The 55,375-nt window shown below is 71.7% G+C and carries 55 protein-coding genes (1 of these 55 running past the window's edge); 36 read left to right on the top strand and 19 right to left on the bottom strand.

The genetic code is table 11. The annotated features are described in order from the left end of the window. The 5 genes in view from KLI87_RS00775 to KLI87_RS00755 are tightly spaced (at most 44 nt apart) and all read left to right on the top strand, a layout consistent with a single transcriptional unit that may run on beyond the window. A protein-coding gene (locus KLI87_RS00775; protein WP_214615445.1) for an extracellular solute-binding protein crosses the window boundary here: on the top strand, positions 1-911 show its 3' portion. Its footprint begins 493 nt before the window's first position; only the last 911 of its 1,404 coding nucleotides appear in the window; its start codon lies off the left edge, out of view; it ends in the stop codon at positions 909-911. An 11-nt stretch (positions 912-922) separates the two neighbouring features. Next, positions 923-1,861 (top strand): carbohydrate ABC transporter permease, encoded by a 939-nt coding sequence (locus KLI87_RS00770; RefSeq protein WP_156217396.1) that lies wholly within the window; start codon positions 923-925, stop codon positions 1,859-1,861. Then, positions 1,861-2,691: a carbohydrate ABC transporter permease gene (locus KLI87_RS00765; protein WP_214615444.1), complete on the top strand. Its 831-nt coding sequence runs from the start codon at positions 1,861-1,863 to the stop codon at positions 2,689-2,691. The genes KLI87_RS00770 and KLI87_RS00765 overlap by 1 nt, the downstream gene beginning before the upstream one ends. Positions 2,692-2,714: 23 nt before the next feature. Further along, on the top strand, positions 2,715-4,046 hold the full coding sequence (locus KLI87_RS00760) for an ABC transporter ATP-binding protein (protein ID WP_214615443.1): 1,332 nt from the start codon (positions 2,715-2,717) through the stop codon (positions 4,044-4,046). Between the two features lie 44 nt (positions 4,047-4,090). After that, a complete protein-coding gene (locus KLI87_RS00755) occupies positions 4,091-4,789 on the top strand; it encodes a class I SAM-dependent methyltransferase (protein ID WP_156217399.1) in 699 nt (232 codons plus the stop codon). Here KLI87_RS00755 and KLI87_RS00750 read toward each other — a convergent pair. Further along, positions 4,781-5,653: a hypothetical protein gene (locus tag KLI87_RS00750; protein WP_214615442.1), complete on the bottom strand. Its 873-nt coding sequence runs from the start codon at positions 5,651-5,653 to the stop codon at positions 4,781-4,783. The genes KLI87_RS00755 and KLI87_RS00750 overlap by 9 nt on opposite strands. 572 nt (positions 5,654-6,225) lie before the next feature. Between KLI87_RS00750 and KLI87_RS00745 the strand changes: the two genes are divergently transcribed. After that, on the top strand, positions 6,226-6,621 hold the full coding sequence (locus KLI87_RS00745) for an ATP-binding protein (protein WP_156217612.1): 396 nt from the start codon (positions 6,226-6,228) through the stop codon (positions 6,619-6,621). Positions 6,622-6,690: 69 nt separating this feature from the next. Further along, entirely contained in the window at positions 6,691-7,284 is a 594-nt protein-coding gene (locus tag KLI87_RS00740) for a TetR/AcrR family transcriptional regulator (protein WP_156217401.1), read from the top strand. Positions 7,285-7,288: 4 nt separating this feature from the next. Here KLI87_RS00740 and KLI87_RS00735 read toward each other — a convergent pair whose 3' ends face one another. After that, entirely contained in the window at positions 7,289-9,022 is a 1,734-nt protein-coding gene (locus KLI87_RS00735) for a pyruvate dehydrogenase (protein WP_156217402.1), read from the bottom strand. A 115-nt stretch (positions 9,023-9,137) separates the two neighbouring features. Between KLI87_RS00735 and KLI87_RS00730 the strand changes: the two genes are divergently transcribed. The 4 genes from KLI87_RS00730 to fahA all read left to right on the top strand — a co-directional run bounded on the left by KLI87_RS00730 (position 9,138) and on the right by fahA (position 13,019). Then, the gene (locus KLI87_RS00730; protein ID WP_156217403.1) at positions 9,138-9,671 is read left to right on the top strand and encodes a MarR family winged helix-turn-helix transcriptional regulator; all 534 of its coding nucleotides are present in this window, start codon (positions 9,138-9,140) and stop codon (positions 9,669-9,671) included. A 110-nt stretch (positions 9,672-9,781) separates the two neighbouring features. Further along, the gene (locus KLI87_RS00725) at positions 9,782-10,972 is read left to right on the top strand and encodes a homogentisate 1,2-dioxygenase (protein ID WP_214616563.1); all 1,191 of its coding nucleotides are present in this window, start codon (positions 9,782-9,784) and stop codon (positions 10,970-10,972) included. Further along, on the top strand, positions 10,948-11,850 hold the full coding sequence (locus KLI87_RS00720; protein ID WP_308165795.1) for a hypothetical protein: 903 nt from the start codon (positions 10,948-10,950) through the stop codon (positions 11,848-11,850). The genes KLI87_RS00725 and KLI87_RS00720 overlap by 25 nt, the downstream gene beginning before the upstream one ends. Then, positions 11,847-13,019, top strand: a complete 1,173-nt coding sequence (gene fahA, locus KLI87_RS00715; RefSeq protein ID WP_214615441.1) for a fumarylacetoacetase — start codon at positions 11,847-11,849, stop codon at positions 13,017-13,019. Before KLI87_RS00720 ends, fahA begins: the two co-directional genes overlap by 4 nt. 34 nt (positions 13,020-13,053) lie before the next feature. Here fahA and KLI87_RS00710 read toward each other — a convergent pair whose 3' ends face one another. After that, positions 13,054-14,451 (bottom strand): alpha/beta fold hydrolase, encoded by a 1,398-nt coding sequence (locus tag KLI87_RS00710; RefSeq protein ID WP_214615440.1) that lies wholly within the window; start codon positions 14,449-14,451, stop codon positions 13,054-13,056. Positions 14,452-14,652: 201 nt separating this feature from the next. Here KLI87_RS00710 and KLI87_RS00705 point away from each other — a divergent pair, with 201 nt between their 5' ends. The 6 genes from KLI87_RS00705 (at position 14,653) to KLI87_RS00680 (ending at position 20,270) form a co-directional block, all read left to right on the top strand. Next, entirely contained in the window at positions 14,653-15,297 is a 645-nt protein-coding gene (locus KLI87_RS00705) for a TetR/AcrR family transcriptional regulator (RefSeq protein ID WP_214615439.1), read from the top strand. A 792-nt stretch (positions 15,298-16,089) separates the two neighbouring features. Continuing rightward, on the top strand, positions 16,090-16,923 hold the full coding sequence (locus KLI87_RS00700) for a helix-turn-helix transcriptional regulator (protein WP_214615438.1): 834 nt from the start codon (positions 16,090-16,092) through the stop codon (positions 16,921-16,923). Continuing rightward, positions 16,920-17,132 carry a DUF397 domain-containing protein gene (locus KLI87_RS00695; protein WP_214615437.1) on the top strand — a complete coding sequence of 71 codons (213 nt, stop codon included), beginning with the start codon at positions 16,920-16,922 and terminating at the stop codon, positions 17,130-17,132. Before KLI87_RS00700 ends, KLI87_RS00695 begins: the two co-directional genes overlap by 4 nt. Positions 17,133-17,134: 2 nt before the next feature. Then, positions 17,135-17,395 (top strand): DUF397 domain-containing protein, encoded by a 261-nt coding sequence (locus KLI87_RS00690; RefSeq protein ID WP_156217409.1) that lies wholly within the window; start codon positions 17,135-17,137, stop codon positions 17,393-17,395. 2 nt (positions 17,396-17,397) lie between these two features. Further along, positions 17,398-17,655 carry a DUF397 domain-containing protein gene (locus KLI87_RS00685; protein WP_156217410.1) on the top strand — a complete coding sequence of 86 codons (258 nt, stop codon included), beginning with the start codon at positions 17,398-17,400 and terminating at the stop codon, positions 17,653-17,655. 1,508 nt (positions 17,656-19,163) lie between these two features. After that, positions 19,164-20,270 carry a CapA family protein gene (locus KLI87_RS00680; RefSeq protein WP_214615436.1) on the top strand — a complete coding sequence of 369 codons (1,107 nt, stop codon included), beginning with the start codon at positions 19,164-19,166 and terminating at the stop codon, positions 20,268-20,270. Between the two features lie 437 nt (positions 20,271-20,707). On the opposite strand, the gene KLI87_RS00675 is transcribed toward KLI87_RS00680, so the two are convergent. Then, positions 20,708-21,169 (bottom strand): ribonuclease domain-containing protein, encoded by a 462-nt coding sequence (locus KLI87_RS00675; protein WP_214615435.1) that lies wholly within the window; start codon positions 21,167-21,169, stop codon positions 20,708-20,710. Positions 21,170-21,748: 579 nt separating this feature from the next. Between KLI87_RS00675 and KLI87_RS00670 the strand changes: the two genes are divergently transcribed. Continuing rightward, positions 21,749-22,597, top strand: a complete 849-nt coding sequence (locus KLI87_RS00670) for a hypothetical protein (RefSeq protein WP_214615434.1) — start codon at positions 21,749-21,751, stop codon at positions 22,595-22,597. A 5-nt stretch (positions 22,598-22,602) separates the two neighbouring features. Here KLI87_RS00670 and KLI87_RS00665 read toward each other — a convergent pair whose 3' ends face one another. After that, entirely contained in the window at positions 22,603-23,169 is a 567-nt protein-coding gene (locus tag KLI87_RS00665) for a DUF4232 domain-containing protein (protein WP_214615433.1), read from the bottom strand. A 17-nt stretch (positions 23,170-23,186) separates the two neighbouring features. After that, positions 23,187-24,290 carry a serine hydrolase gene (locus KLI87_RS00660; RefSeq protein ID WP_214615432.1) on the bottom strand — a complete coding sequence of 368 codons (1,104 nt, stop codon included), beginning with the start codon at positions 24,288-24,290 and terminating at the stop codon, positions 23,187-23,189. A gap of 171 nt (positions 24,291-24,461) precedes the next feature. On the opposite strand from KLI87_RS00660, the gene KLI87_RS00655 reads away from it, so the two are divergent. Continuing rightward, a complete protein-coding gene (locus tag KLI87_RS00655; RefSeq protein WP_214615431.1) occupies positions 24,462-25,622 on the top strand; it encodes a serine hydrolase in 1,161 nt (386 codons plus the stop codon). A 47-nt stretch (positions 25,623-25,669) separates the two neighbouring features. Here the strand turns inward: KLI87_RS00655 and KLI87_RS00650 are convergent, their stop codons facing one another. Next, on the bottom strand, positions 25,670-26,425 hold the full coding sequence (locus KLI87_RS00650; protein WP_214615430.1) for an SDR family oxidoreductase: 756 nt from the start codon (positions 26,423-26,425) through the stop codon (positions 25,670-25,672). A 254-nt stretch (positions 26,426-26,679) separates the two neighbouring features. Here KLI87_RS00650 and KLI87_RS00645 point away from each other — a divergent pair, with 254 nt between their 5' ends. Continuing rightward, the gene (locus tag KLI87_RS00645) at positions 26,680-27,435 is read left to right on the top strand and encodes a hypothetical protein (protein WP_214615429.1); all 756 of its coding nucleotides are present in this window, start codon (positions 26,680-26,682) and stop codon (positions 27,433-27,435) included. A 153-nt stretch (positions 27,436-27,588) separates the two neighbouring features. Then, a complete protein-coding gene (locus tag KLI87_RS00640) occupies positions 27,589-28,038 on the top strand; it encodes an ATP-binding protein (protein WP_214615428.1) in 450 nt (149 codons plus the stop codon). On the opposite strand, the gene KLI87_RS00635 is transcribed toward KLI87_RS00640, so the two are convergent. After that, the gene (locus KLI87_RS00635) at positions 28,022-28,174 is read right to left on the bottom strand and encodes a hypothetical protein (protein WP_156217419.1); all 153 of its coding nucleotides are present in this window, start codon (positions 28,172-28,174) and stop codon (positions 28,022-28,024) included. The two genes, KLI87_RS00640 and KLI87_RS00635, sit on opposite strands and share 17 nt — an antisense overlap. Before the next feature lie 390 nt (positions 28,175-28,564). Between KLI87_RS00635 and KLI87_RS00630 the strand changes: the two genes are divergently transcribed. The 3 genes from KLI87_RS00630 to KLI87_RS00620 all read left to right on the top strand — a co-directional run bounded on the left by KLI87_RS00630 (position 28,565) and on the right by KLI87_RS00620 (position 31,521). Next, positions 28,565-29,902 carry an LCP family protein gene (locus KLI87_RS00630; protein WP_214615427.1) on the top strand — a complete coding sequence of 446 codons (1,338 nt, stop codon included), beginning with the start codon at positions 28,565-28,567 and terminating at the stop codon, positions 29,900-29,902. 63 nt (positions 29,903-29,965) lie between these two features. After that, on the top strand, positions 29,966-30,919 hold the full coding sequence (locus KLI87_RS00625; RefSeq protein WP_156217421.1) for a GlxA family transcriptional regulator: 954 nt from the start codon (positions 29,966-29,968) through the stop codon (positions 30,917-30,919). Next, positions 30,916-31,521: a DJ-1/PfpI family protein gene (locus KLI87_RS00620; RefSeq protein WP_156217422.1), complete on the top strand. Its 606-nt coding sequence runs from the start codon at positions 30,916-30,918 to the stop codon at positions 31,519-31,521. The genes KLI87_RS00625 and KLI87_RS00620 overlap by 4 nt, the downstream gene beginning before the upstream one ends. A gap of 27 nt (positions 31,522-31,548) precedes the next feature. Here the strand turns inward: KLI87_RS00620 and KLI87_RS00615 are convergent, their stop codons facing one another. Beyond that, positions 31,549-32,403 carry a hypothetical protein gene (locus tag KLI87_RS00615; protein ID WP_214615426.1) on the bottom strand — a complete coding sequence of 285 codons (855 nt, stop codon included), beginning with the start codon at positions 32,401-32,403 and terminating at the stop codon, positions 31,549-31,551. A 10-nt stretch (positions 32,404-32,413) separates the two neighbouring features. Further along, on the bottom strand, positions 32,414-33,331 hold the full coding sequence (locus tag KLI87_RS00610; RefSeq protein ID WP_308165794.1) for an arginase family protein: 918 nt from the start codon (positions 33,329-33,331) through the stop codon (positions 32,414-32,416). Positions 33,332-33,376: 45 nt separating this feature from the next. On the opposite strand from KLI87_RS00610, the gene KLI87_RS00605 reads away from it, so the two are divergent. Then, positions 33,377-34,993, top strand: a complete 1,617-nt coding sequence (locus KLI87_RS00605; protein ID WP_214615425.1) for a CocE/NonD family hydrolase — start codon at positions 33,377-33,379, stop codon at positions 34,991-34,993. On the opposite strand, the gene def is transcribed toward KLI87_RS00605, so the two are convergent. Then, positions 34,970-35,566: a peptide deformylase gene (gene def, locus KLI87_RS00600; protein ID WP_214615424.1), complete on the bottom strand. Its 597-nt coding sequence runs from the start codon at positions 35,564-35,566 to the stop codon at positions 34,970-34,972. The two genes, KLI87_RS00605 and def, sit on opposite strands and share 24 nt — an antisense overlap. Before the next feature lie 581 nt (positions 35,567-36,147). On the opposite strand from def, the gene KLI87_RS00595 reads away from it, so the two are divergent. The 3 genes from KLI87_RS00595 to KLI87_RS00585 all read left to right on the top strand — a co-directional run bounded on the left by KLI87_RS00595 (position 36,148) and on the right by KLI87_RS00585 (position 38,321). Further along, complete coding sequence (locus tag KLI87_RS00595; RefSeq protein ID WP_156217427.1) at positions 36,148-37,080, top strand: dienelactone hydrolase family protein; 933 nt, start codon at positions 36,148-36,150, stop codon at positions 37,078-37,080. A 115-nt stretch (positions 37,081-37,195) separates the two neighbouring features. Beyond that, on the top strand, positions 37,196-37,459 hold the full coding sequence (locus tag KLI87_RS00590; protein ID WP_156217428.1) for a hypothetical protein: 264 nt from the start codon (positions 37,196-37,198) through the stop codon (positions 37,457-37,459). 10 nt (positions 37,460-37,469) lie between these two features. Continuing rightward, positions 37,470-38,321, top strand: a complete 852-nt coding sequence (locus KLI87_RS00585; RefSeq protein ID WP_156217429.1) for a hypothetical protein — start codon at positions 37,470-37,472, stop codon at positions 38,319-38,321. 52 nt (positions 38,322-38,373) lie between these two features. On the opposite strand, the gene KLI87_RS00580 is transcribed toward KLI87_RS00585, so the two are convergent. After that, a complete protein-coding gene (locus KLI87_RS00580) occupies positions 38,374-38,568 on the bottom strand; it encodes a hypothetical protein (RefSeq protein WP_156217430.1) in 195 nt (64 codons plus the stop codon). A 75-nt stretch (positions 38,569-38,643) separates the two neighbouring features. Between KLI87_RS00580 and KLI87_RS00575 the strand changes: the two genes are divergently transcribed. Together KLI87_RS00575 and KLI87_RS00570 are read left to right on the top strand one after the other, a co-directional pair. Further along, positions 38,644-38,868, top strand: a complete 225-nt coding sequence (locus KLI87_RS00575) for a hypothetical protein (RefSeq protein ID WP_214615423.1) — start codon at positions 38,644-38,646, stop codon at positions 38,866-38,868. 8 nt (positions 38,869-38,876) lie between these two features. After that, the gene (locus tag KLI87_RS00570; protein WP_214615422.1) at positions 38,877-39,236 is read left to right on the top strand and encodes a DUF488 domain-containing protein; all 360 of its coding nucleotides are present in this window, start codon (positions 38,877-38,879) and stop codon (positions 39,234-39,236) included. 243 nt (positions 39,237-39,479) lie between these two features. Here KLI87_RS00570 and KLI87_RS00565 read toward each other — a convergent pair whose 3' ends face one another. Beyond that, positions 39,480-39,914: a protein-tyrosine phosphatase family protein gene (locus tag KLI87_RS00565; RefSeq protein WP_156217433.1), complete on the bottom strand. Its 435-nt coding sequence runs from the start codon at positions 39,912-39,914 to the stop codon at positions 39,480-39,482. A 10-nt stretch (positions 39,915-39,924) separates the two neighbouring features. Further along, positions 39,925-40,518 (bottom strand): CGNR zinc finger domain-containing protein, encoded by a 594-nt coding sequence (locus tag KLI87_RS00560; RefSeq protein ID WP_214615421.1) that lies wholly within the window; start codon positions 40,516-40,518, stop codon positions 39,925-39,927. A 190-nt stretch (positions 40,519-40,708) separates the two neighbouring features. Here KLI87_RS00560 and KLI87_RS00555 point away from each other — a divergent pair, with 190 nt between their 5' ends. Both KLI87_RS00555 and KLI87_RS00550 read left to right on the top strand, forming a co-directional pair. Then, positions 40,709-43,570 carry an AAA family ATPase gene (locus tag KLI87_RS00555; RefSeq protein WP_250903444.1) on the top strand — a complete coding sequence of 954 codons (2,862 nt, stop codon included), beginning with the start codon at positions 40,709-40,711 and terminating at the stop codon, positions 43,568-43,570. A 170-nt stretch (positions 43,571-43,740) separates the two neighbouring features. After that, complete coding sequence (locus KLI87_RS00550) at positions 43,741-44,445, top strand: LuxR C-terminal-related transcriptional regulator (protein WP_308165793.1); 705 nt, start codon at positions 43,741-43,743, stop codon at positions 44,443-44,445. Positions 44,446-44,449: 4 nt separating this feature from the next. On the opposite strand, the gene KLI87_RS00545 is transcribed toward KLI87_RS00550, so the two are convergent. Then, positions 44,450-45,922: a protein kinase gene (locus KLI87_RS00545; RefSeq protein ID WP_308165792.1), complete on the bottom strand. Its 1,473-nt coding sequence runs from the start codon at positions 45,920-45,922 to the stop codon at positions 44,450-44,452. Between the two features lie 86 nt (positions 45,923-46,008). Further along, positions 46,009-46,380: a DUF4267 domain-containing protein gene (locus tag KLI87_RS00540; protein ID WP_156217435.1), complete on the bottom strand. Its 372-nt coding sequence runs from the start codon at positions 46,378-46,380 to the stop codon at positions 46,009-46,011. An 89-nt stretch (positions 46,381-46,469) separates the two neighbouring features. Here KLI87_RS00540 and KLI87_RS00535 point away from each other — a divergent pair, with 89 nt between their 5' ends. Further along, positions 46,470-47,039, top strand: a complete 570-nt coding sequence (locus tag KLI87_RS00535; protein ID WP_156217436.1) for a TetR/AcrR family transcriptional regulator — start codon at positions 46,470-46,472, stop codon at positions 47,037-47,039. On the opposite strand, the gene KLI87_RS00530 is transcribed toward KLI87_RS00535, so the two are convergent. Together KLI87_RS00530 and KLI87_RS00525 are read right to left on the bottom strand one after the other, a co-directional pair. Beyond that, positions 47,026-47,733 carry a DUF5825 family protein gene (locus KLI87_RS00530; RefSeq protein WP_214615420.1) on the bottom strand — a complete coding sequence of 236 codons (708 nt, stop codon included), beginning with the start codon at positions 47,731-47,733 and terminating at the stop codon, positions 47,026-47,028. The two genes, KLI87_RS00535 and KLI87_RS00530, sit on opposite strands and share 14 nt — an antisense overlap. 16 nt (positions 47,734-47,749) lie before the next feature. Next, positions 47,750-49,654 carry a RiPP maturation radical SAM C-methyltransferase gene (locus tag KLI87_RS00525; RefSeq protein ID WP_214615419.1) on the bottom strand — a complete coding sequence of 635 codons (1,905 nt, stop codon included), beginning with the start codon at positions 49,652-49,654 and terminating at the stop codon, positions 47,750-47,752. A gap of 297 nt (positions 49,655-49,951) precedes the next feature. Here KLI87_RS00525 and KLI87_RS00520 point away from each other — a divergent pair, with 297 nt between their 5' ends. Beyond that, complete coding sequence (locus KLI87_RS00520) at positions 49,952-51,196, top strand: hypothetical protein (protein WP_156217439.1); 1,245 nt, start codon at positions 49,952-49,954, stop codon at positions 51,194-51,196. A gap of 479 nt (positions 51,197-51,675) precedes the next feature. Beyond that, complete coding sequence (locus tag KLI87_RS00515; protein ID WP_214615418.1) at positions 51,676-51,813, top strand: hypothetical protein; 138 nt, start codon at positions 51,676-51,678, stop codon at positions 51,811-51,813. Between the two features lie 515 nt (positions 51,814-52,328). Here KLI87_RS00515 and gdhA read toward each other — a convergent pair. Further along, positions 52,329-53,705 carry an NADP-specific glutamate dehydrogenase gene (gene gdhA, locus KLI87_RS00510; protein WP_214615417.1) on the bottom strand — a complete coding sequence of 459 codons (1,377 nt, stop codon included), beginning with the start codon at positions 53,703-53,705 and terminating at the stop codon, positions 52,329-52,331. A gap of 210 nt (positions 53,706-53,915) precedes the next feature. Between gdhA and KLI87_RS00505 the strand changes: the two genes are divergently transcribed. Continuing rightward, entirely contained in the window at positions 53,916-55,145 is a 1,230-nt protein-coding gene (locus KLI87_RS00505) for an acyltransferase (protein WP_250903443.1), read from the top strand. Positions 55,146-55,375: the final 230 nt, after the last annotated feature.

Raw genomic sequence — 55,375 nt, 5'->3', positions numbered from 1 at the left:
GCTCGACGTGGGAGGGCAAGCTCTACGCGGCGCCCTTCTGGGCCAACACCCAGTTGCTCTGGTACCGCAAGTCGGCCGCGCAGAAGGCGGGTGTCGATCCGAGCGCGCCCGACTTCACCTGGGACAAGATGATCGACGCCGCCGTCCGGACGAACACGACCGTCGCCGCGCAGGGCAACCGGTACGAGGGCTACATGGTGTGGATCAACGCCCTCATCTCGTCCGCGGGCGGCCGGATCATCAGCGACGCCGAGAAGGGCGCCGACGCCACCATCGAGATCGACTCCCCGGCCGGACGCCAGGCCGCGACGATCATCCGCAAGCTCGCCCGCTCGAAGGCGGCGAGCCCGACGCTGTCCACCGACATCGAGGAGCAGGCGAGGTCGGTGCTCAACGGGTCGCGCGGCGGATTCATGATCAACTGGGGGTACATCTGGCGCGCCGAGAACGGCGACGCCAAGGCCGGGGTGATCAACAAGAACATCCCCGCCGACCTCGGCTGGGCCCGCTACCCGAAGGTGAACGCGAACCAGGACAGCAAGCCCCCGTTCGGCGGCATCGAACTCGGCATCGGCGGCTACGGCAAGTACCGCGACACGCTCGCGGTGGACGCGGTCAGGTGCATCACCACCCCCGAGAACATGAAGCAGTACATGATCGACACGGGCAACCCGGCGGCCCGCGCGGTGGTCTACGACGACCCGCAGATCAAGAAGGAGTTCCCGATGGCCGGGCTCATCCGGGACTCGATCAACGCCGCGTCGCCGCGTCCCATCACGCCGTACTACACCGACGTGTCCGGCGCCGTGCAGAGCCGCTGGCACCCGCCCGCCTCCGTCGACCCGAACTCGACGCCGCGCAGGTCCGAGACGTTCATCCGCCAGGTCCTGCGCGACCAGGCGCTGCTCTGAAGGGACGGATGATGGCCGCAGTACAGAGCGCGCCCGCCGCGACGAAACGCAGGGCGGGACGCGCGGAGCTGTCCGACCGGAGCCGCAGCGAGCGCCGCCTCGGGCTGCTGCTGTCGGCGCCCGCCGTGATCGTCATGCTGCTGGTGACCGCGTACCCGCTGCTCAACGCGCTGTACCTGTCGCTGTTCCGGTACCGGATCACCGCGCCCGACGACAAGAAGTTCGTCGGCCTGTCCAACTACTGGACGGCGCTGTCGGACCCGCTGTTCTGGCAGAACGTGTTCACCACGTTCATCATCACGTTCGCCACCGTCGCCGTGGAGCTGGTGATCGGGTTCGGGCTGGCGATGGTGATGCACCGGGCGCTGTTCGCGCGGCGCACCGTCCGGACGGCGATCCTGCTCCCGTACGGCATCGTCACCGTGATCTCGGCGTTCGCCTGGCGGTACGCCTTCGACCTCCAGTCGGGGTTCGTGAACTCCTGGTTCGGGCTCGGCGACTACGCCTGGTTCTCCGGCCGCTGGTCGTCGCTGTTCGTGATCGTCCTGTCGGAGATCTGGAAGACGACGCCGTTCGTGTCGCTGCTGCTGCTCGCCGGGCTGGCGCAGGTGCCGAACGACCTCGGCGAGGCCGCGACCGTGGACGGCGCGACCGCCTGGCAGCGGCTGCGCCGGGTGACGATCCCCAACATGAAGGCCGCGATCCTCGTCGCGGTGCTGTTCCGCACCCTGGACGCGTGGCGGATCTTCGACAACGTCTACATCATGACCTCCGGCCAGCAGAAGACGCAGACGCTGTCGTTCCTCACCTACCAGCAGACGATCACCCGGACCGCCATCGGCCTCGGCGACGCGGTCGGCGTGCTGCTGTTCCTGTCGGTGGTCCTGATCGCGGTCGTGTTCATCCGCGGGTTCCGCGTGGACCTGTCCCAAGTGCGAGGTGACCGGTGATGGAGAGCGCCCGTTCCAAATGGCTGTGGATCGTCGCGTCCCTGCTCATCCTCGTCTGGACGGTCTTCCCGATCCTGTGGATCGTGATGCTGTCGTTCAAGCAGCCCGGTGAGATCGGCAACCAGAAGGGCTTCCTGCCCCACCACTGGACGTGGGACAACTACCGCACGGTCTTCAAGACCGACCTGTTCACCTCGGCGCTGATCAACTCGATCGGCATCTCGGTGATCGCGACGTTCGTCGGCGTGGTGTTCGCGACGCTCGTCGCCTACGCGATCGCCCGGCTGGATTTCCCCGGCAAGAAGCTGATCCTGTCGTTCGCGCTGGCGATCGCGATGTTCCCGGTCGTCTCGCTCGTCGGCCCGCTGTTCAACCTGTGGCGCGACATCGGCCTGTACGACACCTGGCTCGGCCTGATCATCCCCTACATCTCGTTCGCGCTGCCGCTCGCGATCTGGACGCTGTCGGCGTTCTTCCGCGAGATCCCGTGGGAGATGGAGCAGGCCGCGCAGGTCGACGGCGCCACCGCCTGGCAGGCGTTCCGGAAGGTGATCGTCCCGCTGGCCGCGCCCGGCGTGTTCACCGCCGCGATCCTCACCTTCTTCTTCTGCTGGAACGACTTCGTGTTCGGGATCTCGCTGACCTCCTCCGACAACGCCCGTCCCGTCCCGGCGGCGCTGGCGTTCTTCACCGGCGCGTCGCAGTTCGAGCAGCCCACCACCGCCATCTGCGCGGCGGCGGTCGTCGTGACCGTCCCCGTCGTCGTCATCGTCCTGGCGTTCCAGCGCCGCATCGTGGCCGGGCTGACGTCCGGCGCCGTCAAGGGCTGAGCCCACCGGGATTAGGGAGAACCATGGCCGCCATCACCATGAAGAAGATCGTCAAGAGGTACGGTGACGGTTTCCCGGCCGTGAACGAGGTGTCCCTGGACGTACGGGACGGCGAGTTCATGATCCTGGTCGGGCCGTCGGGCTGCGGGAAGTCGACGCTGCTGCGGATGATCGTCGGGCTGGAGGACATCACCTCCGGCGAGATGGTCATCGGCGACCGCGTCGTCAACCGGGTCGCGCCGCGCGAGCGGAACCTGTCGATGGTCTTCCAGAACTACGCGCTGTACCCGCACCTCACGGTCTTCGAGAACATCGCGTTCCCGCTGCGGCTGGCGAAGACGCCCGACGCGGAGGTGAAGCGCCGCGTCAACGAGACGGCCGAGCTGCTGGAGCTGACCGAGCACCTGGAGCGCAAGCCCGCGAACCTGTCGGGCGGGCAGCGGCAGCGCGTCGCGATGGGCCGCGCGATCGTCCGGCAGGCCGACGCGTTCCTGTTCGACGAGCCGCTGTCGAACCTGGACGCCAAGCTGCGCGGCCAGATGCGCACCGAGATCTCCCGGCTCCAGCGGCGGCTCGGCGTCACGACCGTCTACGTCACGCACGACCAGACGGAGGCGATGACGCTCGGCGACCGCGTGGCGGTGCTGCGCAAGGGCGTCCTCCAGCAGGTCGGGAGCCCCCGCGAGCTGTACGAGCAGCCGGTCAACCTGTTCGTCGCCGGGTTCATCGGCTCGCCGTCGATGAACTTCCTGCCCGCCTCCGTCGACGGGACGACGCTGGAGACCCCGCTCGGCCGCTTCGAGGTGCGCGACGAGCGCAAGGCCGCCGCGCTGGAGGGCCGCGAGGTGGTGCTCGTCGGCATCCGTCCCGAGCACTTCGAGGACGCCTCGCTCGTCAGCGAGGAGAAGAAGGCGCACGGCAGCGTCGTCGCGGCCCACGTGGACGTGACCGAGTGGCTGGGCAACGAGCTGTACGCCTACGTCCCCTACGAGGCCCCGGACGACCTCGCCGCGCAGCTGCGCGAGCTGTCCCGCGAGCTCGACGGCGACCAGCTCCGCACGCAGGCCGTCGTCGCGCTGGACGCCTCCAGCCCGATCACCCCCGGGCGCGACGCCGAGCTGTGGATCGACACGTCCCGCATCCACATCTTCGACCCGTCCACGGGTGACAACCTGACCCGCGACGAGGAGCACGTCGCCGAACTCGGACGGCTCGGCGAGGAGCACCGCGAGGCCAAGCGCGACGCCCAGCGCCACGCGGAGCGGCCCGCACCGGAGGCGTCCACCTCGGAGGCGTCCACCTCGGAGGCGTCCACCTCGGAGGCGTCCGCGCCGGAGGCGCCCACCGAGCCCTGACCGGCCGTTCCTCCCCGTTGATCTTGTCTGGCACGATCGGGGGCATGACTTCCGGGGACATGTACGAGCGCTTCGCCCACGAGTACGCCGCCCACGCCGAGGACAGCGCCTACAACGCCTACTACGACCGGCCCGCCCTCCTCGGCCTGGCGGGCGACGTCGCGGGGCTGACGGTCTTCGACGCGGCGTGCGGCCCCGGCCTGTACGCACGCGAACTCCTGGACCGGGGAGCGCGCGTCCTCGGCTGCGACGCGTCCCCGACGTTCGTCGAGCTGGCGCGCGAGCGCACCGGCGGCCGGGCCGACCTGCGCGTCCACGACCTGACCAAGCCCCTGACCTGGGTCGAGGACGGCACGGCCGACCTGGTCGTGCTCGCGCTGGCCGTCCACTACTTCGACGACCGCGTCGCCCTGCTGCGCGAACTCCGCCGCGTCCTCACCCCGTCGGGCGCGCTCGTCCTGTCCACCGAGCACCCGATGGCGACATGGTTGCGCCTGGGCGGCTCCTACTTCACGACCGAGCCCGTGGAGGAGTCCCTCAGCGCGGAGCACGAGTGGCCCATCCGCGCCTGGCGCCGCCCCCTCACCGTCACCGTCGCCGAGTTCCGCGAGGCGGGCTTCTACATCGACGAACTCCTGGAACCCCGTCCCGCCCCCGAAATGGCGACCCGCTACCCCGACGACCACGCGCGCCTGGAGCAGTCCCCCGGCTTCATGGCCTTCCGCCTGCGCCCCCTACCGTGACGGCGCGGGGATCTTGCCTATGCCGAGGGCGTTCTCGCTGGGGAGCAGGCCGGATTCGAGTGCCTTGACCAGCAGCGGCGTGGTCAGTTCGGCCAGGCGGGCGGCCTTGTCGGCGCCCAGGGCCTGCCAGGGCGCGTAGGCGAGGTCGTCGGTGGTGCGCTCGACGTCGTCGCGCAGCGCGCGGAGTCCGTCGGTGGCGGCGCCGGCGGGGGTGAGGAGGCCGCGGCCGATGAGGCGGTCGCGGGCGGCGGTCCATTCGGCGTCCGTCCAGCCCCGGGTGGCGAAGGTCGCGGGGGACGCGGCGCCGATCGCGGCGAAGGAGACGAGGGCCTCGGCCGGGTCGAGGCCGGCGGTGAGCAGGGCGGCGATGTGGCCGTCGCCGCGGTGCTCGCGCAGGATGCCGATGGCGTGCCAGAGGACCAGGTGCGGCTCGTCCGGCCAGGGGACGGCGGCGTAGGCGGCGGCGAGCGGGCGGCCCGCCAGGGGGGCCGCGAGCGCGGCCTCGCGGGCGAGGTCGGCCGCCTCGGAGAGTTCGCCGACGGCGTCGCCGAGGAGGGTGCGGTAGAGGCGGTCCACGACGCGGGTGCGGGCGGCGAGGACGCGGTCGGGGGACGCGGTCTCCCAGTCGGCCGGGAAGTGCGCGGCGATCAGGCGCGGGCTGAAGCTGTAGAAGGCGGACGCCACGCGTTCGGCGCCCACCGCGCCGAGGGGTGCGGCGCGCCAGGCGAAGTAGCTCGCCCAGCGGTCCTCGCCGTCGAAGCCGAGGGCGGCGGCCTCGGCGAACATCTCGGGCGCGTACCAGAACGGGGCGTGGACGGGTTCGAGTTGGTGCCACATCCGGCGGGCCAGGCTCGGGTCGGTCATGTCGGGCTCCTCAGGTCGGCTGGGCACAGCATCGCATGATCGTTATGGGGCGCTCGCGGGGGCCTCGACCTGTGATTCTCCGTCCGGGTGAGCAATCGGCGACGCGCGGTTTACTTTTGGCGCAATCGGCGGATGGGACGTTAAGTCATACCGTAGGCTCCGCCCCAGAGCCCGACCTGGAAGCCCTCGAACGCACCGCCGAAACCGTCCGCCGCTCCGACCCGCCGCGCGCCCCGTCGGGTCGGTTTGGAGCGGTCCCAGACCGTCAGCGACCCGTCCCGGGCCGCCGGTGGTCCGGTTCCGCCCGCCGGACGGCGCCTGCCCACCGGACCCCCTGTGGCCCGGGCCCGCCGCTCGCCCGCGCGGGGCCGGTGCCGCCCGGTACCCGTGCCGCCGAGCGTGTCCCGGAAAGGTCAAGATCAAGTCGTCCGGCGCGTTGCCCGATCACTTACCGCAGGTGAATGATTGCGATGCGCTTCCGACCCTCTGTGTGGTGATGCAGTGAATCTCGGCACGACGGACCCAGGCTCCCGCGACCGTGGCGGCCCTCGGCGGGCCGCGACGTGAGCGGGATGGAGCGGCTCGGCGACCCGCTCGGTTTCACCGCCGACCCGGAGGAGGCGCGGCGGGCGCGGCGCACGGTCCGGGAGCGGGCGGGCAAGGTCGTCGCCGACCCGGCGCTGCTCGACGACGTCGAGTTGATGAGCGCCGAGGCCATCGCGAACGCCGTCCTGCACGGGACCGGGCTCATCAGGGTGACCGTGGAGACCGACGGGCGGCGGCTGCGCGTGGAGGTGGCCGACGACGGTCCGGCGGGCGCCGACCAGCACCGGCGGTGCCGCCTGGACCACGGGCGCGGGCTCACCGTGATCGACGCGCTCGCCGAGGAGTGGGGGCTCGACCAGACGCCCCGCCGCACCCGGCTCTGGTTCGAGGTCGACGCCGCCAGGGTGTCCGCGGGGGCCTGAGACCGGGGGGCGGCGGGCAGATCGTCTCCTGGGCGGCGGTTCGTCCGGCATGGGTAGTCTGGATCGACCATGGAGACGACGTCCGGCGGGTTGCGCGAGCGCAAGAAGGAGGCGACGCGCGAGGCGCTGCACGACGCCGCGATGCGCCTCGCCGTCGAGCACGGTCTCCAGGAGGTCACCGTCGAGGCGATCGCCGACGCGGCCGGGGTGTCGCGGCGCACGTTCTCCAACTACTTCGGCGGCAAGGAGGAGGCGCTCCTCTACGGCGACGAGCGGCGCATGCAGAACCTGCTGGAGCGGTTCATCGCGCGCCCGTGCGACGAGTCGTCGTGGGCCGCGCTGCGCGGCTCGCTGCACGCGATGCTCGCCGAAGAGGGCGAGCGCGATCCGCGCTGGGTGGCGCAGGCGCGGCTGGCGCGCGAGCACCCCTCGGTGATGGCGCAGCAGCTCGCGCACTGGGCCTCGCTGGAGCGCACCTTCGCCGACCTCATCGCCGTGCGGGACGGCCTCCCCTCCGGCGGCGCCCGCCCCCGCGCGATGGCGGGCGCGTTCATGGCCGCCCTGCGCATCGCCGCGATCGTCTGGACGGACGAGCGGCCGCCCCGCCCGCTGGCCGAGATCGCCGACGACCTGCTGCAGGAGATGGCCCGGCCGTTCGGCTGAGGGGTCAGGGCCGCGGGATGTTGCGCAGGTTGCTGCGGGCCAGGTCCAGCATCCTGCCGACGCCGCCGGTCAGGACGGTCTTCCCGGCGGCCAGCGCGAAGCCCCTGATCTGCTGCGCGGTGACGCGCGGCGGGATGGACAGCGCGTTCGGGTCGGTGACGACGTCCACCAGGTAGGGGCCGGGCGAGGCGAGCGCCCTGCCGAGCGCGCCGCGCACGTCGGACGGGCGCTCCACCCGCGCGGACTCGATGCCCGCCGCCTCGGCGATCGCCGCGTAGTCGACGGCCTCGTGGTCGGTCTCGAACGAGGGCAGGCCGTCCACCAGCATCTCCAGCTTCACCATGCCGAGCGAGGCGTTGTCGAAGACGACGATCTTCACCGGCACGCGGTGCAGCCGCACGGTGAGCAGTTCGCCGAGCAGCATCCCGAGGCCGCCGTCGCCGGAGACCGAGATGACCTGGCGGCCGGGCGCCCCGTACTGCGCGCCGATCGCGTGCGGGAGGGCGTTCGCCATGCTGCCGTGCACGAACGACCCCATCACGCGGCGCCGTCCGTTGGGGGTGATGTAGCGGGCGACCCACACGTTGCACATGCCGGTGTCCACGGTGAAGATGGCGTCTTCCGCGGCGAGGTCGTCCAGGACGCTCGCGACGTATTCGGGGTGGATCGGAATGTGCCGGTCGATGTCGCGCGTGTACGCGGAGACGACGTTCTCCAGGGCACGCGCGTGCTTGCGCAGCATGTCGTCCAGGTAGGAGCGGTCGTGCTTCTGCTCCACCTTCTCCAGGACGAGCCGGAGCGTCTCCCCGATGTCCCCGTGCACGGCCAGGTCCAGGGGTGTGCGGCGGCCCAGCCGGGACGGGTCGTCGTCCACCTGGATGGTGTTCTTGCCGGGCAGGAACGGGTCGTAGGGGAAATCGGTGCCGAGCAGCAGGACGAGGTCGGCCTCCTGCGTCGCGTCGTAGCACGCGCCGTAGCCGAGCAGCCCGCTCATACCCACGTCGAACGGATTGTCGTACTGGATCCACTCCTTGCCGCGCAGCGCGTGCCCGACCGGCGACAGGACCTTGTGCGCCAGCGCCATCACCTCCGCGTGCGCGTTCCTGACCCCCGCGCCGCAGAACAGCATCACCCTGCGGGCCCGGTTCAGCGCGCCCGCCAGCCGCTCCACCTGGTCGGGCGGCGGACGCACCACGCCCTTGCGGACGAGGAGGTCGTGCTCGCCCGTGGGCTCGGTCGCGTCCCGGCTGGCGATGTCGCCCGGCAGCGTCAGCACGGCGACGCCGCCGAGCCCGACCGCGTGCTGGATCGCGGTCCGCAGGATCCGGGGCATCTGCGCCGGGCCGTTGATCATCTCGCAGTAGTGGCTGCACTCGGCGAACAGCCGCTCGGGACGGGTCTCCTGGAAGTAGCCGCTGCCGATCTGCGTGCTCGGGATCTGCGAGGCCAGCGCGAGCACGGGCGCGCCGGAGCGGTGCGCGTCGTACAGGCCCTGGAGCAGGTGCGTGTTGCCGGGCCCGCAGCTTCCGGCGCACACGGCGAGCCGTCCGGTGGTCTGCGCCTCGGCCGCCGCCGCGAACGCGCCCGCCTCCTCGTTGCGGACGTGGACCCAGTCGATGCCGTCCGTCCGGCGGACGGCGTCCACGACGGGGTTGAGGCTGTCGCCGACCACCCCGTAGATCCGCCGCACCCCGGCCTGCCGCAGCACCTCGATGAACTGGTCGGCGACCGTCGCCATCGTCCCCCCACGTCCCCGGTGATCGTCAGAGGGGAGATGCCCGGGGACCGCCACGGTGAACCCGCAGGTAATCAAAATGTGAACCAATTAGATCCGGCGGGACTAGGGTGGCGTCATGGACGCTGATGGCGACGCGGAACTGGACTTCTGGTCGTTCGTCGACCTCGCCGGCCGCCGTCTGTCGGAAGAGTTCGGCTTTCCGCACCGCGCCGCCACACGGTTGTTGCTGACGCTCAACCGGGCGTCCGCGATCGTCACCTACGACCTGGAGTCCACCGTGCACCGCCCGCGCGGGCACTCCTGGTCGGCGTTCCGGCTGCTGTTCGTCACCTGGCTCGCCGGGCCGCTGGAGCCCGGACGCGCCGCCACGCTGGCCGGGATGAGCAGGGCGGCCGTCTCCAACCTCGCCAAGACCCTCGTCGCGGACGGGATGATGGTCCGCACGCCCGGCGAGCGCGACGGCCGGTCGGTGATCCTGTCGCTGACCGATCAGGGCGGCAAGGCGATGCTGGACATCTTCACCGGGCAGAACGAGCGCGAGCGGCAGTGGGCGAGCGTGCTGACCGAGGCCGAGCAGCAGATACTGATCATGCTGCTGGACAAGCTCATCGCCGGGCGCGACCGGTTCGACGTCCGCGAGCGCAGCTAGCCCGGCGGGCGGCCGGCCCGGGGGGCGACCCTTCCCTGATCCCGACCGGCGTCGTAATGTCGACGCAAAGTAGTAAACACGTTAATCATTTGCTGGAGGCGAACGAGACCATGGCCCACTACCGCCGGGCCGGCGACGTACCGCCGAAGCGCCACACCCAGCACAGGGACGGCGCGGAGCGGCTGTACTTCGAGGAGTTGATGGGCGAGGAGGGCTTCTCCTCGGACTCCTCCCTGCTCTACCACCGGGAGATCCCCTCGGCGATCGTCGACTCGCGCGTCTGGGAGACCCCCGACGCCGCGACGACGCCGAACCACCCGCTCAAACCGCGCCACCTCAAGCTGCACGAGCTTTTCCCCAAGGAGACCTGGAGCGAGACCGACACGGTGACCGGGCGGCGGCTGATCCTCGGCAACGCCGACGTCCGGCTGTCCTACGCCGTCTCCAGCGCCGCGTCCCCGCTGTACCGCAACGCGACCGGCGACGAGATCGTCTACGTCGAGTCCGGCAGCGCGACGGTTGAGACGATCTTCGGCGCGCTCTCGGCGCGGCAGGGCGACTACGTGGTCATCCCCACGTCCACGACGCACCGGTGGCTGCCCAACGGCGACCTGCCGCTGCGCACCTACGTCATCGAGGCGACCGGGCACATCACGCCGCCCAAGCGGTACCTGTCGCGCTTCGGCCAGTTCCTGGAGCACGCCCCCTACTGCGAGCGCGATCTGCACGGCCCCGGCAACCCCATCCAGGTGGACGGCAGCGACGTCGACGTCCTGGTCAAGCACCGCGGCCCCGGCGGCGTCGCCGGCACCCGGCTCACCTACGCGCGGCACCCGTTCGACGTCGTCGGCTGGGACGGCTGCCTGTACCCGTTCACCTTCAACGTCGACGACTTCGAGCCGATCACCGGCCGCGTCCACCAGCCGCCGCCGGTGCACCAGGTGTTCGAGGGGCACAACTTCGTCGTGTGCAACTTCGTCCCGCGCAAGGTGGACTACCACCCGCTGTCCATCCCGGTGCCCTACTACCACTCCAACGTGGACTCCGACGAGGTCATGTTCTACTGCGGCGGCGACTACGAGGCCCGCAAGGGGTCGGGCATCGGGCAGGGCTCGGTGTCGGTCCACCCCGGCGGCCTCGCGCACGGCCCGCAGCCCGGCGCGTACGAGCGCAGCATCGGCGCCGAGTTCTTCGACGAGCTGGCCGTGATGGTCGACACCTTCCGTCCGCTGGAGATCGGCGAGGGCGGTCTGGTCAGTGAGGATCCCGCATACGCGTGGACCTGGGCGAGGCGGTCATGACCGAGCCCCTCGCCGCCGTGGCCCCCGCCATCGAGCCTCCCGCCCTGTTCACCGGGCTGTGCGACGACGCGGCCGTGTTCCCGCCCGGCCTCGCGCCGCTGGCGGAGGCCGTTCCCGCGCACCGCCGGCACCGCGCCGCCGCCTACGCGCCGATGGTCGGCCCGCTCGTCCTGCCGGTGAACGCGCTGGGCGACCTCGGCCCGATGCTGCGCGAGAAGATCGGCATCTCGGTGACCGCGCCCGGCGGCCCCGACGACGTCACCGAGACCTTCGCCGCCGCGTCCGGGATCCCGGTCGAGCTGCACGGGATCGAGGTCGCCGTCCCGCCCGGCATGTCCCCGGGCGACTTCTTCCGCGCCCTCGACCGCGCCCACGCCGGACGCGAGGACGTCCCCGTCTGCGTCGAGGTGCCCCGCGACGAGCGCCGTTCCGAGATCATCCGGGGCCTCGCCGCGACCGGCCACCGCGCGAAGTTCCGCACCGGCGGCGTGACGGCCGACCTGTACCCCTCCGTGGAGGAGCTGGCCGACGCGATCAAGTCGGCGGTCATCGCGGGCGTGCCGTTCAAGGCCACGGCGGGGCTGCACAACCCCGTCCGGCACACCGAGCGCGCGACGGGCTTCGACCAGCACGGCTACCTGAACATCCTGCTCGCCACCGACGCGGCGCTGGACGGCGGCACCGCCGCCGAGCTGGCCAAGATCCTCGACCAGCGCGACCCGTTCTTCGTCGCGGGCGCCGTCCCCGCGCTCGCCGACCGGGCCGCCGAGATCCGCTCGGCCTTCCTGTCCTTCGGGACGTGCAGCATCGCCGAGCCGCTGGGCGACCTCGCGGGTCTCGGCCTACTCCCAGACGAGTTCTTCCAGGAGGATCTGTGACCCGTATCGCGATCCCGGCGGATTCTCCGTTCGGCCTCGCCAACCTGCCCTACGGCGTGTTCTCGACACCGGGGCTCTCACCCCGCGTGGGCGTCCGCGTCGCGAACACGGTGGTCGACCTGGCCGCCGCGCTCGGCGACGACGTCTTCGCCCGGCCGTCGCTGAACCCGTTCATGGCGCAGGGATACGGACGGTGGGTGGAGGTCCGCGAGCGGATCATCGACCTGGTGTCGGGGGACGTGCCGGGCTCGGCCGTCCACCCGGTCGGCGCGGTCACCCCGCACCTGCCGATCGAGGTCGCCGACTACGTCGACTTCTACGCCTCCGAGCACCACGCCTCCAACCTCGGACGCCTGTTCCGCCCGGACTCCGAGCCGCTCATGCCGAACTGGAAGCACCTCCCGGTCGGCTACCACGGACGCGCCGGGACGGTCGTCGCGTCCGGCACGGACATCGTCCGCCCGAGCGGCCAGCGCAAGGCGCCGTCCGAGGACACGCCCTCCTACGGCCCGTCCCGCCGGTTGGACATCGAGGCGGAGGTCGGCTTCATCGTCGGCACCACCTCCCCCCTGGGCACACCCGTCCCCACGGACGAGTTCTCTGAGCACGTCTTCGGGGCCGTCCTGCTGAACGACTGGTCGGCGCGTGACATCCAGGCTTGGGAGTACGTCCCGCTGGGGCCGTTCCTGGGGAAGAGTTTCGCGACGTCCATCTCCCCTTGGGTCGTCCCCCTCCTCGCGCTGGAATCGGCCCGCGTGGCCACTCCGCCGCAGGACCCCGAGCCTCTCCCGTACCTCCAGGAGAAGAACGCATGGGGGCTCGACCTGAACCTCGTCGTCGAGTGGAACGGCCAGGTCGTGTCCCGTCCGCCCTACCGGGAGATGTACTGGTCGCCTGCGCAGATGCTCGCGCACATGACGGTGAACGGCGCCTCGTCCCGCACCGGCGACCTGTTCGCGTCCGGGACGGTGTCGGGCCCCGAGAAGGACCAGCGCGGCGCGTTCATCGAGCTGACCTGGGGCGGCAAGGAGCCCGTCGAGGTGAACGGCGAGCCCCGCACCTTCCTTGAGGACGGCGACGAGGTCACGATCTCCGCGACCGCGCCGGGCGCGTCCGGCGCCTCGATCTCCTTCGGCGAGGTCCGGGGCCGCGTCCTGCCCGCACGCTGAACCGCCGGGCCCGGTCGGCGACCGGGCCCGGCGGTCAGTCGGTGCAGACGGTGCCGGGCGCGGGCAGCACGAGGTCGGTCAGGTACCGGTTGGTCGCGTCCCGGACGCATGCCGACGACAGGAACATGCTGTAGTCGTCGCCTTCCCGGCTCAGGACGACGCTCCCGGGCAACTGGCCGGCGAACGCCCGGCCCGCCGAGTGCGGCGCGTGCGCCTGGTGCGTCGACTGGACGACCAGCGCCTTCGGGCCCTGCGGGACCTTCCCACCGGCACGCGCGGGCTTGGCGGGCACCGGCCAGCCCACGCACCCGATGAGCTTGGCCCAGCCCGACACGGCCCCGCCGAGATGAGGCGAACGCGCCTTGAGCGCCTTCTGCGCCCGCTCGGCCTGCTTGAACGTCCGGATCTGCCGGGGCGTGTCGAGGCACCCGCCTACCTGCTCCTGGACGGGGTCGAGCGTCCGGTCGGCCGCGGTGGCGAACCCCGACGCGTCCCCGCCCCGCGCCTTGGCGATCGCCCCCGCGAGCCGGGGCCAGAAGAATCCCTTGAGGTCCAGGCTCTCCTGCGTGGCCTCGCGGATGTCCTCACCCGTCAGCGGCCGCCCGTCCTTGACGGGGATGGGCTCACGATCGGCGCGGGCGACGAGCGCGTCGTACTCGGCGCCGACGTCGTGCCCCTTCAAGGCGCACCTGTCATCCGTGCCGCACCAGGCGGCGAACCGGTTGAAAGAATCCTCGGCGGCGGACGCCTCATTCAGCGCCTGGTCGAGCGGCGAGACGGTGTCGTCGAGCGCGGTGTCGGCGTTCAGCGTGCGGAGCCGTCCGGGGAAGAGCGCGGCGTAGGTGCGTCCGAGCAGGGTGCTGTGCATGATCCCGTACCAGTTCAGCTGCCGCTCCCCGAGCTTCACACGCAACGCCTCGAAGTCCCTGGCGGCGCTGACGGAGTCGACATTGGCGACCAGCGGCCCATTGCGCCGCAGGCAGTCCTCGCCGAATCCGCGGTTGTGCTCGGCGAGCCTACGGAAAGCGCCACGATCCTGGGGAAAATGAGTGACCCCCTCGCCCTTCATCGGCACCGCACACCGCACAGGCGCGCTGTGCCCCACCCCCCGAGGGTCGATCGCGACGATGTCGAACCGCTGCGTCATCGCCCCGGCGAGCTCGGGAAACCCGCTGCGCATCGCGAGCCTCAACTGCTCGATCGCGGACCGCCCGGCCCCGTTGTTGAGCACCAGCGTCCCCTGCCGGCGCGCCGGATCACCGGCCGCCCGCCGAACAAGAGCCAGCTCGACCTGCGCGCCACGCGGCGTGGACCACTCCACCGGCACCCGCATGGTGCCGCACTGCATGCCCGCGAACTCGGCGTCGGCACAAGCACGCCACGCGATCCCCTGCGCGGCCTGCGCGGGCGCGGCCAGCACAGGGGCCAACATCACCCCACCCGCCAAAACGACGACCCCCACCCGCATCCCGAAGACTCCGCCCACACCCAACCCCTTAGAAGCAGTTATGTACGCTAGAAGCTATAACCAAGTTGACAGCCTCACAGTCGCCTCGTCAAGGGGCAGGGGCCGCGAGTTAGAAGCACTACTGTCGGCGATACTCTTTAACCCACGGTGGAAAGGGGTGGTGACATGGCGAAGAGCGCGACGTCTCCCCGCGAGCGGTACCGGGCGCAGGTCCGCGAGGAGATCAAGGAACGGGCGTGGGAGCAGATCGCCACCGCCGGAGCGTCCGCGCTGTCCCTCAACGCGATCGCCAAACAGATGGGCATGAGCGGCCCCGCCCTCTACCGCTACTTCGCCGGACGCGACGAGCTGATCACCGAGCTGATCAAGGACGCCTACCGCAGCCAGGCCGACACCCTCAAGGCCGCCGTGGCGGACGACCCCGACCTGGCCACCCTCGCCCACGCCCTGCGCCGCTGGGCGCTGGACGACCCGCAGCGCTACTTCCTCCTGCACGGCACACCGATCCCCGGCTACCACGCCCCCGATGAGACGACCGCGATAGCCGACGAGGTCATGCGCCTGGTACTGGACGCCTGCCAGGAAATCCCCGCCGCCGACCCGCCCACCGACTTCGAGGAACACCTGGCGACGTCCCGCCACTGGGCGAAGGACCACCCGGCCCCACCCCAAGCGCTGCACCGCGCCCTGTCCACGTGGACGCGCGTCCAAGGCGTCCTCTCCCTGGAACTAGCCGGCCACTTCGCCCCCATGGGCTTCGACCCCGCCCGCCTATTCGAGGCCGAGGTCGAAAGCCTGACAACCCCCTGACCCGCCGCCAGGACGAGGCGGGCCCAAGTGCAGGCCCAACCTCACCTAAGCCCGAGCCAGCTCCCGAACGACGAGCGCGACGGCATACTGAACGTCACTCACCGGAGTGATACGTCGCCCGTCACCCCAGGTGAACCACCAGGCCCCCTCGAAGAAGTCGCACCCGACCTCCACAAGCCTGTGCGGCCGCCCCCGCCACACCACACTCAACCCCGCCGGCGCCCCACGTCGCTCAACCACCCCGCACGCCAGTTCCGGACGTAGGTCGAGGACGGCTCGCAGCGCACTCAGATGCGTCTGCCGGTCGCTCATGGGGGCGGGAAACGCCTGCCAGCTCACACCCATGACACACCCATGACGGTTCACCTCGCAGTTGTCGATTGGAAGCGGCGCGGCCGGTGGTCCGGGGGGCATGACACCGACCGCGCCGCGCTCATGAAGGCCCCGACGAGCCCTTACGCGCCCGCCGAGCCTGTTGCTTGAGGGCCTCACGCAGCAGCGACGCAGAGGGATGCATGAGCGTCGGCTCCACACCCACTCCTGGGTCATGCAGGCTGGCGACCCACTCACCCAGCCGACCGTCCTGCCGCACGGCCCGCCAGATCCGCCACCCACCGAAGTCGCCCCGCAGTGACTCCAGCTCCCGCTCGTCCCGCGCTCGCCCGTCCATCACCGACCCCTTGCTCGCTCACCTGCCCGATTTCGTGCGACAACCTTCACACGCTCGACTACTCTCAGCTACAGCCTCAACACTCCCCAGGCTTCACCCCAGCTGTCCCGAGGAGCCTCCCCATGCCGAACGAACAAGCCGGTTACACCCGAGACCCGCTCCTTTGCACATTCGGCGCGGTCCTGCGCGCTCACCGGGAGGCAGCGGGCGCCTCGCGTCCCCAACTCGCGCAGGCGCTCGGCTGTCAGCCAGGGTGGATCGAGAAACTGGAGACCGCCCAGAAGCCCTGCTCCGAAGCCACCGCCGATGACCTGGACGTCTACTTCCAGACCCCGAAGCGTGTGTTCTGGAAGATGTGGCTTGAGATCAAGCGCGAGGGCAAGCACGTCGCAGCGCCTCCGGGATTCTCCAGGTATGCCGAGATCGAAGCCAAGGCTGTGGCGGCCCGCTTCTTCGAAGCCCAGGTAGTGCCCGGCCTGCTTCAGACACCGGCCTACGCGCGGGCGGTCCTGAACTCGGGACTGGCCCCTGAGATGCTCGAAGAGCGCGTCGCCTCGCGTATGGAGCGTCAGGAGATCCTCGCCCGGGACGATGCGCCTCGCATGTGGTACGTCCTCGACGAGGCCATCCTGCATCGTTGTGTCGGCGGGCCGCTGGTCATGGCGGAGCAGCTGGATCGATTGATTGACGTGACTGAAACGAACCCTAAAATAGAAGTCCGAATGCTGCCATTCTCCTCAGTTACTTACGCTGGCCTTGATGGGTCGTTCTTTGTGTTGAGTCTTCCCATGGGCATAGATGTCGCCTATCATGAGGGTCCTGAGGTCAGCCAGATAATAGAGGATGCGGCCACGGTCGCCGAATACAGAGTGCGCTTCGACCTGGTGATGGGAGAGTCGCTTCCGACTGGAAGCTCTCTCAAGATGATCAAGATGGCTCTGGAGGACTACTCGTGAATGCCTCTGACCTGCAAGACCTTCGCTGGCGTACAAGTAGCTACAGCAGTGGTCAAGGTGGCGCCTGTGTCGAAGTCGCGCCACACGGCCCAATGGTGGCCGTACGAGATTCTAAGAACGCGAGCGGTCCAAAGCTGATCTTTGATGCTTCTGCTTGGCAGGTCTTCGCGCAGCGCGTGAAGGTGAACGAATACGACCTGAGGGGGTAACTGTGGTTGCCTCGGACGTCCGATGGTGCAAAAGCAGCCGCAGCAGTGGCCAGGGTGGCGACTGTGTCGAGGTGGGCCAGTGGCGCAAGAGTAGCCGTAGTGGCGGTCAGGGTGGCGACTGCGTGGAACTAGCGGACACTACATCCGCGATCCTGGTTCGTGACTCCAAGGATCCGAATGGTCCTCGGCTGGCGCTCGCCCCCGCCGCCTGGCGAGTATTCGCCCAACACGTGAAGGCGGATGTGTTCGACCTGTGGGGTTAATTATGGACGCATCGGACGTCCGATGGCGCAAAAGCAGTCACAGCGGCGGCCAAGGCGGTGCTTGCGTGGAAGCTGGCCGGTGGCGCAAGAGCAGCCGCAGCGGCGGCCAGGGTGGTAACTGCGTCGAGGTCACAGATGCGGCGTCCGTGATCTTGGTGCGAGACTCCAAGGACCCGGACGGCCCTCGGCTGGCGCTCACCCCCGCTGCCTGGCGAGCTTTCACCAAGCACATAAGGCGGACCCCACCCTCTGAGCGCTAGGGCGCCACCATCCGCGTGCGGTAACGAAACCTCCAAGGACGACGAGAACCTGACGTGGAGTATCAGGCGCGGCTGCTGGTGAGGTTGCGAACCCTGTAGGGGCGATAAGAACGCAGGCGCCCCACGAGCGCGGCCGTGGCAGCGCCCCAGATTGCGAACCCTCGCGGAGGGGCAATGAGGACCGCGATGGGCGCGGTCACGGAGCGCACGACGCGCACCTTGCGAACCCACCTAGGGCCGATGGACAGTCCACCCGGGTCAGAATGCCGCTGCGGATGTTGCGATCCCGCGTAGGGGCGATGAGGACGCGCGAGCGCCTGACGGACGCGGACATGAACTTCGAGTTGCGAACCCGCGTAGGGGTGATGAAGACAGGACGATGTGCCCGCCATGGTCGCCATGCGACGGTTGCGAACCCTCGTAGGGCGATGAGGACCCGATCAAGGTGTCCGAGGCGCGCATCACCAGCGCGTTGCGAACCCTCGTAGGAGCGATGAGGACCGGAGGGCAGGCCGCTGGAACTGCTCCGCATCGTCGCGTTGCGAACCCTCGTAGGAGCGATAAGGACCATCTGGGCGTTGAAGCACGCGCCCGTAGTCGACACGTTGCGAACCCTCATAGGAGCGATGAGGACCAGGGGCACCCTGCCGAGCCTTGGCAAGACACCTGTTGCGAACCCTCGTAGGAGCGATGAGGACCCGGACATCACCGCGGCCGCGCGGGCGGCCGTCCGGTTGCGAACCCTCGTAGGAGCGATGAGGACGGGTGACCCGACGGTAAAGCCACAGGTCTGTGAGGGGAAGCACGGCCTGCTCGAAGCGGAATCTTCAGTGATCCGCCGGTTGTGTCGTTGACCCTGGCGTGTCACTGAAAAACCTTGATCAAGCTTGTATCGGCGACCCGGGTGGATGAAGAGGTTACGAGGCATTGATGACGGCGGTGCATCGCAGGTTCAGCGTAGGGCCTCGCGAAGCTCGGTGACGTCCGGTCGGCCCGACGTGCGTGAGGTCAGCTGGGTGTGCGAGCGGCGTAGCTACTCCAGTAGCCGCTGCGGCGCCGTGCCCTTGGCAACCGTCGACGCCTGTCTTGCACTCACAGGCGAGCCCTTGGCCCGAAGTCGGCGGTGCTCAGCCGGACGCCGAAAATCGCGGGCATGGTTGGGGGTGGCGTCTTCCGCTGGTCGGGGTCACTTCGCCGAGACCGTGACGCGCCTGACGTACGCGTACTTGGCGTGCCGTCGGAGGTTCTTCCAGTCTGCCGGCCTTGCCGATGGCGGTGACGCGCCGGGCGCCGCTCCGCGCGATGGCGTCGCCAATATGCCTGTTACGCGAGGCTTGTGCGCTTGCAAAGATGCGTCCAGAATCCGGCGGATTCCGACAAAGGCATCCTTAACGATGATCCACATTCTGGTAAGTTGTCGTTTGAGGGAATTGAGATGTTGAAGACCCGTATGCATGGGAACTTCAGCGTCCGTTCGAAAGGCCGTGATCACCCGGGGTCGGTGCGCTATGGGCGGTCTGCTCGTCGGCGCGCTCGGGCTCGCCGTGCTGTCGGGGTGCGGTGGCGACGACGACCACCCTGCGGGGCAGCGCGGGGCGACCGAGTCGGGCGGACGGCAGGAAGCTCGGTTCACCGTGGCGGGGACCGGCGACTTCCTCCTGCACGAGGTCGTGACCAAACAGGCCGCATCGGATGCGAAGGCCAGGGGGAAGAGCGGGTTCGACTTCAGTCCGATGCTCGCCCAGCTCAAGCCCATCATCAGTGACACGGACCTGGGAGTCTGCCACGTCGAGACGCCGTTGGCCCCGCCATCGGGGCCCTTCCTGGGCTACCCGATGTTCAGCTCACCGCCGCAGATCGTGAGCGCGATCCGCGGGCTCGGCTACAAGACCTGCTCCACCGCGTCCAACCACTCCATTGATCAAGGAGAACCGGGCGTGCGCCGAACCATCGACGACCTGGACAAGGCGGACATTCGGCACACGGGCACAGCCCTCAGCGCGAAAGATGCGGAGCGGATAAACATCCTGAACGTGAAAGGGGTCAAGGTCGCCCAGCTCTCCTACACCTTCGGCACCAACGGCATCCCGAAGCCCGCCGGAAAACCCTGGATCGTGAACTCCCCTCTGAACCCCAAAAGGATCCTCGCCGACGCGGCCCGCGCCAAACAGGCAGGCGCCGAGATCGTGATCCTCAGCCTGCACTGGGGCGAGGAGTACAAGCACGAGCCGACGGCCGAGCAGCGCAACCTGGCGAAGACCTTGATGCGCTCGCCCGATGTCGACCTGATCCTCGGCTGCCACGCGCACGTCGTCCAGCCCTACGAGCGGATCAACGGCAAATGGGTCGTGTACGGCATGGGGAACGTGGTCGCCAACCCGACCGCCAACACCCAGGCCACGCACGAAGGGATCGTCGCGAAGGTCACCTTCACCCGCAACTCGCAGGGCCGGTGGAAGACGCAGCCCTCCTTCGTCCCCACGCTCGTCACGCCCGGCACCATCAGACTCCGCGCGCTGAGCAGTGATTCAGGAAGCCAGGCCACCGTGGCCAGCACGACCCGGGTCGTGCGAAGCCTCGGATACAACATCCCACTCGCCTCAACCCAGAACTAGGGCCGACGAGAACCTGCAAGCGCTGCTCCGCCTGCCGCTGACGCCCGAGTTTCGATCCCGCTCGGGGCGATGAGGACGTCGCCCAGCCGTCCGCCAGGGACCATTCCGGAGGCGTTGCGAACCCTGCTGGGGCGATGAGGACAGGTCGATGCGAAGGGAATTCGTCGCACTGCTGAATGTTGCGAACCCTGTGGGGGGGCGATGAGGACGTGTATGAGTTCGGCGACCCGGCCACCGCGGCGAAGGTTGCGAACCCTGCTGGGGGCGATGAGGGCCCCACGGTAAAGCCGTAGACCTGAGAAGGGAAGTGGGGCTCGCTGGATATGGGCTCTTCAGCGGTCCGCCGGTCGTGTTGGCGAGGCCGGTGTGTCGCTGAAGAGTCTTGATCCACTTCGTGGCGACAGGTCGGGGCCTAGCTTGGAGATGATCAGGGTCGCCTACCAGCCGGCGCCTATGTAGCAGAAGCTTCTGTAGTGGTCGGCGGTGTAGTAGAGGTTGCCGCCCCTGAGTCTCCGGACGAGGCGATGGCTGTCTCTCGGCGCATTCGGCCTACTGCTCGGGTGCACGTCGTACTCGTTGTAGGTGCCGTATGACGGCAGTCGCGGTGTACTGACGTTCTTGTAGGTTCTTCCGCCCCAGATGAAGGCGACGCGCCCGCCCTCGTCCATGCGGTACTGCTTGTTGACATCTCCGTTGCGCACCCAGCCGTTGCGTTTCCACCACCTGGCGATGGCGGTGGGCGGGTTGCTGCACATCGGGAAGCCGCGTGTCCACGATTCGGAGGCCGGGGCTGATGGTGCCGGGCGGGTCGGTGCGGACGAGGCGGCGGGAGCGGCGCCGGTGATCAGGGCGGCGGCGGCGAGTGGTGTCAGCCATCGGGCGGCTCTCTGGGCCAGCATGGATTCCCTTTCTTGCGTTGAGAAGCGAGGAGGGGTTCGTGGCAGCGCATTCTCGTGCGGTGTGGTCAGTCGTGAGCATCGATGATGCGCCGCTATGTGTACATATTTGTTGGCGTGGGCGGCCGATCGCGTGGATCTTTGTTGCGCGAGTCAAAAGTTAGCAGGTGCCATTTATTGATCACAAGGTTGCGGCTCAATGGGGACTTGCTGTCCATTCATTGCAAATGGATGAGATTTGGCACTTGGTTGTTGTCTGGTTGGAACAGTCCGAAGGGTGGGGCGGCATGCCGGGGTGGGACCGGAAGGGTCTGGGGATCTGCCTTCCTTATGGGCGCTGAGCGCGGAGGACCGGTTGGCCCGTTGCATCGGTGATTTCGGACCGGTCGCGAGACGGCGGTGATTCGAGGGCGTCCAGCATGTCAGCGTGGTCGTCAAAGGGTCGCAACCGTCTCGGGTGGGCCAGAGTTTCAGATGGTGGCGAAGGTCGGGAATTTTGGCCCTTGGCGACATGGGTGGGCGGTGAGACGCTCACCGCCCACCCGGCCCCAGCGGAGGGTGCCTTCCTGAAAGGAGACCGTTTTGCTGTCTCGACGCTCCCCGGCGCGCCGCCGTGTCATGGCGGCCGCGCTCACCGTGGCGGTCGCCGGTGTCTCGCCCGCCCCGGCCGGTGCGACCGTTCGGCATCGCTTGTCCGGCCTGGAAATGGTGCAAGAGAGCGGGAAGGTCTCGCCCTACGAGGCCAGGACCGCCCACTGCCCCGAGGGCAAGCAACCCGTGGGAGGAGGCTTCGATCTGCCCGAGGGCCATAGTGTGGCCGCCTCGTTCCCTGTCGCCGACTCCGGGTGGCTGGTCAAGGCCCGCTCCGACAACGGGGACACCGCCCCGTTCGAGATGACCTGGTACGCCATGTGCGCGACCCCGTCGCCCGGCTACAGGATCATCAAGAACTCGGGGGTCGTTCCCAACAGGCATGGAGTCGGAATGGAGTGCTGGAACGACGCACCCCCGTACCCCCATTACGAACACATGGTGAATGTCGGAGGCGAGGCCAAGGGGCCGACTGCGGCGCTGACCGGTGCCAATATGTCGTACCAGCCGTCCCGCACCTACATCCGCGGCTTCGCCGGGGGCGCGCGAACCGACTCCGACACCGTGGAGGTCGACCTCTACGTGATCTGCATCGAGAACTCCGACGGCAGCGCCGACTGGTACAAGGAAGAACGGGGTTCCTACCTCAACGGCGACGGGCCCACCTGGGCCTGCCCGCGCGGCACGAGCAGCGTCGGTGTCGGCTTCTTCAGCTGGGAAGCCTTCCTGAGGTCCAGCAGGCCGCACGCCACCGGCAAGAGCGACTGGAAGCTCACGGGGGTCAACCCCAGCGGACCCGGTTACGAGATATCCGGGAACCTTATTTGCGAACGCTATTGACGCGGCTAGCGGGAGAGGGTCCAGGCTGTGGTTTTCAGGGTGCCTGTGGTGCCCAGGTCCAGGGTTCCTGACGGCTGGATGGTTTGGGGTTGGCGGCCTGGGGCGGGAACTATTTGGAGGTAGATGCCTTTGATCGGTGGGTCGACTGAGTCGGCGACCGTGTTTCGCCAGACGACCACCGCTTCGGCTGCCTTGCCTGGGGTGATCGTCAGGGGGTGCGGGCCTGCGTCTTTTACCTCTGTGGGGCCTTGAACGATTCTGATCGGGGCCGGCTTGCGGGAGGCGTCCAGGACGGTGAGGCCCGGGTAGCCGTTCAAGGTGTAGGGCTTCGTGCCGCAGTTGACCAGTTTGATCCGCATCGCGCGCAGGCCCAGGGCGGCGTCCGGGATGTCCGAGGTGATCGAGATGCCGTCCGGGGGGCAGGGTGGCGGCGAGGGGGACAGCGCGGACTTGGGCAGCATCGACGGCGGCGGGACGGCGGCGGTGGTGTCGGTGGACGGCGCGGATCCGCATGCGCCGCACAGCACCACCGCCGCGGCGATGATCGGCCAGGCTCGGGGACGGCGGGTCACCCGCTCAGCATGTCAGGTCAGGAGCAGAAGGCCGTCTCGGCGGCCTTCTTGATCTTCGCCTGGAAGGCCGGGTTGCCCTCCTCGCCTTCGGTCTCGTTGTAGGTGATGACGGCCTGGCGGCGGCCGTCCGCGCTGGTGTAGGCCCAGGTGCGGTAGCCGGGGAAGCCGCCGTCGTGGCCCCAGCCGTAGCCGCAGGAGAACCTCGTCCGGGCGACGCCCAGGCCGTAGTCCTCGACGATCCACTCGTCCATCACGGGGCGGGTGGTCGTCAGCTCGCGCATCTGGCGCGCGGGCAGGATCCGGCCGGTGAACAGGGCCCGGTGGAAGCGGGCCAGGTCGTCGACGGTGGAGATGAGGCCGCCGGAGCCGCGTCCGCTGGACGGGCTGACCTCCGTGCTCACGTCGCCGTACTTGCCCCAGTAGCCGTGGATGTAGGGGCCGGGGAACGCGCGGCTCGACGTCGGGAACGAGGTGTGCCGCAGCTTGAGGGGGTTGAAGATCCGGCGCTTCAGCTCGGTGCCGAGCGTCCGGCCGGTCGCCTTCTCGACGACCATGTCGGCGAGGATGTAGTTGGTGTTGGAGTAGTTCCAGCCTTCGCCGGGCTCGTACTTCGGCGGCTGCTCCATGGCCATCGCGATGAGTTCGGGCTTGGTCCAGGTGCGCTTGGGGTCCTGCAGGAGACGCGGGTCGCGGGTGTAGTCGTTCAGGCCGGTCTTCTGCGCGAGCAGCTGGCGGAGGGTGATCTTCGAGCCGTCGTTGCCGTTGCCCTGGACGACGCCGGGCAGCCACTTCTCGACCGTGTCGTCGAGGGAGAGGCGGTGCTCGGCGGCGAGTTGGAGGACGACCGTCGAGGTGAACGACTTGGTGAGGCTCGCCGCGCGGAACATCAGCCGGTGGTCCATGGGGGCGCCGGTCGCCTTGTCGGACACGCCCGAGGTGACGTAGGAGACGTGTCCGCCCCGGCGCATCATGATGTTCACGCCGGGGACGCCGGAGGCGACGAGGTCGTCCGCCGCGGCCTGGGCCTTGGGCTTGGGGGCGGCGTTCGCGGCGGGGACGACGGCGGTGACGGCGAGTGCGGCGCCGAGGGCGGCGGTGAACAGGGCCGGGATGCGCGACATGGTGACTCCTCGTCGGTTCGTGCTGACGTGATCAACACTGCCGAAGCAGAGTCGGCGCGACACTGGGCCCAGGGCCCGAGCGGGGGTGTAGCTGTCTACACCATGGCGTGTCCCCTGTAGGAGGGACCCTTCTGGCCTGTGATTCTGGCTCGGCCGGGGGACGCCTCCGGCGTGGCCTTCTCCGTAGCGTTCCGGGGCATGAAGGCATCCAGACTGACCGTGATCGTTGCCGCTGTCGCCATGACCGGTGCATGCGGCGGCGCCCCCGGGGTCGCCGCGCAGCGGGTGGCCGATACGGAATCGCCCCACAGCCCTGCGATCGACGCGTTCTTGGACGCGACGCTCCCGAAGGGGCCCGGGGGTACGGTCGTCGCCGCGCGGGACGGGCGGCTCGTCCACTGCGCGGGCTTCGGGCTCGCCGATCGCGAGAAGGCGGTCCCGGCGGGCTGCGACACCGCCTACGACATCATGTCGATCACCAAGCAGTTCACCGCCGCCGCGATCATGAAGCTGGAGATGGCGGGACGGCTGCGGGTGACCGATCCGATCAGTACCCTCCTCGGCCCGGTGCCCCCTGACAAGCGGGGGATCACCGTCCATCATCTGCTGACGCACACCTCGGGGCTGGACGACGAGCAGGGCGGAGACGACTACGAGAAGGTTTCGCGTGGGCGCATGCTGAGCGTCGCGCTGAAATCCCGGCTCCAGTCCACTCCAGGTGCCGAGTTCCATTACTCCAACCTGGGTTACAGCGTTCTCGCGGCGATCGTCGAGAAGGTCTCCGGTGCCGGTTACGAACGGTTTCTCGCACGGGAGTTGTTCGCGCCGTCCGGGATGCGGCAGACGGGCTATGTGCTGCCGCGCTGGCGGCCGGGGCAGATCGCGGTCGAGTACGACGAGCAGGGCGAACCGCGGGGGCGGCCGAACGAGCACCCCTGGGCGCCGGACGGTCCGTACTGGTTCCTGCGCGGCAACGGCGGCATCATCTCAACGCCGCGTGACATGTTCCGCTGGCATCGCGCGCTGGAAGGCGACTCGATCCTGTCCGCGGATGCCAAGGCGAAGATGTTCAAGCCCTATGCCTACGTCGGGGTGCTGAACGGCGGCAAGTACTACTACGGATACGGCTGGGGCATCACCGATACCAGCGCGGGGACGGCCATTGAGCACACCGGCGGGAATGACTGGTCCTTCGGGGACTTCGCCCGCTTCCCCCGACGGAAGACGATGGTCTTCTGGATCACCAACCACGTCCAGCGGGAAGGGAAGTGGAACCTGGAGGATCTGGACGCGGAGCTGACGCTCGGCGTCGAGAGGCGCGCGTCGGGTTGAGGCCGGGGCGCGCGGCGCGGTGGGCGGGCACCGCGCCGCGCGGCCGGTCAGCGGGCGGTGGTGAGCCACTCCTCGAACGTCGGGCCCGCGAGGACGGTGTCCGGGCCGGCGAGCAGCACGCCGGACCTCACCAGCTCGAAGTCGGGGTCGCCCGGCCGCTCGACGCCCTCGACGCGCGGCGGGTCGCCGCGCCGCGCCGCGAGCCGGGCGGCCATGTCGACCAGGTCCTCCTCGCGCGGTCCCGCGATGTTCGAGATCGGCGGGGCGTCCTCGGTGCCGGGCGCCGTGGCCAGGTCGGCGAGCGCCTCGGCCACCGTCCGCGCGGCGACCGGCTGGACGCGGGTGGACGGGACGTGGCTCACGTCCCCCTGCCGTCCCCATTCGAGGTTCTGCGCGGCGAACTCGTGGAACTGCGCCGCCCTCAGGATGCGCACGGGGATCGGCCCCGCCAGCGCGACCCGCTCCTGCTCGGCCTTGGCCGCCATGTAGCCGCCCGAGAACCGGTCGACGGCGAGGATGGACAGCACGACCATCCGGCGCACGCCCGCCCGCCGCCCCGCCTCCATCAGGTTCCGCACGGCGGTCGTGAAGAACTCCGTCGCCGCCGCCTGGTCGATGGTCCCCGCGTTGCTGACCTCGATGACGCACTCCACGCCGCTCAGGGCGGCGTCGAGGCCGTCCCCGGTGATCACGTCCACCCCGGCGGACCGGGACACCGCGACGACGTCGTGGCCGCCGGTCTCCAGGATCTCGACGACATGACGGCCGACCATCCCGGTCGCTCCCACCACTGCGATCTTCATATCTCTTCCTTCCGTCACCAGAGCGACGACGCACCCCCGGTTCCTGTGACCGCGCGACCGGAGTACACGGCCCGGACGCGGGCGGCCACTAGTGGCCGTCCCCAGATAAAGCCGCGAGATACGAGGTAGGGGGACCGCCTGCCCGGTGGGCGGGCGGGCGAATGGTCCTTTCGTCCGTGGCGCGCCGTGGCGGGTTGGAGGATGTCGGGTGGTCGGCCGAGGGGCCGGTCCCGGCGTCGGGTTGAGGAGTATCGGTGGGATTTCGGACGGGTTCGGCGGTGGTCGTCGCGTGCGCGCTGGCCCTGACCGGCTGTGAGCTGGGGGGAGCGAAGGATTCGGAGGGGAAGGGCAAGCCCGCGGTGACCGAGGCCCCCGCCACCGACGGCGGCGAGCTGGCCAACCGGATCTCGGCGGCGTTCAAGAAGGCGCGTGCCGTGCACGCGTCCGGCACCTGGAAGGACAGCGGCGGGGGCGTCTCCCGGATCGACATCCGGATGCAGGGGGCGGACAGGCAGGTCGACGCGAAGGTCTTCGAGCTCGGCCGGATCGAGTTCGTCCAGGTGGGCGAGAAGGCGTATCTCAAGAGCCCGGCGGTGTGGAAGCTGCTTGAGAACGAGTCGAAGACGAAGGGGCTCGCGGCGCGGGTCGGCGACCGCTGGGGGGCGCTCAACGCCTCCGGAGGGCAGTTCGTCGACAAGCTGGTCGGGCTGGACGCGCTGCTGGTCCTGGCGTTCGGCGGCATGAACCCGCCCGGGACGGTGACCACGCTCGGCGGCCGGCCCGCCCGCGCCATCGGCTTCAAGGACTCGCCCGGCAAGACGATGTACATGGCGGCGTCGGGGGACGCGCGGCCGTTCGCGTTGGTCGACGGCAAGGAGCGGCTCGGCTTCGAGTACGACGTCCCGGTGCGGATCGAGGAACCCCGCGACGTGGTCTTCCTCCCGCACATGACCGGCGCCGCGTCCCGTCCGGGGGCGGAGCGTGGTCGGGGCGGTGTACGGGCGGTGTGATGTGCGGAAACGTTCGCGCATCCTGAACGGCGGGCGGGGACCGGCCGTACAGCCTGGGTGACGGGTGACTTTCCGGAGCGGAGGGGGGCCGTCGCCGTGGGTGTCGAGGACGCGTCGCGACCCGCCGGACGAACCGGACGGCGGGGAGGTGCGGTGGGCGGGGTGCTCGGTGAGGTCACGCTGCCGGGGACGCGGCGCTCGGTCGGGGTCGCGCGGGGTTTCGTCCGGGAGCTCGCGGCCGGTTTCGAGGATCTGGACGACCTGGTGACCGTGGTGAGCGAGATGGTCGCGAACGCGGTCACGCACACGGCGTCGGGACGGCGGGACGGTCACGTGCGGGTGGTGCTCGCGGAGGCCGCGGGACGGTACCGGCTTGAGGTCGCCGACGACGGCGCGGACGGCGCGCTCCCCCGGGTGAGGGAGGAGGCCGGCGCGGAGACGGGGCGCGGGCTGCGGATCGTCGCGGTCCTGGCGGAGCGGTGGGGGTTCCGGATGGACGGCACCCGCACCGTCGTCTGGGCGGAGTTCCCCGTCCGCAGCGGGGAGGCCCCGGCCCCGGCCGGGGAGGGCCGGGGCCGGGGGCCGGTCAGCGGCCCCGGTTGAGCTGCCGGGTGGGCATCTGCCGGGCGTTGCGCCGACCGCCGGCGAGACCGGCGGCGCGGAAATCGTGGTTCTTCTGCTTCCCCTTCTTCCTGAATTTGGCGAAGGGGTCGGATTCAGGGTTGTTCATGGCGCGCATGAGTAAACCACCTCCGGGCATACGTGAATTCGGCCATGAAAAGGCCGCGAAAAGGCAAAGAAAAGACGCGAGGACGCCCTGAACGCGAGGTCAGGGTGTGTCTGCGGTACTGAGAGGTGGGAGCGGCCCTGAGGGCGGCTCAACCGAGGTGGGGGATCAGAGCTCCATGCGTCAGAGCATGGAACAGCCGCCCGGCGATGTCAAGTCCGATTTCCGTGAACCCGGAACGGCGGGAGTGGAGAAACGTTCGAGGACACGGCGGAAAGCATCGGGAGGGCCCATGGACATTCTGGCGGCGCTGCGCGCCCTCGGGCGCGGGTTGGAACACGAGCCGCCGCCCGCGCTCGTCCTGCAGCGCGGCAGGCTCGCCAAGGCGATCGCGGCGCGGCGGTGAGGCTCCTGGCCTGGGCGGCCGTGGGGATGGCCGTGGTGGTCGTCACCGCGAGCCTGTCGGCGTACGGGTACTACTGGAAGCTCCAGAGCGCGGTCGAGCACGAGGACGTCGACAAGCTGATCGGCGGGAACCGGCCGAAGAAGCTCAACGCCGCCCGCGACATCCTCGTCCTCGGGTCGGACACGCGCGAGGGCGCGAACGCCCGGTACGGGCGGGGCCTGCGGCACAAGCCGCCCGCGTCCGACACGATGCTGCTGCTGCACCTGTCGCCGGGCGGCGGGCAGGCGCTCGCGGTCAGCTTCCCGCGCGACCTGATGGTGCCGATCCCGGCGTGCACGCGCAAGGACGGGACGAAGGCGCCCGCCAGCACCGTCGCCATGCTGAACGAGGCGATCGCGCGGGCCGGGCCGACCTGCACGGTCAACACGATCGAGCAGGTCACCAAGATCCATATCGACCATTTCGTGCAGGTCGACTTCACGGGGTTCAAGAACATCGCGACGGCGGTCGGCGGGGTGCCGGTGTGCGTGACCGGCGACGTCCACGACAAGGACTCGGGGCTGAACCTGACGAAGGGGCGGCACCGGCTGAAGGGTGAGGACGCGCTCGCCTACGTCCGCAGCCGCAAGGGGTTCGGCGACCACAGCGACATCCAGCGGATCAAGCGGCAGCAGCACTTCTTCGGCGCGCTGGCGAAGGAGGCGATGAGCGGCGGCGTCCTCACCGATCCGGGCCGGATGAACGCCCTGCTCCAGGCCACCGCGAAGTCGCTCACGACCGACCGCGCGCTGACCGTCGGCGAGATGCTGAAGATCGCGCAGGGGATGCGGGACCTGAGCGCCGGGAAGCTGCGGTTCGTCACCGTGCCGTCCGGCGAGTACGCGCCGGACAAGAACCGGGTGGCGCTCGCGCATCCCGCGTCCGACGCGTTCTTCACCGCGATCCGCAAGGACCAGGCGCTGCCCCCGCCCACCAGGGCGCCGCGCGTGCCGCCCGGGAAGGTGCGGGTGCTCAACGCCTCCGGCGTCGAGGGGCGGGCCGCGCAGGTGGCGGCCCAGCTCAAGGACGGCGGCTGGCAGGTCACCGGGGTCGGCAACCTCGCGCGGCCGGCGCGGGTGACGGTCATCCGCTACGCGCCGGACGTCCGGGCGCGGGCGGCGGCGCTGGCCAGGCTCGTCCCGGGTGCGCGGACCGTGCGCGTGCCGGCCCCGGGCACGCTCGACCTGGTGATCGGCGCGAACTTCACGAGCGTCCGGACCTCCGGCGGCGGTGTGCCCGTCCAGCAGGGCGAGAGCCGGGCGAGTGAGGCGGTGTGCGAGACCGTCACCAGGTGATGGCGCGATCCGTGGGGTAGGGGTCGTTGACGCCATGCGCGGCGAGCGGCGAGCCTGGAGGCCATGCAGCGCGTCGCGTTCGTGATCTACGAGGGGTTCCAGGCGCTCGACCTGACCGGGCCGCACGAGGTGTTCCAGACTACCGGGCGGTACGAATGCCGGGTGGTGGCGGCCGAGGCGGGCCTCGTCCGCACCAACAGCGGTCTCGCCGTCGAGGCCGCGTACGGCATCGCGGACCTGCGTCCCGACCTCGTGGACACCTTGATGATCATCGGCGGGGTCGGGGTGGACGGCGCCCGGGAGGACGCGGCGCTGCTCGCCTGGATCGGCGCGGCCGCGCGGTCCGCGCGGCGCGTCGCGTCGGTGTGCAGCGGCGTCCTGCTGCTGGCCGCCGCCGGGCTGCTGGACGGGCGCCGCGTCACCACGCACTGGAGCCGCGAGACGCAGCTCAGGCGCGAGTTCCCCGGCCTGGACGTCGACTGCGACCCGATCTTCGTCCGGGACGGGCGGTTCTGGACCTCCGCCGGGGTCACGGCCGGGATGGACCTCGCGCTCGCCCTGGTCGAGGACGACCACGGACGCGAGGTCGCGCACGCCGTGGCCCGCGAGCTGGTGCTGTTCCTGCGGCGTCCGGGCAGCCAGTCGCAGTTCAGCGTGCCGCTGTGGTCGGCGCAGCCCGCCTCCGACCCGGTCCGGACGGCGGTGACCTCGATCCAGGCCGACCCCGGCGCCCGGCACGCCATCGCCGACCTCGCCGAGCGCTGCGGGCTGAGCGCGCGGCACCTGCAACGCCGCTTCACCGCCGAACTCGGCGTCCCGCCCGCCGCCTACGTCGAGCGGGTGCGGGTCGAGGCGGCGCGGCGGGCGCTGGCCGAGGGCGACGAACCGGTCGAGGCGCTGGCGCGCCGCCTCGGCTTCGGGACGGGCGAGACGCTGCGCCGCGCCTTCCACCGGCGGGTCGGCGTCGCCCCGTCGGACTACAGGGACCGATTCCGGGGAGCGAGGGAGTTCTCATGACCACGTACGGACTGCTGATCTTCGACAAGGCCGAGGAGCTGGACTTCGTCGGCCCGTGGGAGGTGTTCACGGCGTCGGCGATGGTGCGCGACGAGGGCGACCGGGCCGTGCTCATCGCCGAGACGACCGGCCCGGTCCGGTGCGCCAAGGGCATGCGCGTGCTGGCCGACCACACCCTGGACGACCACCCCGACCTGGACGTGCTGCTCGTCCCCGGCGGCTACGGCGCCCGCGAGGTCCAGCCGCACAACGAGACCGTGACCGGCTGGATCGGCCGGACGGCCGCGGACGTCGACTGGGTGACCAGCGTGTGCACCGGCTCGTTCCTGCTCCACGCGGCGGGCGTCGCCAAGGGGCGGCGCGTCGCGACGCACTGGGGCTCGGAGGACCTGCTGGAGGCGTCCGGCGGCGTGACCGTCGTCCGCGACGCCCGCTACGTCGTGGACGGGAACCTGGTCACGAGCCAGGGCGTGTCGGCGGGCATCGACATGGCGCTGTGGCTGGTCGGGCGCATCCACGGCCGCGACCACGCGCGGGCCGTCCGGCGCTACATCCAGTACGAGCCCGCCCCGCCCTACCTCGCCGACGAGCCCGTCGCCTGAGCGGCTCAGCGGTCGAAGACGCCCGCGTCAGGGGTCGAAGACGTTCGCGGCGCCCATCGCGACCCGGCCGCGCACGTCGTCCGGCGTCATGATCTGGCCGGATCCGCCGAGCACCAGCAGCGGCCAGTGCGCGGCGACCGCGTCGACCAGCTCGGCGGTGAGCAGCTGCGACTCGGTCCCGTCGAAGATCTCCAGGGCGACCGGGGTGTAGGGCGGCTCGCCGAGGAGGGCGCGGTGCGCGAGGAGCGCGGACGGCTCGACCGGCGCGGCGCCCGGCGGCTGGAGGCGCATCCACACCCAGGCGCCGCCGCGCTCCAGCACCGCGTCGGTGTCGTCGCCGGGGCCGGACCGCGCCCCGGCGGACCGGACGAGCCGGGCGAACCGGTCCGGGGAGACCGCGCCGGGCAGCAGCAGCGTCGCCCGGCGGACCCGGCCGCGCCGCTGCCCGGCGGGCGAGGCGTGCAAGCGGCCCTCGGGCTGGAAGAAGTCGGTGCGGCGCCGCGCGAGGCGGCGGTGGAACTCGGCGACGGTGATCACCGCCTCCCCGAAGTCGCACACCGCGAGCGGCCAGCGGTCGGCGGCGGCCAGCACGATCTCGGCGGCGAGCCACTCGCTGTCGCGGCCCGCGTGCACCTCCATCATGATCCGCGTGCGCGGCGGCGCGCCGAGCGCCCGCGCGCACTCCTCGCGCAGCGCGGCGGCGCGGATCGGCTCGTCCGGCGGGAACGGGTAGACCAGCACGGACCCGTTCCCGCGTTGCAGGACGGCGACGTCGGGCTCGGTCACCGAGGGCTGGTGGACCCCGCCGAGCGAGACGACCAGGTCGCGGATCTCTCCGGACGGGATCGGCGCGCTGGAGACGAGGTTGACGTCGTGCGACACCGCGCCCGGCCTAGCCGGCCGCGGCGGCGACGGCGGTGGTGAGCGCCGTGGTGAGCGCCGCGCCCGCCGATCCGTCCGGGTCGCGTTCGGGGTCGTAGATGGCGACGTGCAGCCCGACCGCGCGGGGGCTCGACAGGAGCGCGGTGAGCACGGAGGTCAGCTCTGCGAACGACAGCCCGTCCGGGTTCGGCGAGTCGACGGCGGGCATGACGGACCGGTCGAGGATGTCGGCGTCGAGGTGGATCCAGAAACCGTCGATCGGCGCGGCCTCCAGGTACGCGCGGGCCTCCCGCCCCGCCGCGTCCGCGCTGTGCTCGCGGATGTACTCGATCGGGAACCGGCGGATCCGCGAGGTCTCGAACGCCTCCAGGTCGGAGTCCTCGAAGTCCTCCGGCTCGCGCTGGACGCCGATGTGCGCGACGTGCTCCTCGACGACGTAGGGGCGCAGCCCGCCCTGGTCGGTGAGCGCGTCCGGGCCGTGGCCGGTGACCAGGCCGAGCGCGAGCCCCCCGGCGGTGAGCCGGCCGGCGTGCGCGGCGGGGTCGAGGCGGGGCGAGTAGTCGTCGTGCCCGTCCAGGTGGGCGAGGCCGTAGGTGCCGCGCGTCCGCAGCGCCAGCATCGGGCCGAGCAGGATCGAGCAGTCGCCGCCGAGCACGAGCGGGAACCGGCCCTCGTCCAGCAGCGCGCCGATCCGCTCCGCGAGCAGCGGCGAGTACGCGGCGAGGCCGGGGCCGTTCAGGTAGCCGGTGGCGGTGTCGGGGCCGAAGACGTACGGCGGCGGCTCGACGCGTCCGGCGTCGTCCGCGCCGACACGGTCGGCGATCCCGTGGCCGCGGAGCGCGTCCGCGAGACCGCGCACGCCCGGCTCGTGGCCGTCGCGCGGCGGTCGTAGCCCGAGGTTGGAGGGAGCGTCCAGCACCGAGATCACGCTAGGCAGCCTAACGTTGGGGAGATACCGGACGTGGAGGAATTGATGACCGTTTTGGGCCGCCTCACCGAACGGATCCTCGGTCTACCCGCGGCATCGACGTCCGCAACGTCATCCGCGGGCGCGGTCGCGGTCGGCGTGGCGCGCGACCTGAGGGTGCCGATGGCCGACGGCGTCGACCTGCTCGCCGACCTGCACCGTCCGCGCGGCGCGGGCCCGCTGCCCGCCGTCCTCGTGCGCACCCCCTACGGCCGCAGGCAGGCGCTGGTGCGGGTGCTCGTCGGCGTGCTCGCCCGGCGCGGCTTCCAGGTCGTCGTGCAGGACGTGCGCGGGACGGGCGGCTCCGGCGGCGACTTCCGCGCCTTCCACGACGAGCGCGCCGACGGCCTCGCCACCCTCGCCTGGCTGCGCGCCCAGCCCTGGTGCGACGGACGGGTCGCGACGGCCGGGGCCAGCTACCTCGGCTTCGCGCAGTGGGCGCTCGCGCCGTACGCCGACCCGCCGCTGGCCGCGATGGGCCTCGGCGTCACCGCCTCGGAGATGGTCGGCTCGTTCTATCCGGGCGGCGCGCTCTCCCTGCACAACACGCTCGTGTGGTCGTCGCTGATGGGCACGCGCGACGGGCGGCCGCTGACGCACGCGCGGCGGGTCAGGCGCGCGATGCGGCACCTCCCGGTCGGCGAGGCCGACACCGCCGCGATCGGACGGCCCGAGCCGTTCTTCCGCGAGGTCACCGCGAACGCCGAGCGCCGCGAGTTCTGGGACGCGACCGACCACAGCGCGGCCGTCGCCGCGACGACCGCCCCCGCCAGCATGGTCACGGGCTGGTGGGACCTGTTCCTGCGCGGCCAACTCCGCGACTTCGAGGCGCTGCAGGACGCCGGACGGCAGCCCCGGATCACGATCGGGCCCTGGGGGCACGACCTGAAGGCCCTGCGCGCCGTCCTGCTCGACCAGGTCTCCTGGCTGGACGCGCACCTGCACGGCGACGCCGCCGCGCCGCGCCGCGCGCCCGTCCGGCTGCACCTCCAGGGCGCGGGACGCTGGCTGGACGTCGAGCGCTGGCCGCCGCCGGGGACCGAGCCGACCCCGCTGCACCTGTCGCACGTCCTGACCTGGGACGGCGACGCGTCCGGCGCCGAGCCCCTCGCGTTCACCTACGACGCCCTCGACCCCACGCCCAGCGTCGGCGGCCCGCTCCTCGCGCCCGGACGCGGCGGGCAGCGCGACAACACCCGCCTGGAGCGGCGCGGCGACGTGGCCCTGCTCACCGGCGCCGTCCTCGACCGCGACCTCGACCTGATCGGGCCGGTGTCGGCGGTGATCCACGTCCGCACGAGCACCGGGCACGGGGACCTGTTCGTCCGGCTCAGCGACGTCGACCCGCGCGGCGTCTCCCGCAACGTGACCGACGGCGTGCTGCGGATCGGCGCGCCGGGCATCGTGCGCGCCGAGGTCGAGATGCGCCCGACCGCGTACCGGTTCCGGCGCGGGCACCGGCTCCGCGTGCTGCTCGCGGGCGGCGCGTTCCCCCGCTTCGCGCGCAACCACGGCAGGGGAGAGCCGGCGGGGCGGGCCGTCGCGTCCAGGCGCGTCCGGTTCGAGGTGCACCGGGACGCCGACCACCCGTCGTCGCTGCTACTGCCCGTCTGGCGCGGCTGACGCCTCGGCCTCCGCCGCTTCGGCCGCCTGGGCGGCTTCGGCCGCCTCGGCCGCTTCGGCGCGGAGGCGCTCGTACTCCTTCAGCACCTTCTTGCGCGAGCGCGTGGACAGCCGGTCGATGTAGACCTTGCCCTCCAGGTGGTCGGTCTCGTGCTGGAGGCAGCGGGCCAGCAGCCCCGTCCCCTCCACCGTGACCGGGTCGCCCTTCAGGTCGAAGCCGTGCACGGTCGCGCGGTCGGGGCGGGCCAGCTTCGCATACGGGCCGGGCACCGACAGGCAGCCCTCGTCGCTGTCGTCCAGGTGCCGCTCGTCCAGCGGGGGAAGCTCCAGGACGGGGTTGACCACGACGCCCCTGTGCGCCACGTCCTCCTTGTCGGGGCAGTCGTAGACGAAGATCCGCAGATCGACCCCGATCTGGTTCCCGGCCAGCCCCACGCCCTTCGCCGCGTACATGCTCGCGAACATGTCGTCGGCCAGCTCCGCCAGCGCCGCGTCGAACTCCTCCACCGGGCGGCACGCCTGGTGGAGGACCGGAGTCCCGACCAACGTGATCGCCCGCACCCGCCCCGCCATGACCGCTCTCCTCCAGCCCGGCGCACACTCGGCGACCGCGACACCAGAGATTTTTCCACCTTCGGCGACACCGCCGGTATCCGTGGCCCCGCCCGCCGGCCCGGAGGAGGCGCGGGGCGCGGTTCGGGCCCACCCCCCTACGGCCCGACACGCCCCGCACGTCCGTACCAGAACGGTACGGCGGGCCGCTTACACAGCGCTTACATGTGCCGGACGGTATGAGCCGGACGTCGCGCGCCGCCGAGCCGGGCGGCGGGTCGGACGCACACCGTGTTCCGTTCGTCGCACACCGTGAACCGCTCACCGACGCGGGCCCGGGAACGCTCGATCCGGTCGTGGCGGGCTCGCTACGTTCGTCTCGTCCGCCGGATGAACGGCGCGGCCGCTCCCTGAGGGAGCGGGCCGCTTCGGGGGGAGCGGCAGGCCACGGCAGAGGGCCCGCGGCCGACCCGGCGGAACGGGGGGTAGAGGGGTCACTTCTTGGGGGGAGTGGCCCCTCCGTCTTTCCGGGGCATGAATGCTGGAGAACCTCGATTCCCTCTCCCCTTGACGGAATCGGTCAATGAAGGGCATTCCCCCCAATGAACCAGAATTCCGTAAACGCGCTCACGGCGCTCACCGCGGCGGCCGTCCTCGCCGCGTGTTCCGGCAGCACTCCCACTGCTCCCGCCGCTCCGGCCCCGAAGGCCACGGCCGCGCCGAACGACCGTCCGGCCCCCACGGCGCAGGTCCCGCGCTCGTTCGAGCGCGGCCCCGCGCCGTCGGAGAAGAGCGTGACCGCCGAACGCGGCCCGTTCGCCTTCGAGAAGATCGAGGTGCCCGCGGGCAGCGGGCCCGGCTTCAACAAGGGCACGATCTACGCGCCGACCGACACGGGCCGCGGCACGTTCGGCGCCATCGTCATGTCGCCCGGCTTCGCGTCCCCGCACACCTGGATCGACTGGTACGGGCCGCGCCTGGCCTCCCAGGGCTTCGTCGTCATGATGCTGGAGACCAACACGCTGTTCGACGTCCCGCTGCTGCGCGGGCGGCAGATCGTCGCGGCGCTCGACTACCTCACCGCCAGGAGCGTGGTGCGGGGCCGCGTCGACCCGTCCCGCACCGCGGTGATGGGGCACTCCATGGGCGGCGGCGGCACGCTGGAGGCGGCGCGGCAGCGGCCCGGACTGAAGGCCGCCGTCCCGCTCGCGCCGTGGAACCCCGACTACGACTGGGGCGGGGTCGTCGTGCCCACAATGATCATTGGCGCGCAGCGCGATGTGATCGCGCCGACGGCGTTAATGTCCGAGGCGTACTACAACCGGCTCACCGCGGCCCCCGAAAAGGCGTACCTGGTGCTCAGGGGCGCCGGTCATCTGACGTTCATGTCGCCGAACGCCACCATCGCCAAATACGTCATCTCGTGGATGAAGCGGTTCGTCGACAACGACTCCCGCTATGACCGCTTCCTGTGCCCGCCGCCGAAACCGCGGGGCCCGCTCACGGTCTACCGGGGGACCTGCCCGACCGGTTGACTTTCCTTCCGGGCTTGGGCTGGTATCGGCGGACTGTCGGAATCCGTTGTCGATCTCTGAAAACTTGACGCGGCGAACATCGACTTGACCCGCGCGCTGCGCAATGGTCGTCCCCATGGATTCACGAATCGGAGCCGTGGCGCGCGGCCCGGCGGGCTGGCTGCTCACCTTTCTCGGCGCCCGCGAGCGGGGGCTGCGCACGCATCGCGGCCTCGCCGCCGGCCCGGCGGAATGGCTGCTGGCCTTCCTTGAGGTCGAGCGCGCCGAACTCGACGTCCGGCGGCCCCCCGCGAAGGGACGGCAGCGCCCCGCCATGCTCGCGCCGCGCGGCCGGGCCGAGGAGTCCCCCTTCGCACGGCGTCCCGCCCGCAGCGCCTAGAACGGAAATCATGATCATCGAGATGTTGCTCGCCGCCCTGATCGGCGGCGCGATCGGGGTCGCCGAGCTCCTCGCGCGCTACCGCGACAAGCCCGTCGCGGCGCTGGCGTCGCCGGGCGGCCTGCTGTTCGTCTTCATCAACACCGGCGCGTCGGTGCTCGCGCTGATCGCGGTGACCGCGGCGGGCTGGCGGTTCGGCCTGCCGCCGACGATGCCGCAGGCGAGCCTCGTGGTCGTCCGCGTGCTGGCCGCGGGGATCGGCTCGGCGGCGCTGCTGCGCATGGCGTTCACCCCCGCCCAGAGCGGCGCGGTCGGCGCCGGGCCGGTCGCCCTGCTCAACGGCGTGCTCCGGCTCGCCGACGGCGAGTTGGAGCGCAAGCGCGCGCTCAGCAGGCTCTCGCGCAACGACCTGTCGGGCCTGTCGTTCGAGCGCGACCACGCGGCGCTCGCCGAGCTGTGCTGCCACCTCATGCGCGAGTTCGACCTCGCCGAGGCGGAGCGGCTCGGCGGCCTGGCCGCCGACCTCGGCCACCGCGACGACCTCACCGACGCCGACAAGCTGGACTGCTGGGGCCTGGAGCTGACCCGGCTGGTCGGCGAGCGCGCCCTGCTCCAGGCCGCCCGCCGCCTGCGGGACCGCCCACGCGCGGAACCGCGCGAGGAACCGCGTGAGGAGCCGCGCGAGGAACCGCGCCCCGCCGCGCCCGCCGCCGAGCGGCTCCCGGCCCCGGCCGAGAAGCCCGCCGAGCCCGTTCCGGGGCCGCGGCGGCCCCTCGGGTCCGCACCCGGGTCCGTATCCGGGCCCAAGACGTCCCGCCTCGCCGGCGGGCGGAGCGAGCGCAGGAGTTTCAGCGACGCCTGAGCACACGTGGAATACCGGTGCGCCGCCTCGGCGCACCGGTCATTTCATCGCCTCACGATTTCGGACGGGTGATCAAAGGGGGAGCGCTCTCGTCCCTTTCCTCAAGGGCCGCCGCGATGCGGTGCAGCGCCTCGGCCATCGACACCAGCGCCTGGACCTGGGCGGCCGCCATGAGATTGACCGGGGACGGATCGGCCGCCTGCGCCTCCGCTGCCGCCTCGCACGCCTGCTGGCTCCACCAATGCACGCGGCGATCCTAGGGGAACCGGCCAATCCATTACCCGCCGCCGCGCGGAAAACACCCCGAGAAAGGCTGGACGTCGTGAATCCACGGCCGCAGGACGGGCATCCTCCCTGGGCGCTGAAACCGCCGGGCGGGCTCACCACGGGAGAACTCGCCGAGGCCCTGGAGTACCTTGAGAAACACCATCCCGACGACGAGGTCCTCGGCCGCGCGCTCGCCGGCGAGTTCGCCCGCCGCACCGCCGCCGAGAACCGTCCGGCGAGACGTCCCGCCAAGCACGCCCGTCCCGCGTACGAGAAATAGGGGGCACGATGACCGAGGTGCGGCTGCGCCGCGTGTACGGGCGCCCCGAGCCGGACGACGGCGCCCGCGTGCTGGTCGACCGCGTCTGGCCGCGCGGGCTGAGCAAGGAGGACGCGCGCCTCGACCACTGGGAGAAGGACGTCGCGCCGTCGACCGACCTGCGCAAGTGGTACGGCCACGACCCCGAGCGGTTCGCGGAGTTCCGCCGCCGCTACGAGGCCGAGCTGGACGACCCGTCCCGCGCCGCCGCCCTCGACCGGCTCCGCGCCCTCGCGGACGAGGGGACGCTGACGCTCCTCACCGCCACGAAGGACGCGGAGCGCAGCCAGGCCGCCGTCCTCGCCGCCCTCCTGAACGGCGTTCGTTAGCCACGCCCGTGTTCATCGCCTGGCGTCCCGTGCCGTGGCCGCGCCTCGGCCGGTGCGGCATCGCGTCGCGATCTTCCCCGTGGGGCTCGCTTCCGGCCGCGCCCCACCGATCAGCCAACGCGCCCGCGTGACGGTCGAGGTCGTTGCGGAGGGTGCCCCGGCGCCTTTCGAGGGCGCCGCAATCAATGGCACCCGGCGGCCATTTCCGTTGGAGCCGAATTCACCCCTCGGGAGCGGCGACCGTCAGGCGGGAAATCGGGCGACCCAGCGGCGTTGCCAGGGGGTCTCGACGGCGCGGCGGTGATGGTGTTCGCGCGTCCAGGCGACGGCCTCCTGCGGGGGCAGGCCCGACAGCACGGCCAGGCACGCGATGACCGTGCCGGTGCGGCCGACGCCGCCCCCGCAGGCGACCTCGACCGCGTCCCCGGAGCGGGCGCGTCCGTGCAGGTCGCGGACGCGGCGGACGGCCAGCTCCGAATCGCGCGGCAGCAGGAAGTCGGGCCATTCGATCCACTCGTGCGGCCAGTTCAGCGCGTCCTCGTGGCGGCGGCGCAGGCGGCCCGAGCCGAGGTAGAGGCCGAAGTCCGGCGGCGGGCCGTCCGGTGCCGGATCGCGCAGGCCGCGGCCGCGCACCCAGGAGCCGTCGGGGAGCCGGAGCGCGCCGGTCAGCGCGCTCATCGGGCCGCGCTCATCGGACCGCGCCCATCGGGTCGCTCCCGGCCTGGCGGCGGGCCCGGTGGTTGGCGACGTTCAGCCGGTTCCCGCACAGGTCGGGCATGCAGTAGCGGCGGCGCCCGGCGCGGCTGGTGTCGGCGAACACGCCCCGGCAGTCCGGCGCGGCGCAGGCGCGGAACCGCTCGTGGCCGAGGGTCCTGACGGTGCCGAGCAGCCCGATCCCGATCAGCGCGGCCAACTCGTCGGCGAGGGGCGCGCCCGGAACCGTCGGGACGAACCACTGCCACGCGCCGCCGACCCGGCGCAGCACCGGGCCCCGGCCCGCGCGTCCGGCCAGGACGGTCCCGCCCGCGACGGCCTGCTCCTCGGTCTCGGTCTCCAGGACGCCGCGCACCTCGCGGCGCAGCAGGTGCACCTGGAAGACGTCGGCCTCGTCCGCGCGGGCGCCGGCGGCGTCGAGCCGGACGTCGCGTTCCGCCAGGAAGCGGGTCAGCTCGTCCGGGCCGGGGATCGCGTCCCCGGCGGCGCCCCGGACGGTGGGCGACGTGCTGACCAGGTCGGTTCCGACCGCCGCCCCCACCGCGTAGTCGACGATGGAGATCTCCACGCTCCTCCTTCCGATGTAACCGATGTGGCGAGACTATAGCACTTACCGACGATTTCGCGAAAACTGCTCGTTTTCCGGGTGATGGGGGCGAATTCGGGGGCGGTAACACTATTCTGAGAGATCCTCCCACCACGATCACGAACCCGCCGAGGAGCGTTCGCGCTCCGTGATTTCGCCCGAAGGGCAGTCCATGGACGAATTCACCGCTCGCTCGACCTCGCTCGTGGGACGCCGGGAGGAACTCCGCGCCATCGACGAGGCGATCGCGGCGGCGGCCGGGGGCGGGTTCCGCTTTCTCGCGCTGACCGGGGAGCCCGGCGTGGGGAAGACCCGGCTGCTGAACGAGCTGGCCGCGCGCGCCGCTCCGGAGGGGTTCCTCGTGCTCGCGGGGCGCGCCTCGGAGTACGAGCGGGAGGTGCCGTTCGGGGTGCTGGTCGACGCGCTCGGCGACCACGTCCCCGACGTCGTGCCGAAGCTGCCGCCGCGGGTCGGCCCGGCGGCGGTGGCGCGGCTGTCGGGGATCTTCCCCACCGTCGCGGACCGCTGCGAACCGCCCCCGGCCCCCGAGCCCGGCGCGGACGCGAACCCCGTCGCCGCGCGCCACCGGCTGCACGGCACCCTCCGGCTCGTCGTCCAGACGTTCGCCAAGTCGCGCCCGCTCGCGCTCATCCTGGACGGGCTGCACTGGGGCGACTCCGCCTCGCTCGGCTTCCTCGACTACCTCGTCCGCAACCCGCCGCGCGCGGGGGTGGTGGTGGCGACGGCGTTCCACTACCGCCCGGACATCCCGAGCCTGGCCCGGCTGATCCAGGCCGACGACGGCCTGCACCTCAACGTCGGCTGCTTCGACCTGGGCGAGACGGCGGAGTACCTCGGCGCGGGGTTCAGCCGCGCGCGCCAGCGCGAGCTGCACCGCGTCAGCGGCGGCAACCCGTTCTACCTGGAGGCGCTGTCGCGCATGGACGGGGCCGCGACCCGCGACCCGCAGGCGGAGGTGCCGCTCAGCGTGCGGGCCGCCATCCAGCTCGAACTCGGCGGCCTGTCGGAACCGGCCCTGCTCGTCGCGCGCGCCGCCGCCGTCGCGGCGGACGCGTTCGAGCCCGGCCTGATCGCCGTCGCGGCGGGCGTCCCCGAGAGCGACGTCGTCACCGCGCTGGACGAGCTGGTCGTCAGCGGCGTCGTCCAGCCGTCCGCCACGGGGCGGTTCCGCTTCCGGCACCCGCTCGTCCGCAACACCGTCTACAGCACCGCCGCCGCGGGCTGGCGGCACGCCGTGCACGCGCGCATCGCCCGCCACCTGGAGCAGGTGGGCGCGCCCGCGACCCTGCTCGCCCACCACGTCGAGAACTCCGCCCGCTACGGCGACGCCGCCGCGATCGACATCCTGCTGCGGGCCGCGCGGGCCGTGGAGTCGCACGCGCCGAGCGCCGCCGCGTTCTGGTTCTCCGGCGCGCTGCGGCGGATGCCCGAGGACCACCCCGAGCGTGTCGCGGTGATGCTGAAGGTGAGCCGCCTGCACGTCGTCGCGGGCGAGCTGGAGCAGGGGGAGCGGGCCGCCGACGAGGTGATGCGGCTGCTGCCGCGCGGCGAGGGCACCGACCGCGCGCGGGCGGCCCGGTTCAGCGCGATGACGCGGCGGCTGCTCGGACGGGTGGAGGAGAGCCGCGCCGTCATCATGGACGAGCTGCGCGCGATGCCCGACCGCGAGTCCCCGGCGGCCGTCCACCTGCGGCTGCGGCTGGTCGCCGAGAACCTGCTGCGGATGGACCAGGACGCGGCCCGCGCCCTCCTCGACGACATCCCCGAGCACAGCCCGTCCTGGGACGCGGCGTGCACGATGGCGGTCGCCGCGCTGCGTCCCATGTGCAGCTACGCCGACGGCCAGATCGACCGGGCGCTCGGCGAGCTGGACACCGCGTCCCACCTCCTCGCGATCACCCCGGACGGGCAGCTCGCCGAGTCGGTGGACTCCCTCACCTGGCTCTGCTGGTCGGAGCTGCTGATGGGACGGCCCGCCGACGCCTCGCGGCACTTCGAGCGGGTGCTCTCGGTGACCCGCGCGACCGGGCAGCACTTCATCGTCTCGGTCGCCATGTGCGGCCTCGCGCGGGCGCAGACCGCCCTCGGCGGGCTCGCGCGGGCCGCCACGACGGCCGACGAGGCGGTCGAGCTGGCCGAGATGCTGAACGCGGGGCAGCAGATCGTGTTCGGCCTCGCGCAGCGGTCGGTCGTCGAGTACTGGAAGGGGAACGGCGCCGACGCGGTCGACTTCGCGCAGCGGGCCGTGGACACCGCCGGCGACCAGGGCGAGTGGTGGGGCAAGCAGGCCGAGCTGGCGCTCGGCCTGGCGCTGGTGGAGACGGGGCAGGCCGAGGCCGGGGCCCGGTCCCTGCTGGAGGCGGCCAACGGGTTCGCCCGTCCCGGGTCCGACCTCGTCACGCTGGTCCAGGTCTCCGAGCGGCTCGCCGAGCTGGAGGCCGCGCGGGGGCGGCACGCCGCGTCCGCCGAGTGGGCGGCCGAGGCCGACAAGTACTCCCACGCGAGCCTGCCCGTCTCGACCGGCCTCGCCGCGCTCGCCCGCGCGCACTCCCTGCTTAGCACCGACCCGGGCGCCGCCGCCGAGCACGCCCGGGGCGCCGCCGCCGTGCTGGCGGGCAACGAGTACCCGCTCGACGCCGGGCGGGCGCTGCTCACCGCCGGGACCGCCGCCGCGCGCGCGTCCCGCCGCGACACCGCCAAGGCCGACCTGCGGCGCGCGGCGGAGGTGTTCGGCGGCTGCGGCGCGGCCTCGTTCCTGCGGCGGGCGGTGCGGGAGCAGCGGCGGCTCGGGATCTACGTCCCGGTGCGCGGCCGCTCGTCCGGCCCGCACGAGCTGTCGCGGCGCGAGCTGGAGGTGGCCGAGCTGGTCTCGGCCGGGCGGACCAACCAGCAGATCGCCGAGGCGCTGTTCATCAGCGCCCGCACCGTCGAGAGCCACCTCGCGCACATCTTCGCCAAGCTGGGCGTCTCGTCCCGCGCGGGCGTCGTCAGCGCGCTCAGGTCCCCCTCCTGAGCCGCGGTCGCGGCGCTCCTGGGGTGCGGCCGCCGGGCACTACGTAACCCCGGGAATCGGCAATATCAGTGATTCTCCGGATGTGCGTCCGTAACCCCATCGGCGAGGCTCGCGGCAGAGGTGATCGGGTGATCGGGTCCCGTTCGCCGAGGCGCCGGGAGGTGAAGGACGTGACGTCGATACTGCTGTGCTCAGCCAACGCCGACTGCCGCGACCGGGTGGCGGGCGTCCTCGGCCGGACGCTCGGGGGCCAGGTCAGGCTCGTGGTGCCGGACGGGAGATCGGTGGCCGCCGCGCTCGTCGCCGCCGCGACCGACCTGCTCGTGGTCGACCTCAGCCCGTGGCGGGCCGGGCACGGGGACCTCGTCCGAGCGGTGTGCCGGGAGGGGCGCGTGCTCCGCGTCCCGGTCGTGCTGCTGGTGGACCACACCGCGCGGTTCGGCGAGGCCGCCGGGCGCCCCGAACTGCTGGCCGCGCTGTGGGCCGGTGTCGCGAGCATCGCCGACCGGCGGGGGCCGGTCGCCGAGGTGACCGCCGCCGCCCGGACGGCCGCCGCCGGCGGCCGCTACCTCGCCCCCGCGTTCGCCTGCTGCCTGCTGGACGACCCCGTCGACGGGCCCGCGCTGCTGGACGAGCTGTTCGAGGCCGACCCGCACCGTCCCGGTGTGCTGACGCCGCGCGAGCGGGAGGTGCTGGCGCTGCTGGCGTCCCGTCCGTCCAACGCGTGGATCGCCGAGCGGCTCGCGCTGAGCGAGAAGACCGTGAAGTACCACGTGTCGAACGTCCTCGGGAAGCTCGGGCTGCGCGACCGGGGCGAGGCCGCCGCGCTGGCCGCGAGCATGTCGCCCGACCACTGCGGGACGCTGGCGTCCTAGCGCGTCAGGCGTGGCCGCCCCACCGGGGGCCCGCATACCGGACGACGATCCCCTCGATCTCCCGCCGCGAGGTCCGCAGCCGGATCAGCGGGGCGATGACGACCCAGCCGGTGTCCGCCTCGGTGTAGCAGAACGGGCTCCGCGGGCTCAGGTAGTCGGGCTGCGCGCTCCCAGGGTTCAGGGATACGCACAACGCCCGCTTCTTCTTGTCGTCGATGCGGCGGAGCACGACCCGTCCGATCTCGTGCCACCCGTAGTGGACGCGGCGTCCGCCGTGCCGCAGGCTGAGCCCGCCGGGGCCGATCTCGAACGTCACGGGCCGCGCCAGCGCCATGGCCTGCCAGACCGCGCGCGGAATCGCCCTGACGCAGTTCACCGCGCCGACTATGGCCACGACGACGCCGATGAGCGTGGCGACGCTGTCGGCGTCGGAGGAGGTGCCGCCGAGGGCGAGCCCGGCGCCGAGCAGAAAGATCGCGACCCAGATCAGCGAGTAGAGGACGGACGCGGCGAGCGCGATCGCGGCGGGCGTGATCCGCCCCGCGATCCGCACGGCCTGCCGCGCGGGTGGGGCGGCCTGCGGCGACGGGAGTTGGCGCGTCGGTGCCGGCCTGGGAGTGGGCGTGTGCGCGGTGGGGAAGCGGGTGACCATCTCCTGGACGGGCGGCGGCAGCCAGGCGCCCGCGTCCCCGCCCGGGGTCAGGGCGCCGAGCAGGTCGGACGGCGCCGGACGGGCCGCCGGGTCCTTGGCGAGGCAGGCCGCGACCAGGGGGCCGAGCGGCTCCGGCACGCCACCGAGATCGGGCTCCCGGTGCACGACCCGGTAGGTCAGCGCCTCCGAGGGCCCCTCGCCGAACGGCCGCACCCCGACCGCGAAGGCGAGCACGGCGCCGAGCGCGAACACGTCGCAGGCCGGGGTGCTCGCGCCGTCCGTGATCAGCTCGGGGGCCATGAAGCCGGGCGTCCCGGCGCGGGTCGTGATCCCGGACGCGTCGACCGCGCGGGCGATGCCGAAGTCGATGACGCGCGGCCCGTCGGCGGCGATCAGCACGTTGGACGGCTTGAGGTCGCGGTGCACGACCCCCGCCCCGTGGACGGCCTCCAGCGCCTCGGCCAGCCCGGCGCCGAGCACCCGGGCCGAGGCCGGGGGCAATGGTCCGTGCTCGGCGACCGCCGAGGCCAGCGAGGGCCCGGGGACGTAGGCGGTGACCAGCCAGGGCGTGTCGGCGTCGGGGTCGGCGTCCACGACCGGCGCGGTGTGGAACCCGCCGACCCGCCGGGCCGCCTCCACCTCCCGCTTGAACCGGCGCCGGAACTCGGCGTCGGCGGCGAAACCGGCGTGGACGAGCTTGACGGCGACGGGCCGTCCGCCGGGCGATGACCCGAGGTAGACCTGGCCCATCCCGCCCGCGCCGAGGCGCGCCGTCAGGGTGTACCGGCCGACGGCACGGGGGTCCCCGGGTCGCAGATCGTCCACAGCCCCTCCTCCGGTCGTGACGGCCCCCGCCCAAGATTCAAGCGGTGCGGGGAGGTTTCGAAAAGCCCCGGGACGGCGTCCATCGCTCAGACCGCGAACAGCAGGGCGGCGCTGAGCAGGACGACCAGCGCGGTCGCGAAGTGGATGCCGAACGCGGCGGCCCTCGTCCCGCCGTTGCGAAGCACGATCACGGTGTCGCCGAGCGGGACGAGTGCGACGACGAGCATGTACCAGGCGGCGGCGTCGGCTCCGGAGAAGGCGACCAGGGCCAGGCCGAGGAGCCCGAAGGCGGCGTCGCGGACCCCCTTGACGCTCAGGTAGGCGGGGTCGCCGTCCGGCTTGGCGGGGACGCCGTAGCCGGCCGCCGCCGGAAGCGGCTGGACGAGGAACCGCGCGCCGATGAACAGGACGAACAGGCTGAGCAGGACGGCCAGGCCGTAGGCGATCGGTGCGAGCATGACGACTCCCGTTGAGTTAGCAGTGCTAGGAACGTGATCGACGTTAGCAGAGCATTGGCAAGATGACTAGCGATGCTAGAATCATGGCCATGTCGATTCAGGCGCGCCGGGAGCGCGAGCGGGCGGAACGGGAACGGGCGATCGTCACGGCCGCGCGGGAGCTGGCCGAGGCCGAGGGCTGGGACGCGGTGACCACGCGGCGGCTCGCGGCGGAGATCGAGTACAGCCAGCCCATCCTCTACAGCCATTTCTCGGGCAAGGACGCGATCATGGCCGCGGTCGCGCTGGAGGGGTTAGCCGACCTCGCCGCCGTACTGCGCGCGGCCCGTCCGGGCGGCATCGCGGCGGTCGCGGCCGCCTACGCCGAGTTCGGCGAGCGGCGGCCCGCGCTGTACGACGCGATGCTCACGCTCGCCGTCGACCTGGAGTTCGCCAGCCCGGAGTCACCGGCGCCCTTGCGGGAGGGGTTCGGCGAACTGCGCGAGACCATGCGCCCCTACGCGGGCGACGACGACCTGGAGATGCTCACCGAGACGTTCTGGAGCGGCCTGCACGGCCTGCACATGCTGATGCGCCACGGCCGCCTGCGCCGCGCCGACCACGAGCGGCGGCTCGCGCTGCTGATCGGCCGGTTCTCCTCCCCGGTCAGAAGTCGATGACGGGCGCGGGCCAGCGGCGCAGCCGGTAGGGCAGCCCGACCGCGACGCCGCCGAGCTCGACGGCGAGCCGCGCGTCCAGCAGGTCGCGCAGGTGGGCGCGGTCGTCCGCGCCGAGGTCCGCGACCTCGACCGGGTCGGCGAGGCGGTGGAAGAGCGCGAGCAGGCCCGGCTCGTGGATGACGAAGTGGGCGCCCGGGTCCTCGCGCAGGTCCTGGACGGCGGCGAACCCGGGCCCGCGCCGCCAGTAGCACTGGCCGTAGCGGTGCGCCGCCCGCCACTTGCCCGCGACCTCGTCGCCGAACGCCGGGGGCGCAAGGTGGAACAGCAGCCCGCACGGCAGGCCCGCGACCGGGCCGCCCCACTCCAGCGGGAGCTGGAACGAGGTCGCGCGGACGAGGAAGGCGATCAGCCAGGGCGCGCGCGGCAGCGCCGGGGCCTCCAGCGTCAGGCCGACGACCCCGGCGGCGGGCAGCGCGCCGAGCGCGTCGTCGCCGGGCCACGGGCCGCCGTCGAGTTCGGCCCCGGTCGGGCGGACGCGCAGCCACGTCAGCGGCTCCTGCTTCCCGCGCGGGACCGCCGTGCCGGACGCCAGGTCGGCGAGGGACACCTCCAGGACGCGGACGTCCGGGCGCCCTCGCGCGGCGGCGACCCCGGCGGCGCTGGTCAGGTCGACCGGCGGCAGATCGCGGATCATCGTGCTCCCCGGAGGATCATGTGCCCGCACCGACCATGGCGGGCGTGGGGATGGCCGTGCCGCGCACCGCCGTCGCGTCGTGCCCGGTCGACAGCGTCACCGCGCGCCCCGACTCGCGGAAGACGAGGCCGAGCGCGGTGAGATCGTCGATGAACGCCGAGGCCCAGGCGGCGTCGACCGGCCACCCGCCCGCCGACAGGTGCCGCGCGAGGCCCTCCGGCGAGCGGCCCCGCCCGAGCGCGGCGTAGGCGGCGACCTCGGTCGGCTCGTCCAGGACGTGGTCGGCGGCGCGCCGCCCGGCCCGCCGGTCGTACAGGTGCAGCCGCCCGGCGACGGCCCGGTGGGTGAGCGCCGAGGTCGCGTACGCCTCGCGCCAGGCGTCGAACGCCGCCTTCAACCCGGCCAGCGTGGCGCCGCCGACGCCTCGGTCGGGCGTCTCGAAGAGGTAGGCGACGTCGTTCAGGTCCGTTTCGCCCAGGTCGGGGAACACGCCCCGGTACCAGGATCGCGGACGGCGCTCGGCGAATCCCAGGTCAGGGTGGTCGAAGTACGGGTTGAAACGTTCGAGCGCGATGCGGTGCGCGCCGAGCGGCGGCTGAAGATGGTACAGGAGGGGGATCTGGGTGATCACCTCCTGATAGCACCCATCGGTCTCTCCGGGGAAGCCGACGAGGTAGTTCCACAGCACGGTGAGGCTCTGCTCCTGGAGTTCGCGAAGCGTCGCGACGTTGTTCGCGCCGGTGACGCCCTTGCGCATGAGCTTCAGCGGCAGCGAATGGAGGTTCTCGATTCCCGGCTGCACCTGGATGACCCCCGCGCCGCGCAACGCGCGCGCCTGCTCCGGTGTGATGTTCGACTTGATCTCGTACATCACCCGCAGATCGAGATCGCTTTTCTCCAGTGTGGGGAAAACCGTTTCGTAGTAGTTCTTGTCAACGATGTTGTCGGTGGTGAGAACATCGAGCACCTGATGCCTCTCGATGCCCGCGAGCAACTCCTCGACGACCCGGTCCGGCGCCTTCGACCGGAACGGCAGAATGAGATCGGAGAGCCCGCAGAAAGTGCAGTGGTGCCGCTCGCCCCACCAGCATCCGCGCGCCGACTCCATCATCAGCGCGGGCTGGATGTAGTCGGCGACCGGCGATTCCTCCAGCCGCTCGAAATAGGCGCTCTGGTCCATCGGCGGGAACTGCGCGCCGCTCGGCAGCGCGCCGCCCTCGGGGTTCGCGCGGGACGTCCCGTCCGCGTCGCGCCAGCACAGGCCGGGAATCGAGGCCGGCCGCCCTTGGCCGCCCTCGGCCAGCGCGGCCAGCAGCGAGCGCAGCGGCGCCTCGCCCTCCCGCCGCACCACAAAGTCGATCTCCGGGAAGCACCGGTGCAGCGCGGCGCCCATGGTGTCGTCGCAGTTGGAGCCGCCGAAGACGATCGTGATGTCCGGATCGAGCGCCCGCAGCCGCCGTGCGACCGCGAGCGCCGGAATGGTCTGCGAGAACGTCGTGGTGAACCCCACGACCTCGGGACGGCCCGCGATGATCTCTTGCGCCGCGGCGTCGGCGAACGCCGGGGCGAGCTCGAAGATCTGCTCCGCGACGTCCGGGTCGAAGCCGATCGCGGCGCAGGCGGCGGACGCCTCGTCCGGGAAACTCCGGTGCCCGTAGAGCGCGCCGGTGAAAAGCCATTCACCTATTCCGCCGGTGAATCCCTCTTCGGCGACGTACATGTACGCCTCGGGCAGCAATCGCGCTCGCGCGGTGCCTTCCTCGGCCGTTTCCGCCTCGCCGAGCAGGTGCTCGGCGAAGGAAATGCTGCCGTAGTACGTGGTGACCTCGTGGTCCGGCGCGAGGGCCGCGGCCAGGACGCCGGCCGCGCCGTTCGGCGCGGTCATGAGGTGCCAGGGCATGACCGCGAGGGTCACCCGCACGTGTCGACCTCCGGTGGTGGATGGGAAACGAGTGCCGGACGGAAACGTGGCGCGAACCCGAAAAGGGGCCCGGCCACGCTCGGGAGCCGTCAGAACTCGTGGCGCTGGCTGGCCGTCTGCTGCTTACGGATTACCTTTCGCTTCACGGGTCCTCCCTTCTGGGCTGGAAGTTTCACGCACCTTTTCTACCCGCCGCGACGAGGGCCACCGCACCGGGGTGGCCGATGTCGGCCAAGATCAGGCACTTTTCCGCCAAGCCGTGTGCGGACCGTGCTTACCTGGGTGCTGGAGGTGAAAATGACGGGGCCGAACCTGGGGACGGGAAGCGCCAACTCCTATCGTGCCCTGTTCGCCATTCCGGGCACCGCGCGCCTGTATTTCGGATATCTGCTCGCCCGGATGCCGGTCGGCGTCATCGGGCTCTCCCTCCTCCTGCTCGGCCAGGACACCGGCGGCACCGCGCGCTCCGGCCTGCTGGTCGGCGCGTTCTCCGCCGCGCTCATGATCGCGACCCCCCTGCTCGGCCGCGCCCTCGACACCTTCCCTCCCGGACGGGTGCTCTCCCTGGCCGCGACCGCCCAGTGCGCGGCGCTCGCCCTCCTGGCGATCTGCTGGTCGACCTCCGAGCCGGAGACCGGCCTGCTCCTCACGGGCGCGCTCCTCGCGGGCGCGTCCCTGCCCCCGGCCGGGCCCGCACTGCGGGTCGCGCTGCCCGTCTTCGTCCCCGACGACCTGCTGACCACCGGTTTCACCGCCGAGGCCGTCATCCTGGAGACCGTCTACATCATCGGCCCGCTGCTGGTCGGCGGGCTCGGCGCGGTCGCGGGCTGGCTGCCGCTCGCGGCGGCGGGCGGCTGCACCGCCGCCGGGGTCGCGGTGATGCTGTCCAGCGGACGCCTCGCCGGCGCCTGCGTCGACACCCCGCCCGCCCGCGCCCTGTGGACGCTCGGCCCGCTCGCCGACGGCGGCGTCCGCCGGCTGCTGCTCGGCGCGTTCCTTTTCCTGCCCGCGCTCGCGGTCGTCGAAGTGGGCGTCGCCGCCGTCGCGGGAGAGCGCGACCGCCCCGAACTGCTCGGCGTCGTGATGGCGTTCTCCGCCGTCGCGAGCCTGGCGGGCGGCCTCCTGTTCGGCCTGCGCCGCTGGCCGGGGTCGCTGGCCTCCCATGTGGCGGTGCTCGCGGGCTGGTTCGCGGCGGCGTCCGTCCTCGGCGCCCTGGCCCCGGGCCCCTGGCCGGCCGGCGCGGCGGTCGTCCTGGGCAGCCTCGTCGTCGCCCCCGCCCTCGCCCTCCTCGGCCGGATCGGCGGCGTCGTCGCCCCCGAGGGCCGCGCCGCCGAGACCTACACCTGGCTGTCCACCATGAACAACTGCGGCCAGGCGGCGACCCTCCCCCTGGCCGGCCTCCTGGCCGAACGCAGCGGCCCCGAAGGCGCCTTCCTCCTGGCAGCCACCCTGGCCGGCACCGCAGCCCTGTTCATCCTGAACAACCGCCGCCACCTCGCACCCACCACCACGTCCCGCCCCAGAGAAACAGTAAGAACCTAACCCCAGCCCCCACACCGAACTGCCTAAGCCATCCTCACCGCAAGCCATCCCTACCGCCACCGAACCCAACCTGACCCGCCGCACCCCTTGCCCTGCCCCCAACACCAAGCCGCCACAACGCGCCCCCGCCGCCAACCACCCAACCCAAGCCGCAGGCGGCCCTGCCCCCGGACGGACCTCCCAAGCCGAGCCCGCCCCACCAAGCCGAGCGCAGGCCATCGAAGCCGCCACGCCGCGCCCGCTGCAAGAGGACCGCCGTCTGAGGACCCAAGCCGACTCTGCTGAGCCGGGCCCGCTGCGATGCAGGCCATCCGCCAGACGGGCCCATCCCTCTTCGCGCTCGTTGCGCCGAACCCGCTACGCCCAACCCGCCGCAAGCGCCCCTGCCGTCGGACGCGCCGCCCAAGCCGAGCCCATTCCAAGACCGAGGCACCTATGCCGAGCGCGCTGCACCGAAGCCGTTACACCGAGCCCGCTTGATGGTCCTGGCGCAGCGCCACCCGCTGGAGCAGCGGGACGGCCGCCGCCAGCGCCTCCTCGCCGAGCACCGCCGCCGCCGTAGCGACGGCGCGCTCCGGGCCGCCCGCAGTGCCAGCGTCGGGGCTGCCGCCGGGTAGCTCCTCAAGCCAGACCTGCTGAGTCAGCCCCGCTGCAAGTCAGGCCAAGCGCCTGATGGGCGCGCCCTTACCCACGCCCACTGCACTGGACTCACCATGCCGAGCTCGCTGCAAGCGGCCCCGTCGTCAGCAGCCCCGCCCCAAGCCGAGCCCGCCTCAGCCGAATCGCCTACGCCGAGCACGCCCCAAGCCGAATCGCCTACGCCGAGGTGTTGCGCCTGAGTGGCTGCGGCGCGATCGCTCCAACAGGGCCGCCGTTGGACGACCCTTTCCCAGGCTGGGCTCGCTGCGCAAGCCCGCTGTAGGGCGGACCGGTTGCCGGACACGGGCATCCCAGCCGAGTTGCGTACGCCGAGGTGCTGGCCTGCGGCGGCGAGCCGCAGGAAAGGGTGCACAGCGGACGGCCCCGCCCAGCCGGGCGCGCTGTGCCGAGCCCTGCTGCGAAGCGGACCGGCTGCCGGACGGGCCCGCCCTGGGCGAGGTCGCCGTTGGGCGGGCCCGCGATCGACTGCGGTCTAGATCAGGCCCTGCGCGAGCATCGCGTCGGCGACGCGCTCGAAGCCCGCGATGTTGGCGCCGACGACGTAGTCGCCGGGCGCGCCGTACCGCTCGGCGGTCTCGAAGCAGGTGTCGTGGATGGACGTCATGATCCCCGACAGCTCGGACTCGACCCGCTCGAACGTCCACGACTCGCGGCCCGCGTTCTGCTGCATCTCCAGCGCGCTCACCGCGACGCCGCCCGCGTTGGCGGCCTTGCCCGGCCCGAACGCGACGCCCGCGCCCTGGAACACGTGCACCGCGCCGGGCGTCGCCGGCATGTTCGCGCCCTCCGAGACGGCCTTGACGCCGTTGCGGACGAGCACCGCCGCGGCGCTCTCGTCCAGCTCGTTCTGGGTCGCGGACGGGAGCGCGATGTCGGCGGGCACGTCCCAGACGCTGCCGCCCGCCACATACCGCGCCGAGTCGCCGCGCTGCTCGGCATAGTCGGAGACGCGGCCCCGGTCGACCTCCTTGACCTTCTTGAGCAGGTCGAGGTCGATGCCCTTCTCGTCCACCACGTAGCCGCCGGAGTCGGAGATCGTGACGACGTTCGCCCCGAGCGCCTGCGCCTTCTCGATGGTGTAGATCGCCACGTTGCCCGAGCCGGACACGACGACCTGCTGGCCGTCGAGGTCCTCCCCGCGCCGCCGCAGCATCTCGGCGGTGAACATGACGTTGCCGTAGCCGGTGGCCTCCGTCCGGCCCGCGGATCCGCCCCACGGCAGGCCCTTGCCGGTGAGCACGCCCGCCTCCCAGCGGTTGGTGACCCGCCGGTACTGCCCGAACAGGTAGCCGATCTCGCGTCCGCCGACCCCGATGTCGCCCGCCGGGACGTCGGTGTGGTCGCCGATGTGCCGCTGCAGCTCGGTCATGAACGACTGGCAGAACCGCATGACCTCGGCGTCGGAGCGGCCGTGCGGGTCGAAGTCGCTGCCGCCCTTGCCGCCGCCGATGCCGAGCCCGGTCAGCGCGTTTTTGAAGATCTGCTCGAAGCCGAGGAACTTCACCACGCCGAGGTTCACCGTCGGGTGGAACCGCAGCCCGCCCTTGTACGGCCCGAGCGCGCTGTTGAACTCGACCCGGAACCCGCGGTTGACGTGGATCTCGCCCGCGTCGTCCTGCCATGGGACGCGGAAGACGATCTGCCGCTCCGGCTCGATGACCCGCTCCACCATCTTCGCGGCCGCGAGCCCGGGTCGCGCGGCCAGCACGGGCGGGAGTGACTCCAGCACCTCGTGGACGGCCTGGTGGAACTCAGGCTCGCCCGGGTCGCGGCGCAGGACCCGCTCGTAGGACTCCTCCAGCAGGGCCAGTGTCTCCGGCGGTGCCTGGAGGCGGGGGGACAAGGGCATAGGTGATTCCTTTCGCAGAACAACAACCTTTGTACCTGCCCGGGAGCACCATCCTCGCACCCCGCGATCATCCGCGCGGTGCGAACGCCGGCCCGCTTCCCCTTGACCGGATGATCTGACAACCGGACCACCCCAGGGCGCCATGCGCCCTACTCTGTCGGGATGATCCCCAATGCGGTTGAGTCCTCCGCAATCGCCCGACTCGGCTGGTTGGACGCGCTGCGGGGATGGGCGGCGATCACGGTCGCGCTCCATCACGCGAGCTATGTCTACATCCCGGACGTGCAGAGGTGGATGGCCGAACGCTTCGACCCCGGCCGCTACGGCGTCCTCGTGTTCTTCCTGGTCAGCGGCTATATCGTACCGGCCTCTCTGGAGCGCCGCGGCAGCGTCCGGGGCTTTTGGATCGGACGCTTCTTCCGCATCTACCCCATGCTCGCGCTGTGCTGCCTGGCGGCGGTGCTCCCCTTCATCCTCGGCATCCTCGGGCTGCGCGCGGGGCTGGAACAGTACGACCCGGTGACAGCCGTCCTGGCGCATCTGACCATGTTGCAGGATCTTCTCGCCGTCCCCAATGCCATCAACGTCCTGTGGACGCTGACCTACGAGATGGCCTTCTACCTCCTTATCGTCGGGTTGTTCGTCGTCGGCGGGCACCGCCGCTCCGCGCCGGTCGCCTCCGGATTCGCACTGGCCGCGGTGCTCGTGGGCGGCCTCATCCCCTCCACCCTGCTCTCGCGCACCGCGGGCATCGGCCCCCTCGTCGCCGCCGTCACCATCGGTCTGGTCATCTCGATCGCCGCCGCCGTGTCGGACCGCCCCGGCCTGCGCGTCTTCGGCGGCGTCCTCGGCGGCCTGCTGGCCGCCGCGCTGGCGGCCGCCAACAGCCGCGTCTACGCCTGGGAGGGGCTGACCCTCCTAGCGATCATGTTCACCGGAACCGTCCTCTACCGCGCCGAACACCGCCAGATCAGCCGCCGCGCCGCCGCCGTCACCGTCGCCGTCGTCCTCGCGGGCGGGATCGCCGCCGGAACGGTGCACGCGGGCTCCTCCACCCGCGCCTGGAACAACCAGTTCACCTGGACCCTCCCGATCGTCCTGGCTGCCCTGACGTTCGGCGCCGCCTGGCTGCTGCGCGGCCGGAGCTTCCCCCGCTGGGCCATCACCCTCGGCGCCGCCAGCTACTCGATCTACCTCCTGCACCCGATCCTGCTGATGGTGGACACCCAGTTCCTCGGCACCAGCAACCACGAGAACAAACTGGGCCTGGCCGCCTTCGTCACCGTCCTGGTCACCGCAAGCTGGGCCTGCCACCGCTGGATCGAGACCCCGGCCCAACGCCTAGGCCGCCGCCTGACCCGCCGCCTGGTCCCCCCACCGGCTCCACCCCCAACCCCTCCACCCCCCACTGACCAAGCCCCCCACGCCCTAACCCCCTAACCCCCACAGATCACCCACCGGGCCCACCCCCGACCCGCCTGCCGTCTGCCCAACACACCCCCGACTCGCACATCCCCGGCCCTCACACCGCCCCATCTGCAAATCGCACGGCCCGCAGATCGCACGGCCCGCAGATCGCCCGGCTGGCACACGGCCCGACCCGCCTGCCGTCCGCTCCACACTCCGGCCCGCAGATCGCCCGGCCCTCACGCCGCCCGGCCTCAACACCC

Source organism: Actinomadura sp. NEAU-AAG7 (assembly GCF_018603865.1).
In the GTDB taxonomy this organism is placed as follows: Bacteria; Actinomycetota; Actinomycetes; order Streptosporangiales; family Streptosporangiaceae; genus Spirillospora; species Spirillospora litoris.
The sequence above is the reverse complement of the archived record's forward strand: the minus strand, read 5'-3'. Positions and strand labels throughout refer to the sequence as shown.

Coding starts and splice junctions, on each gene's coding strand:
- KLI87_RS00565 (WP_156217433.1), bottom strand. CDS start 39,914: ATGAGCGCGCTGACCGGCGCGCTCCGGCTCCCCGACGGCTCCTGGGTG.
- KLI87_RS00760 (WP_214615443.1), top strand. CDS start 2,715: ATGGCCGCCATCACCATGAAGAAGATCGTCAAGAGGTACGGTGACGGT.
- KLI87_RS00555 (WP_250903444.1), top strand. CDS start 40,709: ATGGACGAATTCACCGCTCGCTCGACCTCGCTCGTGGGACGCCGGGAG.
- KLI87_RS00735 (WP_156217402.1), bottom strand. CDS start 9,022: ATGGCGACGGTCGCCGACCAGTTCATCGAGGTGCTGCGGCAGGCCGGG.
- KLI87_RS00570 (WP_214615422.1), top strand. CDS start 38,877: ATGACCGAGGTGCGGCTGCGCCGCGTGTACGGGCGCCCCGAGCCGGAC.
- KLI87_RS00685 (WP_156217410.1), top strand. CDS start 17,398: ATGGACGCATCGGACGTCCGATGGCGCAAAAGCAGTCACAGCGGCGGC.
- KLI87_RS00770 (WP_156217396.1), top strand. CDS start 923: ATGGCCGCAGTACAGAGCGCGCCCGCCGCGACGAAACGCAGGGCGGGA.
- KLI87_RS00660 (WP_214615432.1), bottom strand. CDS start 24,290: ATGTCGCGCATCCCGGCCCTGTTCACCGCCGCCCTCGGCGCCGCACTC.
- KLI87_RS00585 (WP_156217429.1), top strand. CDS start 37,470: ATGATCATCGAGATGTTGCTCGCCGCCCTGATCGGCGGCGCGATCGGG.
- KLI87_RS00515 (WP_214615418.1), top strand. CDS start 51,676: ATGGTCCTGGCGCAGCGCCACCCGCTGGAGCAGCGGGACGGCCGCCGC.
- KLI87_RS00700 (WP_214615438.1), top strand. CDS start 16,090: ATGCCGAACGAACAAGCCGGTTACACCCGAGACCCGCTCCTTTGCACA.
- def (WP_214615424.1), bottom strand. CDS start 35,566: ATGGCGGGGCGGGTGCGGGCGATCACGTTGGTCGGGACTCCGGTCCTC.
- KLI87_RS00710 (WP_214615440.1), bottom strand. CDS start 14,451: ATGTTGGCCCCTGTGCTGGCCGCGCCCGCGCAGGCCGCGCAGGGGATC.
- KLI87_RS00540 (WP_156217435.1), bottom strand. CDS start 46,380: ATGCTCGCACCGATCGCCTACGGCCTGGCCGTCCTGCTCAGCCTGTTC.
- KLI87_RS00605 (WP_214615425.1), top strand. CDS start 33,377: ATGACCGTTTTGGGCCGCCTCACCGAACGGATCCTCGGTCTACCCGCG.
- KLI87_RS00675 (WP_214615435.1), bottom strand. CDS start 21,169: ATGCTGGCCCAGAGAGCCGCCCGATGGCTGACACCACTCGCCGCCGCC.
- KLI87_RS00745 (WP_156217612.1), top strand. CDS start 6,226: ATGGAGCGGCTCGGCGACCCGCTCGGTTTCACCGCCGACCCGGAGGAG.
- KLI87_RS00590 (WP_156217428.1), top strand. CDS start 37,196: ATGGATTCACGAATCGGAGCCGTGGCGCGCGGCCCGGCGGGCTGGCTG.
- KLI87_RS00730 (WP_156217403.1), top strand. CDS start 9,138: ATGGACGCTGATGGCGACGCGGAACTGGACTTCTGGTCGTTCGTCGAC.
- KLI87_RS00635 (WP_156217419.1), bottom strand. CDS start 28,174: ATGCGCGCCATGAACAACCCTGAATCCGACCCCTTCGCCAAATTCAGG.
- KLI87_RS00530 (WP_214615420.1), bottom strand. CDS start 47,733: ATGATCCGCGATCTGCCGCCGGTCGACCTGACCAGCGCCGCCGGGGTC.
- KLI87_RS00620 (WP_156217422.1), top strand. CDS start 30,916: ATGACCACGTACGGACTGCTGATCTTCGACAAGGCCGAGGAGCTGGAC.
- KLI87_RS00680 (WP_214615436.1), top strand. CDS start 19,164: ATGGGCGGTCTGCTCGTCGGCGCGCTCGGGCTCGCCGTGCTGTCGGGG.
- gdhA (WP_214615417.1), bottom strand. CDS start 53,705: ATGCCCTTGTCCCCCCGCCTCCAGGCACCGCCGGAGACACTGGCCCTG.
- KLI87_RS00740 (WP_156217401.1), top strand. CDS start 6,691: ATGGAGACGACGTCCGGCGGGTTGCGCGAGCGCAAGAAGGAGGCGACG.
- KLI87_RS00750 (WP_214615442.1), bottom strand. CDS start 5,653: ATGACCGACCCGAGCCTGGCCCGCCGGATGTGGCACCAACTCGAACCC.
- KLI87_RS00625 (WP_156217421.1), top strand. CDS start 29,966: ATGCAGCGCGTCGCGTTCGTGATCTACGAGGGGTTCCAGGCGCTCGAC.
- KLI87_RS00765 (WP_214615444.1), top strand. CDS start 1,861: ATGGAGAGCGCCCGTTCCAAATGGCTGTGGATCGTCGCGTCCCTGCTC.
- KLI87_RS00595 (WP_156217427.1), top strand. CDS start 36,148: ATGAACCAGAATTCCGTAAACGCGCTCACGGCGCTCACCGCGGCGGCC.
- KLI87_RS00725 (WP_214616563.1), top strand. CDS start 9,782: ATGGCCCACTACCGCCGGGCCGGCGACGTACCGCCGAAGCGCCACACC.
- KLI87_RS00705 (WP_214615439.1), top strand. CDS start 14,653: ATGGCGAAGAGCGCGACGTCTCCCCGCGAGCGGTACCGGGCGCAGGTC.
- KLI87_RS00535 (WP_156217436.1), top strand. CDS start 46,470: ATGTCGATTCAGGCGCGCCGGGAGCGCGAGCGGGCGGAACGGGAACGG.
- KLI87_RS00520 (WP_156217439.1), top strand. CDS start 49,952: ATGACGGGGCCGAACCTGGGGACGGGAAGCGCCAACTCCTATCGTGCC.
- KLI87_RS00650 (WP_214615430.1), bottom strand. CDS start 26,425: ATGAAGATCGCAGTGGTGGGAGCGACCGGGATGGTCGGCCGTCATGTC.
- KLI87_RS00755 (WP_156217399.1), top strand. CDS start 4,091: ATGACTTCCGGGGACATGTACGAGCGCTTCGCCCACGAGTACGCCGCC.